The following is a 55,878-nucleotide window of genomic DNA, read 5'->3' as shown; positions in this document are numbered from 1 at the left end:
AGCCACTCCAAGGTCAAGCTTAATAAATTAAATTAAACATTCAATGAACACTGAATAGCCGGCACTTTTGCAAATTTACCTTGTCTCTATAAGCTCACATCAATTTCAGGTAAGAATAACAATAGATTGAACCGTACCGGGTTTGTCGGAGAGTCAATATTCTGAGAGACTACCCCGATGACAAAATTAAAATATACCCCTGAAATCAGAGGGTAATCCTCCCATAAATAACCGAAGTTAAAAGTAGAGGTTAAGCAGCCATTAGAGGTGGCTTTCCTTTGTTAGCTTGATGTGGTCTTTCATGGTTGTAATGCCACAACCAGTTTGTTGCATAATCTTGTACTTCATCCAAAGTATCAAATAAATGCTTGCTCAGCCAACTATAACGTATGGTCCGATTATAGCGTTCAATATACGCATTCTGCTGTGGCTTACCCGGTTGAATATATTCAATACGAATACCGTGCTCAGTAGCCCAGCGCACAAATTCGTGACTGATAAATTCGGGACCATTATCGCATCGGATCACTAACGGTTTTTCTCTCCACTCCAGCAATTGATTCAACGTACGAATAACCCTGATTGTGGGCAATGAGAACCCTGCTTCAATGGCTAGGCCTTCGCGGCGGTAATCATCAATCACATTCAATAATCGAAACTTGCGACCATCGGAAAGCTGATCATGCATAAAATCTAATGACCAAACCTGATTTTCTCGGATTGGTTCTTTCAATGGTTCAGGCGCATGCCGTTTTAGTCTTCTTCTCGGTTTAATACGCAGATTCAGTGCCAACTCACAGTAAATGCGGTAAACCCGCTTGTGATTCCAGCAGCAACTCTCAACATGCCGTAAATACGAGAAGCACAAACCAAAGCCCCAATCGGAATTTTCCTCAGTGAGTTCAATGAGCTGTTCAGCAATGAGTGCATTGTCATCGCTGAGTTTGGCTTGATAGCGGTAGCAGGTTTCACTAATGCCAAATGCTTTACAAGCCAAACGAATACTAATGGCATGCTGGGCAACTGCCTGTTGTGCCATCTTACGCTGGCAAGATGGCTTTACCCTTGCGCAGCAGTGCTGCTCATTGCCATCGCTTCCTGGATGATTTCGGCCTTTAATCGCTCTTCCGCATACATCTTTTTAAGTCTGGTATTTTCGGCTTCTAGCTCTTTCAGTCGAGCCATTAATGATGTATCCATACCACCATATTTGGCACGCCATTTATAAAAGGTAGCATTACTCATGCCGTGTTCACGGCAAAGGGTCGCTACAGGTGTGCCAGATTCTGCCTGTTTCAAGATGGACATGATCTGACTGTCAGTAAATTTAGATGTTTTCATGCAGAATCTCCTGCTCGTATCTTAAGAGAAAATTCTACTTTTAGATCCTATTATTTTTAGGGGGGATTACCAACTATCTAATTCAATATATCCACTTTTTTGTAGACGTCTAAATATCTGATACGTTTTATGATAAAAACAGTTCGATCTAAATTCTGGATAGGCATTAACAAACATCTTCCTAACATCTTTGAATTCTTCTGATCTAAAGCTTGTATTTGTCAAGAATTCAACGAAACATTCATTAAGAGATTGAGTTAAACACATAAAAAGTATACCACTATAATATAAAAATATCCCATTTTGGGATATTAAACATAATAGTACAACATCTTGAGCTATGAGCTCAATACACGATCCTAGATACAGAAAGTTGATACATGACCTTATTGCTATACGTGAGTCAAAAAAAATAACTCAGGTAGAACTAGCTTCGTCTTTAAAGAAACCTCAATCTTACATAGCAAAAGTAGAAAATTTTGACAGAAGATTAGATGTACTAGAGCTGAATGATTGGTTAAATGCGTTAGGTTTATCTATAATTAGTTTTTTAGAAGATAGTTTATTAAGTGACACCTAGAACTAAGGTTAAAATTTAATTTACATTTTCTAGTTGATGGTTAAGGTTCCTAACTGTGCAAAATACAAAATGCACAGTCAAGTTTTTATACTAACCACCAACAAAGGAAGCATATTGTGCATAAGATTGGGGGTATAAAACATTTATATGCCAACCATTTCGAACAAGCGCAGTTGCAACTGACACGTGAACCAATGGGTCTGTGCCAATTAAAACTCAACCCTGAAATCACCGATCTTTTCGATTTTCAATTTGAAGATATTGAAATTGTAGGTTATGAATCACATCCTGCGATTAAAGCCCCTGTTGCTGTTTAATTTTTAGAAATCCCAAGTGAAAAGCAAAATCCCGCTTTACCTCAAGCGGGATTTTGCATTCTAATAGACGGCAAATATTTCGGCTATTTGAGTTCAAACTATGGCATTTCAAAATTTAGAAATCGTGCACGTTGTCGCTATGGATCAGCAGCGCTGCATTGGTAAAGGGAATGATTTGCCGTGGCATATTTCTGCAGATTTACAACACTTTAAAGCCATCACCCAAGGTGGTGTGGTGGTTATGGGACGCAAAACCCTAGAGTCTATGGGACGTACCCTACCGAAGCGTGTCAATTGGGTGATTACACGAGATAGCAATTGGTCATTTGAAGGTACCAAAGTCGCATATAGTATCGATGAGGCGTTAACGCAAGCTGTTGCTGATGTCGCGAGTTCAGAAAAACCAACGAGTTTGTTTATTATTGGTGGTGGTGAAATTTTTAAGCAAACCATCGGCATCGCAGACCGTTTAGAACTCACGCATGTTGAACTCGATGTTCAAGGTGATGCGCATTATCCTGAAATTCCTGCGGACTTTCAAAAAGTGGCATCAGAACAACACATCGACGACAAAACTGGGATTGCTTTTGAGTTCGCAACTTACCGAAAATAAAGAAAAATCTTAAGCTAAAAGAAAAATATGCAACAGAGTGACCAACGAGCAATGTTCAAAAAAATAGGGCGAAGTATTCTTCATGCCCTATTTAGTGTATTTGTCCTCTGCTCTTCGATTTGGCTCTGTGCCGCCCTGTGGATACAGCAACCGGCAGGCTGGTTAGGCAGCCGCATTATCATTGGGATCTGGATTGCTTTCGCCCTGAGCATTTTAGGCATCTATATTACCCAACACTTTTTTAGCCGTCGTAAAGATGTCTTGATTTATATTGTGGGCTTTATCTGTGGTCTATTTTGGTATTTTGGCATGGAAGCACGCCAAGATCGTGAATGGAATCCTGAAGTAGCAGAAATTCTACATTATGAAAAGCAAGGCAATCTTGTCACCTTGCACAATGTGCGTAATTTCGACTGGCATGCCGATGGCGGCTATACCCCGCGTTGGGAAACCCGCCAATATGACCTGAGTCAAATCAATGGCGTCAACATCATTACCTCGTATTGGATGGGGCCGCAAATCGCCCATACCTTGGTCAGTTTTGATTTTGCTGACCGACCACCGCTGACATTTTCGATTGAAATTCGCAAAGAGAAAAACGAAGAATTCTCTGCGATTGGTGGTTTTTTCCGTAAATATGAACTGAGCCTTATTGCATCAGATGAAAAAGATATCATCTATACCCGCAGCAATACACGCGGAGAACAGGTCTATTTCTTCCCCGTAAACATGCCAAAATCTGAAATGCAGGCGCTGTTTATTGAATATTTACATAAAGCCGATGAACTGCAGACTCAACCTAAATGGTACAACACGCTCACCAGTAATTGTACAACACTGGTTTTTGACATGATTCAAGCTGTTTCCAAACATCAACTTCCAACCGATTACCGCTTATTTGCATCCGGTTATTTGCCGAATTATTTATATGACCTCCATGCCATAGACCAAAATTGGGATATGAAAACATGGTATCAAAAAGCCCATGTTAACCCTCGTGTCTCTCAAATCAAGCAACTGAGCAGTGAACAATATTCGAAGTTAATCCGACAAGGTTTGCCGCATTCACAGTCCAATCCAAGCGCCAATCAATTGTAATTCTTAAATATTGATACAAATATGGCTAGCTTATCTGTGCGATATTTGCTTAGATAGTTGAAATGCTTCCACGGGGAAATTCCGATGCTAAAACAAATATTTGTTGCTGCAACTTTGGTTTCAACTTTAGTGGTGACAGGCTGTGAAAGCATGCCTGCACAAGACAACACCATAACTGAAAATTTAAACCTATTACAAAACCGTACTTGGATTGCCACTCAGATTGGCAACACTCCAATCAAAACAGCACCCAATGCGCATAATATTCCAAGCATTCAATTCGATGCGGCTTCAAAACGTGTCTCAGGTGCAGACGGCTGTAATCGTATAATGGGTGGCTATAATGCTGGCAAAGACACCATAACGTTTGGCCCGATTGCTGCGACACAAATGGCTTGTCTCAATAACAATGGGCTAGAGCGACAGTACCATGCAGCACTCGAAAAGGTAACGCATTATCAAGTTTTTGGAAAAACCTTGAAATTGCTAGACCGTCACGGCAATTTATTAATTCAATATGAAAGCGCTGTTCAACCGCGTTAAATCATTAAAAAAGTCTGCTTCGGCAGACTTTTTTATTCACTGTTCAGTCATGCCAGAGACATTTAATGCACATAAACTAGTGATTAGTATACAGACGTACATTGCAGTTTTTAGCTATAACCCCATATTAAACATCAGGGAACAAGATAGGATTTCACTATGCAACAAGCGGTATTTGGTGGTGGGTGCTTTTGGTGTGTTGAAGCAGTTTTTCTACAACTAAAGGGCGCGCAAACAGTCGTCAGTGGTTATGCAGGGGGAGTTACTCAGCATCCGAGCTATGAGCAAATCTGTGAGGGAAACACCCAACATGCAGAAGTCATTCAGATCAATTTTGATGACAGCCAAATCAGTTTTAGCCAATTGCTAGATGTATTTTTCGCAACTCACGATCCAACCACGCTGAACCGTCAAGGCAATGATGTCGGTACACAGTATCGCTCAGTGATTTTCTATCAGGACGAATCACAAAAGAAGCTTGCTGAACAACGTATTGAAGAATTAAAAGCTGAAGGCATCAATATCGTGACTGAACTGAGTCCAATGCCAACCTTCTACCCTGCCGAAGAATATCATCAAAACTTCTTTGCACGTAACCCAAACCAAGGTTATTGTAATTTTTCAATACCACCTAAACTCATGAAATTACGTAGCAAATTTCAAGACCTACTCAAATCTGAGTGATCTAATTAAACGGCATCTATTTTCAAAATAGAGACATAAAAAAAGCGACATTTCAGTCGCTTTTTTTAGTTATCTTTGCTCAGTGCTTAGTTATCACTGGCAAAGGCGATATCGCTGAGTCCGGCTCCACTCGCACGCGACATCACTTGTGCAACTGTGTCATAACGTGATTCTTTATCGGCTTTTAATACCAATGCAGGCTTACGTTCTTGCTGACCAGCTGTATTTAGACGACTTTCTAAATCTTCGAGCGTGACAATATCACCATTCCAAGCGATATCACCCGCTGAGTTAATGCTGATGGTTACGCTTTCAGTTGGCAGATCAATCACTTCTGCAGTCGTTTGTGGCAAGGTTAATGGAATTGATGGGTTGGCAACAGTCGCAGTCACCAAGAAGATGATCATCAATACCAACATAATATCGATGAGCGGAATGAGGTTCATCTCATTCATGCCAGCATCGTTGTCTTCACCCAATTGAAAAGCCATTAAGCTTGACCTCCAGCTAAACTTTGCTGTGCAGTTTTCACGTCTTCTTTCTTCGCTGCAGATTCTTGTTGCAACATAGTATCAATCAATAAACCATGCGCTTGATCTTGCAATTCATTCGAAAGTGTACGGTTAAAACGAACACAGATGTTATAAGCCAAAACCGCAGGAATCGCCACAGCCAAACCAAGACCGGTCATGATCAAGGCTTCACCAACTGGTGTTGCTACTTGTGCAAGACCTGCTTGACCGCTTTTTCCTACTGCTACAAGGGCATGAAAAATACCCCATACTGTACCGAACAAACCTACGAACGGTGCAATTGAAGCAATCGTACCCAATACAGATACGCCTTTTTCAGCATTAGCTTTTTCTACCGAAATTTGACGTAGTAATGCTTGTTCTGCCACAGCCTTACGTTGTTCAAAAGCTAAAGGAGCAAATTTCGCTTTCAGTTTGCTTAGTGCATCTGCAAGGTGGTTATATGCCACTTGCTTGAGCTGACGTGTGCCCATAATACGAAGAACGAAGATCGTCCAAGTCGCAATCGACATTGCAAGTAACACGAAATACAGTGTTTTGCTGACTGCATCTGCATGTTGCCAATAAACTGAAAAGTTCATATTCGAACTCCTAATGGGTTAGCCGGAATCTTAATTAAGTTTAAAGTTAAATGGTTGATCAACTCGCGTCGGAGTTGCCACACCATTATCAATATATTTGGATAAACGCGCACGCTTCACTGCTGCAGTCACTTTACGGTTCACAGCAGCGCCACAAGTCGAGTTTTTAATCGTTGCTGATTCGACTTTACCTTCAGCACTTGCTGCAATCGCAACTTCAACTGTACACGACGCTTTTAATTCACCATCTTCAAATTGAACATTAGGTTTCTTAATCCAACTGACACCATTACCAATGCTCACAGTTTTAGGTGTCGGTGGCGCAGGTGGTGCTGGAGGCGCAGGTGGTGGTGCAACAGGTGCCGGAGGTGTTGGTTCAACACGAACGACTTTCGTTTCAGAAACCACAGTTGAAACAACAGGTGTTGGTGGTACGTTTTTGACCGCTTCAACAGTTGGTTTCGGCGCATCTTTCTTTTTCACCTGTTCCACTTTTTCCACTTTCTTCGGTGGAGGTGGTAAAGGCTTATCTACAATTTTAACTTCTTTTGGCTTTGGTGGCTCTTTCTTCGGTTCTGGTTTTGGCTTCGGAGGTTCTGGTTTTTTCTCTTCAACAATCTTCACAAAGCGAACTTTAATCGGATCTTTTTCGATCGGTTTAAGTTCTGGTGCTTTCATATTGCTGACCGCCCACAATACTCCCATATGCCCTACCACAACAGCGAGAAGCGCAGTAATGATTTTCTTTTTCATCGGGTTAGGTGATTGCATCATTGGAGCGGGAGATTGACTCATTAAACTCAGTTACCTTGAAGAAGCGATTGCATTTATTTTGTCAAAAATACAATCATGCTCATCGGTTAGCACAATTAAAGTACGGCAATAATAAATGAGAAGTGTTTTCATTTGCAACTATTAATTCGTCAGTTTTAATGACTTTTTTTAATCATAATATAAAAAAGGCATACCTAAAGTATGCCCTTTTATTCAAAAATTCATCTCGTTTTATTGAAATACAACAGTTTTATTACCATCGACAATAATACGATCTTCAAGATGCCATTTGACTGCACGTGCGAGTACATTACGCTCTACGTCCTGACCTAACTCACGCAATTGCTCAACAGTAAAGTCGTGACTTACACGCTCTACGTCTTGCTCAATAATCGGCCCTTGGTCAAGATCAGCAGTCACATAGTGCGCTGTCGCACCAATCAACTTCACACCTTTTTCATGCGCTTGTTTATATGGGTTCGCACCAACAAAGGCTGGGAGGAATGAATGGTGAATATTGATCACTTTCATTTCCCATTTTTGAACAAATTCTTCGTCTAAAATTTGCATATAACGAGCAAGAACCAATAAATCATTGCCTTGCATCAACTGATCAATTTGCTCATAAGCTTCACGTTTGTTTTCTTTATTCACAGGAACAACTTCAAACGGAATACCGAAATTTTCTACAGATTCACGTAAAGCATCGTGGTTAGACACGACTTTGGTGATTTCACATGGCAAACCACCACGTGCATGACGCCACAACAGCTCAAGCAAAGCATGGTCAACTTTTGACACCAAGATACCGACTTTCTTCACATCACTGACTAAAGCTAAACGCCAGTGCATGTTGTAACGCTCAGCAACATTGCTCGCAAATGTTTGAGTTAGACTTTCTTTACGGCTTTGTAAATTGTCCAATTCGAACTCAACACGCATGAAGTATCGCCCCCCTTGAGCTTCAGTCGCGTATTGATCAAGTGCGGTAATATTTGCTCCCTGATGATACAAAAAGCTCGATACAGCTTGCACAATCCCTGGTTTATCTTCACAGGTAATGAGTAAGCGTGCTGTGTTAGCGGTCGACATATTCATGTTGGTTTATATCACTAATCAGTTAAATTGAAAAAAGAGCCGAGTATTCTAACGCTTTTTAAAGCCAGACTAAATAGTCTTATTCAGTAACCTGATGCTTTACGTTTGAAAGACTTGCAAACAAGTCCGACGGCCCTAAAGTTTCGAGCAATCGCTCATAGGTTTCACGGCTTTCACCACGTAGATATGCGCCTTCTAAGAACACCATTTGTCGCAGTGCTTGCCACACCCACTTTTCTTCCAAAGTATTGGAGTCGGTAATATGGCCCGACATATAAAGGAAGTTGGTCCAGTTGGTCAGCACGATCCACAAGTTAATGGTTAAGGCCTCAATTTCAGAATCGGTCATCTGCATTAAGTCTGCGTCAACAAAGGCACGATAAATTTTCTGCCCTTGTTGCATAACTTGACCGGCAAAACGTGGATACATTTTGCGGAAATCTTCATTATTTTCGACCAAGTGATAAACATCACGATGTAAAAATCGATAAGCCCATAATTGGCTACTTAACACTTGGAAATAGCGAATTTTATCATTGGCATCAAGCTGACGATCATCAGGAAGCGCTAACATTTCTAGCGTTTCTTGCTGATATTGCTCCATTAATTCCTTAATAATTTCACTTTTATTTCGGAAATGGTAATACAAGTTACCTGGGCTCATTCCCAGTTCAGCAGCAATATGATTGGTTGTCACTGAACGCTCTCCACGCTCATTAAACAACTGCAAACTCAGCTGCAAAATACGTTCTTTCGTTTTTAAGGTTTTGGTGTGAGACATCCTAAAACAACCATTTATTTCAAAGCATTAGAACACTAACACATAAAGTAACTTGACTATTTAGAGTATTTGCTCTAAAAATTAATTAATCGCTAATTTGGATATGGTCGTGCGACATGAATAGTCAAACAAAAACAACTTCAATGACACCACATTCTTTTGATCACCAGCATCTCAACAATATGTTGGAACAGCAGAAACAAGCGTATTTACGTTACCCATTGCCTACAGCGAAGGAACGTATAGACCGTTTGGCTCGGCTTAAGCGTATCTTAGTTAAGTATCAAGATCAATTTGCTGATGCAATTAATCAAGACTATGGTAACCGTTCTATTGGTGAAACCAAGATTGGTGAGTTGCTCACATGTCTTGAACACATCAAATATTATAGCAAGCATTTGACAGACTGGATGAAACCATCCAAACGCCATGTCGGAATTATTCATCAACCTGCAAAAGCATGGGTGCAATATCAACCACTTGGTGTCGTCGGCATTATTACGCCATGGAACTACCCACTGCTTCTTTCTATAGGCCCACTGATTTGTGCTTTGGCTGCGGGCAACCATGCCATGATCAAAATTTCGAGTGCCTCTGCGGCATTCGGTGATGTGCTCGAAAAAGCTCTCGCAGAAGCATTTCCTCAAGAATTGGTCGCAGTCGTCAATGGTGGTGGCCCAATTTCAGATGCGTTTAGTCACCTTGCCTTCGATAAAATGATTTTCACGGGCTCAACCAATGTCGGTAAAACCGTCATGGCTGCTGCGTCTGAAAACTTAGTTCCTGTGATTTTAGAATTAGGCGGAAAGTCACCTGTATTGGTTCATCCGTCTATTGACCTTGCGGATGTTGCACAGCGTCTTGCGGTTGGTAAACTTTGGAATGCAGGTCAAACTTGTGTTGCACCTGATTATGTGTTCTTACCTCGTGGTAAAACTGCTGAATTTTTAGATCACTATAAAGTGTGCGTTGAAGCTATGTACCCAAGTATTGCTCATAATCAGGACTACACCTCGATTATTAATGACAAGCAGTACAAGCGCCTACAAGGTTATTTAGAAGATGCGCGTGATCAAGGCGCACAAATCATCAGTTTTAACCCACAAAATGAAGATGTGGACGCTGTACGTAAAATTGCACCGACTGTTTTAACGGGTGTCACTCCAGACATGCAAATTATGCAGCATGAAATCTTCGGTCCGATCCTTCCGATCATGGAATATGATCAAATTGACGAGGTTATTGCTTTTATTAATAGCCGTCCTCGTCCACTTGCTTTATACTATTTCGACTTTGATCAGGCACGTGCCGACTATGTCGCAACACGTACCCATTCAGGACATTTCGGACAAAACACGGTATTAACCCATGTTGCTCAAGATGACCTGCCGTTTGGCGGTGTGGGGGCTTCGGGTATGGGTAAATATCATGGTCCAGAAGGTTTCTTCAGTTTGTCGCATGAACGCTCGGTGATGTCGAATCCAAAACTCTATAGTTTGAAATTCATTCTTCCACCGTTCAATAAGCCGATCCACAAACTGATTTCGAAGACACTTCTTCGATAAACGATCAAGGCATGAACGATCACACCAGGTGATCGTTCGTTTTATGCAAAATCGCTTGTCTTTTAAGCGCATTTTTGATATAAAACGCCCCTTGAATGAATTCAATGTTTTTTTTGACTGGCCATACAGATTTGCTGTTGGCTAAATCAATGGAGTTACACCATGTCTAAGGTTTGCCAAGTTACCGGCAAGCGTCCAGTCGTTGGTAACAACGTCTCACACGCCAACAACAAAACTAAACGCCGGTTCGAGCCGAACCTGCATCACCACCGTTTTTGGTTAGAAAGCGAAAAACGTTTCGTACGTCTTCGTCTAACTACTAAAGGTATGCGTATTATCGACAAATTGGGCATCGAAAAGGTTGTTGCTGACCTACGTGCTCAAGGTCAAAAGATCTAAGGAGCTACGAACATGCGTGATAAAATTCGCCTAGTTTCTTCTGCTGGTACAGGTTATTTCTACACTACCACTAAGAACAAACGTACTATGCCGGAAAAAATGGAAATCAAAAAATTTGATCCAAAAATCCGTCAACACGTAATTTTCAAAGAAGCTAAAATCAAATAATTTTAGTTTTTTGAAAAAAACGACCTGCTTAGGTCGTTTTTTTTTGCATTTTTTTTATTCGAATTGCTAAACTTTCAAAATGCTTTTGGCACTTTTTGTGCTTGTCTTTTTTACCCTTAACTTAGGCTTAAGGAGTTTTTAGTGCCTCATGATGTAGAACTCATAATATTACTTGCTGTTGGCTTTGGTTTTGCCTTAATTTTTGGCTATATAGCTGCGCGCCTGCGACTTCCTCCCCTCATCGGCTATCTGATTGCCGGTATTATTATTAGCCCAAATACGCCTGGAGTAGTTGGTGACATCCATCTCGCTAACCAGTTGGCCGAACTCGGTGTCATGTTCCTGATGTTTGGCGTGGGTATGCACTTCTCACTCAGCGACCTAATGCAAGTTCGACGTATTGCGCTTCCAGGTGCAGTATTACAAATTGCAGTGGCGACCTTACTGGGTATGGGAATTTCCATGCTTTGGGGCTGGAGCATGGGCTCAGCGCTGGTCTTTGGCTTAAGTTTGTCGTGTGCAAGTACGGTGGTTCTCCTCAAGGCTCTCGGTGACCGAGGCTTACTTAACTCCGTGAATGGTAAAATTGCTGTAGGCTGGCTCTTGGTTGAAGATCTGGTCATGGTCTTGGTTCTGGTCTTACTCCCTGCCACAGCAGTATTGCTTGGTGGACAGCCACTCACAGAAAGTAGTGCAGATGAAAATATTTGGCTGACCTTAGGTCTAACTTTACTCAAAGTCGCTGGCTTTATTGCCTTTATGCTAATCATTGGTAAACGCTTAGTGCCAATGATTATGCAAGTGGTTGCACGCTTAGGCTCACGTGAATTATTCACGCTCACTGTGGTTGCAGCAGCCGTGTCTATTGCCTTTGGTGCCTACAAGGTATTTGGTGTATCCATGGCACTGGGCGCATTTTTTGCTGGGATGGTAGTCAAAGAATCGGACTTTAGTCACCGTGCAGAAGAAGAAACCCTTCCGCTTCGTGAAATTTTTTCGATTCTGTTTTTCGTCTCCGTCGGCATGCTGTTTGATCCACGGATCTTGATTGAACAACCGCTTCACGTCTTAGCTGTGGTCGGCATTATCATGATTGGTAAGACCATCGCTGCAATGGCGTTGGTGTTGTTCTTCCGTTACCCCATCAATACCGCATTAACCGTTGGGGCGAGTTTGGCGCAGATTGGTGAGTTCTCGTTTATTTTGGCGACCTTAGGTGTATCTCTAAACCTCCTTTCCATGGAAGGACAAAACCTGATATTGGCAGGTGCATTAATCTCGATTACGCTAAATTCATTTATATTTTCTGCAATCGAGCCTATGCAGCGACTCATCCGTGAGCGCTCGAATTTGGCCCGTTTACTGGAACGTAGTAGTGACCCATTGGCCATGTTGCCGGATGAGGTCTCACAGGATTATCTGCGTGATCAGGTGGTGCTGATTGGTCATGGTGAAGTCGGTCGTCGTATTACCCGCGAATTAATGAATGAAAACATTAAAGTGGTTATTGCTGAAGAAAACCGTGAAATCGTGGAAAACTTGCGGGAAAAAGGCATCGCTGCGGTATCCGGTGTAGCAACAGAACCTGGGGTTTTAATTCAAGCCCATATTCAACACGCACGCCTTTTGGTCATTTCACCTATGGATATTTTAGATATTCATAAAATTGTCGATATTGCCAAAATGCTGAATCCGTCTATCCAAGTATTGGTGTGTGCGGAAAGTAAAGAAGAAGCTGAAGTCATTCGTCGTGACAATGTCGGTGAGGTTTATTATGCCAAAGAGGAAATGGCGAAAAATATGAGCAATCATATTTTAAATCAAATCCAAATTGCCCATCACCAAACACCGACACACTAAGATGTCAAATTAAGCGCTTAAAGGTGATACCAAAAAGGCGATGCATTTAAGCATCGCCTTTTTTTAATGGATATAATTCATTAATTTTAAAATTACAAATAATTGAATTTAAAAAACATATTGATAAAATGAGCATCAAACGAAGCATCATTTTAAAAAACTTCAAACAAGAAACGAGAAAAACATGTACATACTCTATTTAGGCCTTGCCATTATTTTGATTGGCGGTCTGGGCTTTCTCATCGCTGCATTTAAAACCAGTATTTTATGGGGACTGGGCTGTCTATTGTTTTACCCCATTTCCATCGTCTTTCTGATTCTGTATTGGCAAGATGCCAAAAATCCTTTTTTCTTACAGCTCATCGGGGTCTTTATTGTATTTTTAGGTTCGATACTGATCTCACCTACTGAACTGGGCACAGTCTAAGTACCATTTTGGGTATAAAAAAAACGCACCGAAAGGTGCGTTTTCATCAACATGATCCACAAAATCAGCAGCTATATGATTAGCTCATATATTTTGGCTTTTCATCAACCACTTCGGCATGCCATTCATCCACTTGTTTTTCTAACAAACCAAACAATGCAGCCTGAATCATTTGCTGAGCGATCACACTCATTTGATCGCCCAAAATATTGCGTAATTCTTCATTGAATTGGATAGTCACCAAAGGCTCTTTTTCTGAGCCTGCATTACGCAATGCCAACTCACCACCTTCCAATTGAACCAGCTCTAAAATTGCTTCCTGGTTCCCAAAGAGTTCTTTCAACTGTTCTATAGACATATATCCCTCCATGCGCAACATGGTGATAAAGGCATCTGCACTTTGTATTACTTAGATAATCTTATATCGGGTTAAATAAATTTATTTCAAGTAGCAATAGTCCGATTAGAACTCCACCATCTCGTTACGAAATCCATCAATTAATTGAGTTAGATCACGATGCCATTCACGCAAAATAGCGGTATCTGGCAACCATGCTTGCGGTGTTTGGGTAACTTTAATAATTAAATTTGAAGACGTTTCATCTTCTGGCTCTGGTGCAGACGGTTCAGGTGCATACTGACACATACGATGTGCGCGTTTCAGCTCTGCAATAAAACCTTGCTTGGCCAATTGCTGCATAACAGTCACTTCGGGTGATACCTGACCTTTTTCAGCCATCAGCGTTTCAATCGACTTTAACGTGGGCGCAGGATCATTTAAACGATAGTAACGCACCAACTCTTGTAAAAACGCAAGTACTGCACCATGCAAATGAAAAACCGCTGCTTCGCGATAAGCCTGAGCTTGTTGAACATGATCGGTCTGCTCGGCTTGCTGACATGCAAGACGGCTAAAATATAACTTTTGATTGGTACGATCAGCATGAAAGCGAGCAACACGAGACATGAACAATTCCCTAAATTTTGGCGTTTTTCTACATGAATAAGCTTAAACGGATTTTTAGGAAATTCACAATAAATATTATGGATGATCGATTTCAATTAAATAAATGTCACGCTTGGCAGGAACAGGCATATCCCAATTAATCATCCTGATATTTTCCAGACGCCAAGCCCAGTACCCTGCTGCCCAATATGTCGCCTGCGCTTGCTCTACCTCTGTTTCAGTCCATGCATGAACGTCATATACATCGACCATCGCCACTGCACGTCCAATATCTTCATCTCCGCTTTCATGTAAGTAGCGTTGATTTTCCACGATCACTAAATCTTTTAAAGGCAAATGTTCGGGCTGCCATGAGCGGACTTCAAGCGTTTTAAGCCCACAAGCAATGTTCGAACCAGATGGCGCAACAATCGACAAAGCCGAGTAGCATTTTTTCATAGATCACCGATAAAAAAAGGAGCGTTACGCTCCTTTTTGAATTTATGCTTTAGGCTTATCTTCAGCCGCTTTTACGCGAATACCCGCACCTTTGACTTTCAAAGTATTCAGGCCTTTAATCGCTTTTACAGCTTCACGACCATTTGGCATTTCGACAAAACCAAACCCTTTCGATTTACCTGTGCTTGCATCCATAACAACAACAGCAGACTCTACTGTGCCAAATGGTTTAAACAGTTCAACCAATTCTGCTTCAGTAACTGAACGCTCTAAGTTACGTACTAAAATTTTCATTCAATCTTCCAAATAGACAGCATCATCAAAAAGCATTTGTCTATTTTGCTTTTTAACTTGCGTGTAAATCACGTCAAAAATCTATTTTAATCGAGATCGATACCAAAATCTAAATTAATCGATTTTCTTTCGATTAACGCACTTTTTACGGTTTGCTGACGGGTTTTATAGTGTGTTTCCAAACTACATAAATTTCGAGTTAAATCATTCATAAAATAACTTTCTACTTTACGCCCTTGCTCATCCACAGTTTCACGTGCCCAGTGGTTCAAGTTTTGCTTAGTCAAAATCAATTCATTTTGCGCACGTGTCAGCGCCACATATAACACGCGGCGCTCTTCTTCCACCTCATCGAAATTACCCTGAGCACGTGCATGCGGGTATTGCCCTGGTGTCACATTTGCCACATAGCAAACCTTTTGTTCTGTCCCTTTAGCAGAGTGAATGGTAATCAAAGTGACCACATCACTATCTGATTGCCGTTCAATTTCAGAAATGGACACAGGATCGAGCACATACTCTTCAAGAAATTCACTGAGCTGTGTATGCTTTGATGCTAGTTGTTTCACCAGATCAAAATCCCCGACACGTCGGTTCCAATCTTTTTTATAGTTTTCTTCTAGCTGCTCAGAAATCGCTTGAACAGCCAAGCTTACACATTCTTTGACCTGATCTTTCAACACCGACATTTGCTTCATCATCAGAATCGCTTGGTCAGGTACTTTGCCAAATTTTTCCAACTTGGTTGCAATGGCTTGCATTTCTGGCTCAAGTAAAATCTGCTGCGATAACTTACTCGCACCGACATCACCCACACCATTCCATAAGGTTAAAAAGCGCATCCACGCGATATCATCTAAAGGATTGGCCACTACACGCAATACACTGAGTAAGTCTTTTACATGGGCTGTTTCAAGTAATTTCATGCCGCCAATAAAGCGATACGGCACGTTTGCGGCAATACAGGCCGCTTCAATATGACGAGCAGCAAAGCTTGAACGCACAAGCACCATATGATCCGACCATTTGCTGCCTTCGAGGTAATGACGCTCTTTAATATCAATGGCAATCCATTTGGCTTCATCAAACTCATTCGGGAAAATATGCATTTTCGGCTTAATCCCTTCACCACGATAGGCATCTAAGCGTTTGTCATATTTAATTTCGCTTTCATCCAACAACCAATTCGACAGGTCTAAAATTTCTTGGGTTGAACGATAATTTTTTTCAAGTTTAAAAATCTGTGCGTCGGGTACCCGCTCTTTGAAATGATGAATATTTTCAAAGTCTGCACCACGGAAGCCGTAAATGGACTGTGCATCATCGCCGACACAGAACAAGCTGACACGTTGTTTTAGTGGCTCAAGTAACGCCCATTGCAGCGGATTGGTATCCTGCATTTCATCAACCAACATGTGGCGACAAATTGAAGCAACATAATCGACCAGTCCATCTGATTCCGCCAAAGCTTTCGCCACAATCGCCAAGATATCGTCATAATCGAGAAAACTACGCGCACGTTTACGAGCTTCGTATTCTTTCATGATATCCGCGATTTGATCTTTTAAAGCAAAGTACTCAGGCATTTGCTTTTCCATGGCAATGCTAAGTTTTTGACGCGTATTCCGCGCAAAAGAATATAGGTCACAGAGTTCTTTTGGCTTGGGTAAGTGATTGGGGTTTTTCTTATCATCACGGCCACGAATCAGGCGGAACATCATGAGCTGATCATCACGATCAATAATCGAAAACTGTTCTAGACCAAAAGCTTTTGGAATGCGGCGCAATAGGTACATACAAAAGGTATGAAAGGTTGATGCACGTAACCCTTTGGCTTGCTCACCTAGAGCCAACTCCACACGAGCAACAATTTCACTCGCTGCACGGCGAGTAAAAGTCAAAATTTGAATTTGATTAGCAGGCACGCCTTGATCAATTAAATAAGCTGCACGCGCTACGATGGTTTTGGTTTTACCACAACCTGCTCCCGCCAAAACCAAGCTATGCTGTGCTTCTGTTGTTGCGGCTTGTTTTTGTTGAGGATTTAATTCATCAATCAGGTTGGCTAAACTCATGTGTACTCATCATTTTATGGATAGGTATAGTTTAGCAGATTGAAAAAAAATACATGTTAATGTAGGATCAAAATTACAACTAGAAAAAGATAAGTTTATGAAAAATTTTAAGCTAATTAACCATTTCTTTCAGCCAGTTTTATTACTCATAATATTTACAAATCATCCATCTTATGCAAAAAAATTGACTCAAACTGAATTTGATCACTTGATAAGTAAAAATAATCAGAAAGGAATTCAACTCCATGATGATCTAGCTGTAGCTCTAATTTCTGGCAATCATAAGCTTATATCCGATAATTTATGTGCAACTTATAAAATGAGTAAAGCACAATATGAAATTGCTTCAGAGAATTCTGAATTATTAAAAGCGAAACGGGCAAAAGAAAATGCAATAGAAAATATAAAAAACATTGAAAATATAATTCCAAAAAATCAAAAACCAATGGAAAAATATTGCAAAGATTCTCAACCAAATTAATCATATTTTCTAACTATGATTATCTTAAAACTCGCTAGATGCATTCATAAATTTTACCTTGATTTTTTATTTCAAACATCTCATCACATTTCGACAGCAATGTTCCAAATTTAGTTCCGCATTTTTTAATGCATCTTCCAACTTACAATCTGGTGGATTAATCCCAACAATCTGTGTGAAACCTAAATCATAGAGTTCTGCTATCCCCTCACCCACTAGACCAGTAAAGGCGATCACAGGTTTATTAAACTTTTTTGCAACTTGCGCCACACCAAATGGCGTTTTACCGAACTTAGTTTGATGATCAATTTTCCCTTCACCTGTCAGCACATAATCTGCCTGTGCTATTTTTTCATTCAACTGACATTGTTCAATGACCAATTCCACACCTGATCGCATTGATGCACCTGCAAAAGCCATCAACCCAAAACCTAGTCCACCTGCAGCACCTGCACCTGCTGCATCACGTAAAGTACAACCCAGTGTCGCTTCAACGACATTGGCATAATGATTGAGGTTCTGATCTAACTGACGCACCATCTCCTGCGTTGCTCCTTTTTGCGGGCCAAAAATATGGGATGCGCCATTTTCACCACATAATGGATTCATGACGTCGCTAGCAATGATGATCTCTGTGTGTGTTAAACGTGAGTCGAGCTGCGTCAAATCAAGACTGTTAATTTGATCCAGACAACCACCACAAACTGCTATTTCCAAGCCATTTTCATCTAAAAATTGTGCCCCCAAGGCCTGCGCCATACCTGCACCGCCATCATTGGTCACACTCCCGCCCAAGCCAATGATAATTTTACTTACTCCGAAGTCTAGAGCAGCCTGAATCATTTCGCCCGTACCATAAGTTGACGTCAGTAAAGGATTTCGCTGAGCAATATCGACAAGATGAATACCATTGGCTTTTGCCATTTCAATCACTGCAGTTTTTCCACCGTCGATCAAACCGAAATACGTCGTCACACGTTGATTGGGCAAAGGACCTGTAAGCGCTATCGCCACTTTTTGACCGTCGCAAGCACTGAGTAACGCATCTACAGTTCCCTCACCGCCATCTGCCATTGGCACAGCGATGACATTTGCGTCAGGTATGAGCTTTAAAATTGCACGCCGCATCGCGTCACAGGCTTGTTGAGCACTCATACTTTCTTTAAATGAATCGGGCGCAAGAACAAAAGTGGTCATCTAAATGCTCAAAATAAAATTTATCCTCAACCATAACGGTTTTAAAATAGCAGGTATATCTAAAAACATCAGAAAGGTTCGAAATGTCACGAATCAACCTAGGTCAGTCTGCACCTGAGCTATATAAAAAAGTTGCAGAACTTGATGCACTGGCCATGCAAAAAATAAATGAAGCTGGCCTAAGTGAAGGATTAGCTCATTTACTCAAATTACGTGCATCCCAAATCAACGAATGTGCGTTCTGTATTCGTATGCATGCACACGATGCACTGAAAACAGGTGAAAGCATTGAACGTATTAGCCTACTGAATGCATGGCGTGAAACTGCGTACTACGATGAAAAAGAACGTGCAGCTTTGAGCTTGATCGAAGCGATCACGTTAATTGCTGAAGGCCAAGTTCCCGATGCCGTCTATGAAGATGCTCTACCATTTTTAACGGATGATCAAATCAGTGCGATTGAATGGCTTGCGATTGTCATTAATACATGGAATCGTATCGCAATTAGTAGCCGCTATAGCGTGAAACCTTAACGGGTTGTACACATTTCTAGTGAATAAAAAAAGAGTGCCTCAGCACTCTTTTTTATTCATTGGATCCGCAAGCAGCTTACTGCTCTGCCGAGCTTTTCGGTACTTCACGTCGAATATAAGAAGCCAAAGTAAGGTAGTTGACCCCTTGGAATAAAATATCAACCGCCAAGAATAATCCTAATACCCAAAATGGCGCATCAGGCGACATCAAAATGATCACACCCGTAATCAAGGTCAATAGACCTGAAAATAGCGTCCATCCCCAGCCTTGAAATGCTCGAAATAGCACAGCATTAAAGATACGAATGACCCCTGCAATGATCAAGATAATCGCCAATAAATTGGTCAGGACAATGGCTGTTTTGACAGGCGTTGTAAATGCATAATAGCCTGCAACCAAATACAGCACACCAAATAGTGCCCAGAACCAACGGTAGCCGCCTTCAAAAATTTTAAATGCCGCGACGAAGTGGATTACACCACCTAACATCATCAGCACACCAAAAATATAAATCACCGTAAGTGTCGCAAATGGCAAAGCTGCCAAAAGGACCAATCCGAAGACCACCAATAAAGCACCTAAACCGAGATACCACTTACGGTTTTCATGGAGCTGACTGCGAATTAAATCGTTGCCTACTGTTCTCATGTTTTTTCTCAAGTTATTCGTTATTCAATGGATTATGCAACTTCATGATGAAGAAAAATGAAAGAAAAGTCCAAATCTTATCCACACTGCCAATTGAAACTGTGGATAAGATAGGTTTTATCCACATTATTTTTTCCATCCTACTTCAATCGCTGTGACGTCATTCACCACAGTATCAGCTAAATCTTCAGGCATTTTACTTTGCGTCTGTGAGGTAGGAATATGCCCCGCCATTAGTTCAGCTTTACTTTGTGGAAACAAAGGCTGCCGCTCAGGTTCTGCATAACCGACAGGGAAGATAGGCTGACCTGTGGCCAAATCATATTTATCAGTTGCACCAAAAGCGTGTAATAACTCATGGGCTAAAACGATTTTATTCTGCGCTGTCTGTTTATTCGATGCAAATAAATTTACCGATCCAATTCGACCATTTTCCAAGGCTGTGGAATGTTTAAGTTCTTTGGTTTGGTTCGGATCGTAATAATTTAGAAAGAGCGTAACACTCGAAACCCCGTCTACATTTTCATGCTGTTGCCAAGCATAGTAGCGGAATTTCAAACTCCATAAGATAACGTCCAACATACCGGCGTCATTGGGTACTTTGGGAGGTAAAACTTTCAGCTCACGACCTAACTTAAAATACACATAAGTCGGTTGCCCTCGGTATTTCTGTGCTGTCGCTTGTAAATATTGCTGAACATCGTTTAAATCATTGACAGAGAGCTGCTGTATATAAGCTTGTGTGCTCTCTCGACCATCTGCATTAATTGGATGTAACAATACAAAGATCGGTTTACTCCAGTCTTGTTTTTTGTCTTTATAGGCATTGACTGCGACAACCAATAAAATCAGCAATAAGCACAGTACCCGAATTTTTTTCCACATTCCCCAAGATCTCAATTAATTTTTAGCATTTATTTTCAGAATTAAAACAGAACATTCTTAAAATGTCTTGGACAATTTAAAAGCTCAATAGATTGCCTATCATCAAATATCCCTGATCAAAAGACATAAAAAATGCCGACCGAAGTCAGCACTTTATTGGTTTTAAAGCTTAAGCCTCAACCCACTTACCGTCTTGGTACACCAAAGACCATTTGGTTTGTTTGCCTTCAGGATTTTCAGAACCAATATATTGCGCTTGGTTTTTACGGCTGAATTTTACTAATGTTGGGTTTCCTTCAGGATCGACATCTGGTGCTTGTAAGATGAACTGATATTTCGCATCCAACTGATCTGCGACAGAACGTAGTTCCGCGACTTTCGGTGCACGAGTTTCACGTACTTTCGGGAACTTACTTGCAGCTAAGAATAAACCTGCTGCGCCATCACGAAGGACAAAGAAGTCATCATGTTTTGTTGAACGTAAGTGCTCCATTTTAATTGGATCTACACGTGGAGGTGCAGGCTGACCGCTCTTCAACACTTTACGTGTATTGTCACAGCTATTACATGCAAAGTAAGGACCGAAACGGCCTGTCTTCAATTGCATTTCGCCATCACATTTGTCGCACGGAATGGTTGGACCATCATAACCTTTGATTTTGAACTCACCTTCTTCAAGCTCAAAACCAGCGCAGTCTGGGTTATTACCACAGATATGCAACTTACGCCCACCATCAATCACATAGCTATCCATGGCTGTTTCACAGATTGGACAGCGTTTTTTCGACATTAAATCTGCTGTTTCTGCCGAGTCATCGTCAGACAGTGCAGCCAATGATTCTACAGGTGTCAGGTTCAAAGTCCCCTTACAACGCTCTTTTGGCGGTAAGTTATAACCTGAACAACCCAAGAACACGCCTGTAGTCCCTGTACGAATCTGCATCGGACGATCACATTCTTTACAGTGCACAGCATCCACTTCTACAGGTAAATTACGGCGCATGCCATTTTCACCCTGAGCTGTGGTTAAACGTGTTTTAAAATCACCGTAGAAGCTATTGAGTAACTCTTTCCAGTTACGATCACCATCGGCGACTTTATCTAGTTGACCTTCAAGATCTGCCGTAAATGCATAGTTCATCAAATTATTAAAGTTTTCATCGAGACGGTCTGTCACGATTTCACCCATTTTCTCGGCGAACAAACGACGGTTATCGAGCTTCACATAACCACGGTCTTGAATGGTTGAGATAATCGCAGCATACGTCGATGGACGACCAATCCCTTTTTTCTCAAGCTCTTTGACCAATGATGCTTCAGTGAAGCGCGCAGGTGGTTTAGTAAAGTGTTGAGATGGATCTAATTTTTCAAGCTTGAGTACTTCCCCAACTTTTACAGCAGGTAGCAGTACATCATCATCCGATTTGTTTTGGCCACGCACTTTAGTGAAACCATCAAAGACCAATGTGCGGCCTTTGGCTTTGAGTTCAACACCATTGGCATTGACTAAAATCGTTGATGATAAATATTCTGCTGGGGTCATTTGACATGCAACGAACTGACGCCAGATCAGGTCATAAAGACGCTGCGCATCACGCTCTACACCCACCAAACTATCGCCTTTTAGCGCTACATTTGATGGACGAATCGCTTCATGGGCTTCTTGCGCACCAGCTTTATTGCCGTAGCGATTTGGTTTTGCCGGTAAATATTTTTGTCCAAACTCAGTTTCAATATGACCACGAACCATATTTACAGCGTCATCACTCAAGAATGTTGAGTCTGTACGCATATAAGTAATAAAGCCGGCTTCATATAACCGCTGTGCCAACATCATGGTTTTCTTCACAGAAAAACCTAAACGTGTACTTGCTGCTTGTTGCAGTGTAGACGTGATGTATGGCGCACTTGGATTGACCTTGGTTGGTTTGTCTTCACGTGCTGAAACTGTGTAATCGGCATCTTTAATCAGGTTCAGTAAAGCATCCGTTTCAGCTTTGTTGTGCAGTTTTAAAGTCTTGCCATTTTGCTTCACTGCTTCTAAGCGGATATCGTCTTTCTTCGACTTGGTATCTGCAAAAACTTGCCAAAATTCTTCTGGAACGAAGGCACGAATTTCACGTTCACGCTCAACCACAAGTTTAACAGCCACAGATTGCACACGACCTGCCGATAAACCACGGGCGATTTTTTCCCATAAGAGTGGCGAGATCATAAAGCCCACAATACGGTCGAGGAAACGACGGGCTTGTTGAGCATTGACTTTATCTGTATCGAGGCGAGAAGGATGTTTAAACGCTTCTTGGATGGCATTTTTGGTAATTTCGTTGAACACCACACGTTGATAACGTGAGTCGTCACCGCCAATTACTTCTTTTAAATGCCAAGCAATTGCTTCTCCTTCCCTATCCATATCCGTTGCGAGATAGACCTCGTCAACTTGCGATGCAAGCTTTTTCAGTTCCGCAACAACATGTTCTTTACCCGGTAGGACTTCGTACTGTGCCTTCCAGTCATTTTCAGGGTCTACACCCATACGATTAACCAAAGCTTTTTGTGCTTTTTTGGCTTTTTCAGCTTCAGTTAATTTTGCACGAGTTACTGGCTTTTTATCTGCTGTTTTACTCGAGCTGCCTGTAGGTAAATCACGGACATGACCCACCGATGATTTTACGATGTAATCAGAGCCCAAATATTTATTGATTGTTTTCGCTTTTGCAGGCGATTCCACAATCACTAACGCACGCTTTTTCCCAGCATCGGCAGATTTTGCTGTGGTACTTTTAGATGTGGACCGAGGAGCGTTCGCCATAGTTAACCATCATTCCTGTTTAATAGGTTTTTTAAAATTTAAAGTTCAGCCAATGAATGTAAAAATGCTTTCATATCATCAAGCTGTGTAGCTCTTAAGTCAGATTCTTCGTTCCAATAGAGTCCTACACAGTTTGCCTGCATATCAATAGCATAAATGCCCTTTAATGTAATGGCTAAATCCTTGAACTTGTCATCACCATGCACCAGTTCAAGTTTGTCATCGACCACTAAAGCACGCATTAAAGGCAAACGCGCATCTGGAATCAGCACACTGTAATACGCCACCATACTGGCACGTTTTTCAGAAGCCATTGGAATCTTGGTCCAAGCAGGTGCAGCCACTAAACGTGGGTGCAGCCCCATCTTACGCGCCTTCTCACGCATAATGCCCAGAGCTTTTTCTCTAGGATTTACTCGAAGTCCAAAAATCGACCCAAGTACAAAGACCACAATAAAAACGGTAACCCAGATTCCAGTATTTTCCATAGCACAACCTTTATATTCCTTTATTAGAGTTGCATAAGCGCAATATAAAACGCAAGTTCACTCGATAAAATTAATTCAGGAACATCTCGTGGCTATACAGCACTTCGTGACCATTCCAGTAGATATATCCTTTTTCGATCAACTCTTTAAGTAATAATCGAACGTCAGATTGCGGGAACATTTGCTCCAATAAATCACGTAAGGCATAGATATCTTTTGGTTTATCTGACTTTAATTCATGCAATTTTCGGATCACTTCCATTTGCACAGGATCAATCTTATTGAAATTTTTAAATAAGCCTTGCTGTGCAGCCTGAATCATCGACGCCGTATCATCAGTATTTGAGGTTTGTTCTTCGAGTGAAGCAGTAAATGCATTCAGGTCTGTTTTTATGGGCAATGCTGTTTCAGCAGTCGCATTTAAATCTAGCTGCACCCATTGTTTGAGTACTTTTTTTCGAATCGAAATCTGCTCATCAAAGCGTTTGACGATTTTTAGATTGATCAACATACCGACCAAATGCTGAGCTTTTTCGCTAGAGACTTGCAAAATATTCATCAGCGAGTTTTTCAGTTTATCCAAACTGTTTGGCTTGCCACTGAGTTTTTCCAGACCATCACAATAGTGTTTAATCAGTAATAAATCAGGTTTATTCCGAATGGTTTCTAGGTCAGGAATTTTATACTTCACTTTATGTGAAACTTCTTGTTCTGACTGAATTTGAATAAGATGTGCGCTGAGCCCAGAGCCATCCAATTGTTCCATCAGTAATTCAATATCAGGCATTGCTGAAATCACTTCAATATGCACATCTGGATCCATCAAGGCCATCAGTTGCCCCACAATCACCGCATATTCAAATTCTTTTTGCGGCGTTTCTGGAATATCCAAAACCACCAATTGACCACTCGCGATCCACCCTGCAATTTCAGTTAAATCTTCAAGTGCATATTCAAATTTTCCACTGCAGCTAAACACATACAAAGTACTGTAATGTTCAATGATATTGCGCAATAGATTTGCTGTGGGCGGGTTATTTTCCAAATCTAGCAGGACAACTTTTTGACTCATGAGATGAAATAATGGGTTTCGATCAGCAGATGCGGTGCATTAGACCTGTCACGCTGCAAAAGGTCAAATAAATTTACACCAATCCACAGCTTTGGCGCTGATTCGTCATCTGCCTGTCATTCAAAATCGACATTAATAATGCGGTGGGCGGTTGGTCATCGGGTCAAATGCCGCGATGCCTTCAGATAAATCTGCCGATTCAATACGACGATACAACATCTGCATTTGTTTCTTTAAATCAGCGATTTCGGCGTTTTGACGCGCAACTTGATCATTCAGTTGGTCAACTAAATCATCTAAAAATGCAATTCGGACTTGCAAATCTTCAATGGGTGCGGAAAATGACGCCTGTTCATCAAGATTTTGTTGTGTAGTCAATTTACACTCCTCATATAAGATTTCAGGAAACATTATGGCCTATATTACTTTAAGGGACGTCCAGCTTGCATTTGGCGGACCTTCCCTACTCGACGGCGCGAACTTCAGTTTAGAACGTGGCGAGCGAGTGTGTCTAATCGGTCGTAATGGTGAAGGTAAGTCTACTTTACTTAAACTGATTGAGGGAACTTTATTGCCAGACGGCGGTGAAGTTTCATTACAAAATGGCATTACGATTTCAATGCTTGCGCAAGATGTACCCATGGATTCGGGCAAAGTTGCTGATATTGTTGCCGATGGTGCAGGTGAAGCTGCTACTGTACTGCGTGCTTATCATGAAGCCAGCGAAGCCTGCGTACTCGGCGATATGGACGCCTGTGAGCGCATGGGTAACTTACAACATCAGATGGATCAAATGGATGGCTGGTCACTTGAAACTAAAGTGAATGCCATCCTCAGTAAAATGGGCCTAGACCCAGAAGCTGACCTTGCAGATTTGTCTGGTGGTCGTAAGCGTCGTGTTCTATTGGCACGTGCTCTCTTAACGCAGCCCGATGTATTGCTACTCGACGAACCAACCAACCATTTGGACGTTGAAAGTATTGAATGGCTCGAAAAATTCCTGCTTGATCAAAACAACTTAACCCTGTTGTTTATTTCGCATGACCGTTCATTTGTCGATAGCATCGCAACCCGTATTGTGGAACTTGACCGCGGCATTTTGCGTAGCTATGAAGGTAACTATTCACGTTACCTCGAACTCAAAGCTCAGCAAATGGAAGCGGAAGAAAAGCAAAATGCACTATTCGATAAAAAACTCGCTGAAGAAGAAGTATGGATTCGTCAGGGCATTAAAGCGCGTCGTACCCGTAACGAAGGTCGTGTTCGTGCCCTAAAAGCATTGCGTGAAGAGTCTAAAGCACGTCGTTCACAACAAGGCAAAGTGAGCATGGCAACGCAAGATGCGCAGCGCTCAGGTAAAGTGGTCTTTGAAATTGAAAACTTAGCTGTGCAATTTGGCAACAGTGCGCCAATCATCAAAGACTTCTCGGCACTGGTATTACGTGGTGACCGTATCGGCTTAGTCGGTGACAACGGTGTGGGTAAAACCACTCTTATCAAAGCTATTTTGGGTGAGCAAGAACATACTGGTACAGTAAAAACAGGTACACAACTTGAAGTTGCTTACTTTGATCAGCTTCGAAATGCACTTGATCTTGAAAAATCAGTGAAAGATAACGTCTCTGAAGGCTCAGACCATGTCGATGTAAACGGTAGCCGTCGTCACATCTATAGTTATTTACAAGACTTTTTATTCTCTCCAGAACGCGCACGTACACCAGTTAAAGCACTGTCTGGGGGTGAGCGTAACCGTATTCTGTTGGCGAAACTGCTACTGAAACCATCGAACCTTATCGTGATGGACGAACCGACCAACGACTTGGATATGGTGACTCTTGAACTGTTGGAAGAAATGCTCAGCGCTTACAAAGGCACACTGTTACTGATTTCGCATGACCGTGCATTTATGGACAACGTGGTGACGTCGACTTGGGTCTTTGATGGTAAAGGTCAAATCGATGAATACATCGGCGGTTACCAAGACTATTTGGAACAGCGTCCTGACCAAACTGTCGTGGATCAAAAAAGCGATGTGAAAAAAGCCATGGCTAAAGCCGAAGCAGCGGCTGCCGCTGCCGTGCCTAAAAAAGTCAAGCTCAGCTATAAAGACCAACGTGCCCTAGAACAACTACCAACTGAAATTGAAGCATTGGAACAAGAGCAAGCTGAATTGTCTGAAAAATTAGCCGACGGTACTTGGTTTATGACTGACGCCGATGCTGCCACCAAAGCATCACAGCGTCTTGCTGAAATTGATGACGAAATGCTAGAAAAAATGGAACGTTTAGATGAGCTAGAAACGCTCGCTAAAGGCTAAGTCCACAAATATTCCACACAGAAAAAGCCGTATTTCGATACGGCTTTTTTTTGTCATATGACTCGGCTGAATTATTAGATCGGATAACTCAGTTTCAAATTGGAGTATACAGCGTCTGTAAAGATGATTCCGCTAATGCGAAAAGCTTGCTATGGTGACACTCAACATTAGATTGAGTCACGAGCATGCAAATTTCAGATCAAATTGTCTTGGTTACAGGAGGCGCACGTGGCCTCGGTTTGGCAATTAGCCAAACTTTAATAGCTGAAGGCGCACGCGTGGTCGTGAACTATCTATCCAGTCAAACTGCGGCAGAACAGTTGGCGACCGCATTTCCTCAGCAAGTGTTTGCCTATCAAGCAGATGTCACAGATAAAGCTCAAGTAGAACAGCTTTTTGCCGCAGCAGAAGCACATTTTGGTACCGCGATCACCTCTGTCGTAAATAATGCCCTCATCCATTTTCAATTTAATGGCGATGCCCGTCCTAAAATGGAAGAACTGACTGCACAACACTTACAGCAACAGTTTGATGGCGCAGTCGTCGCTACACTCAACACCACGCAAGCTGCACTTCCAAAGATGAAAGCACAGGGTTTTGGTCGCATTGTCAATATTGGTACCAACCTGGTACAAAACCCTGTCGTGCCTTACCACGACTACACTGCAGCAAAGGCAGCACTTTTGGCCTTCACTCGCACAGCGGCGCATGAGCTGGGTGAGTTTGGGATTAATGTGAATATGCTTTCAGGTGGCTTATTACAAAGCACCGATGCCAGTAAAGCGACGCCCGATGCCGTGTTTGATTTAATCGCAGCATCGACACCTTTACGCACAGTGACCACACCTGAAGAATTTGCGGCGGCCATCATGATGTTCTTGTCCCCTTACTCACGTGCAGTCACCGGGCAGAATTTGATTGTCGATGGCGGTTTAGTCAAAGGTTAAGTCTAGCGCAGCATGAGTTTGAACTTTCTCTTTCAATTCAGCTTCATGCTAAACTGAACCCTATTTTTTAATCTTTGATTTAGCCCTATGAGTCAAAAGCCAACATATCAACCCGGAAAATTCCAATGGTCTTTCTTACTTCCTCAGTATTGGGGAATTTGGATAGGGATTGTATTTCTTATGATTTTGGCGATTCTTCCGTGGGCAATTCAGTATCGACTTGGGCAATTCCTCGGTTCTGTCGCATTTAATAATCTCAAATCACGTCGTAAAACCACGATTCGCAACTTGGAAGTTTGCTTTCCTGAATGGACGGCAGAACAGGTTGAAGCCAATGCAAGACAGGTTTTTATCGACCAAATGATTGGTATTTTTGAAACCTTAAATGCATGGTACAGCCCGCAGTGGTTCAAAAATCGGGTTCAAATTGAAGGCTTAGAACATATTCAAAATGCACAAGCTGAAGGCAAAGGTATTTTACTCCTCGGCACACATTCTACCCTGCTCGATGCTGGTGGCTATTTATGCGCACAGTTCTTTGAGCCGGATGTGGTTTATCGTCCGCAAAATAATCCGCTGTTGGATATGTTGATTGTGCGTTGCCGTGCCACCATCTATGCCAACCAAATCGACCATGATGATATGCGTGGCTTGATTCGCAATCTGAAAAATGGCCATGCCATTTGGTACAGTCCCGATCAAGACTTTGGTTTAAAACAAGGGGTCATGGCTCCGTTTTTTGGTACTCCCGCAGCCACTGTTACTGCACATCGTCGCTTATTAAAAATTGCTAAAGCCGTAGCGATCCCATTGTATTTTTATCGAGATGGCGACATCAGCAACCCTCAATATCATGTGCTGATTGAACCTGCTTTGGATAATTTTCCGAGTGAAGATGAAGTTTCGGATGCTATTCGAACCAATAAAATTATTGAAAATCAGCTGCGAATCGCACCGACACAATACATGTGGTTCCATCGCCGCTTTAAAACCCGCCCACAAGGCTATGACAAAATCTATTGAGTTCAACTCAGCACATAAAAAAGAGAAATGCTATGAAAGTAATGCAGCTTTTACCTGAATTGAACAGTGGTGGTGTCGAGCGAGGAACCTTAGAAATAGCTCGTGCTTTAGTGACCGCCGGTCATGAGTCCTTAGTGGTTTCAAATGGTGGCCGTATGGTAACTCAATTGGAAGCTGAAGGTTCAACTCACCTCACGCTCGCAATCCATAAAAAAGCCTTATCGAGCTTATGGCAAATTCGTCCTCTACGTAAACTGATTGAGCAACATCAACCAGACATCGTGCATGTGCGCTCACGTGTCCCTGCGTGGCTCACGCATTTTGCCCTCAAAGGGATTCCTGCAAACAAGCGACCTCACCTGATTTCAACTGTACATGGCTTTTATTCGATTAATCGCTATAGTCAAATCATGACGCAGGCTGAAAAAGTCATTGCGGTCTCGGATAGTGTTGTCAAATACATCACGGACAACTACAAAAACTGTCCAACCAAGGACATTGTGCGTATTTATCGTGGCATAGACCCTGCGGCTTTTCCACATGGTTATCACCCCTCAGCACACTGGCTCAATCAAACCCTAAAAGATTTCCCTGAACTAGAAAATAAGCGTCTGATTTGCTTACCAGGCCGTATCACCCGTTTGAAAGGTCATGAAACCCTGATCCATTTAATGGAACAGCTACAAACACAGTATCCCGACGTACATGCGGTGGTGGTCGGTGGTGCAGATCCGAAAAAAGCGGCTTATTTACAAGAAATGCAAGACAGTATTGCGGCTAAAGGGCTGAGTGATCGGATTACTTTTGTCGGTCATCGTTCAGATATCCGTGAATGGTTAGCTTTTAGCGATTTGGTTTTGTCTTTGTCGAGCCAAGCGGAAACCTTTGGACGGACTGTACTCGAAGCACTGTCTGTAGGTACACCTGTAATCGGTTGGAACCGTGGTGGTGTAGCTGAAATTTTATCGAATGTCTATCCGCAAGGTTTAGTCACTGTCGATGATGAAACCCAATTACTCGAAACCTTAAAGTTGCATTTAGACCAACCACAGCAGGTACAGCCTATCAGTATGTTTAGTTTAAAAGAGATGTGTGATCAGACTTTGGAGTTGTATACGCAAGTAGCCTCTCAGCATTCAGCTTAATTGACTACACACCATAGATATTTGCTGTGCAGGATAGCGCTCGGAAATTTTTTTTAATTAAGCACCTAGATCAGCATCTAGAAAGGATATTGTGAATTTCACAATATCTTTTTATCTATTAGGATTTTTTAACTGGCGATTTAATCCTTCCATTTAGCCCTTCAATTTCGGGCTTCCACTTAGCCCTTCCATACACGGTATCGGGACATCAACCAAAGGATTAGCGGCAACAACATGACATTCAGAATATATTTCAAACTTTGCCCTATACGCCAATAACCTCTATCTAAAATATCATGGCGTGCATTAAACAATTCCAATCCCACTGCGACGACCACAACAGTCCAAATCGCATAAGGTGATTTCAATTGGCGGTGATGGCAAAAGGCCACAAAAAAGAACAGGATTAAGCCAAGGTAAATGGAAAGTGCATCGGTGGATAAGTGTGTAATCTGCAATATTTTTTGGTGCCATTCGTACAGCATAGAACGTCTCATACCTATATTTTTATTGGAAATTCATCGTTTTTTCTTGGCACACTGTATAAAGAAATTGATCAAAAGAAAAGCAAAAAATTCTATATCACAAAAGCAAAACCCGAGTTCTGCATCCTGCAAAACTCGGGTCTATGAGGTTGTGCTTTCACAAGTATTCTTTTTATTTTTTATTGGCTTTCCTTTCCTGCATCCGTTCCGTGATGCTTCCATCGGCTTCGTCTTCCTTAGTGGGATGTTCCGTTCCCAGTTCCATGTGCCGATGATCAAAGAATAAGTCAATACACTTGACCTGACCATTCGTCAGAAGCCGAAAGCTGTGTAAGCTATTTCTTACACTTTTCTCTTAAATCAAACAAAATCAAGGTATCTTCGTACCATCCTTATAATCACGGGCGATTTCATCGGTCACAATCTTCTCCTCTTTCTCAGCTTTTTCTATACCCTCCTGAATTGCCTCTTGCGCTTCTTGTTCATCTTCATCTGTTTGCTCTAATTCTTCTTGGATTTGCTCAAATACCCTGCCTGTTTGCAGCACCACATAGACTGGAAAATGGTCTGAACCAATATTGGGCAAGCGTTCCATATGTACCAATGCAAAATCTGTACTATGAAAAATATGGTCGAGCGACCAACGCAGCAGTGGATAATTGGCATGAAAGGTATTTACGAAATGCCGTCCAACACGTGGATCTAAAAGCCCACTGATTCGTTGAAAGAGTCGTGTAGTACGTGACCATGCCACATCATTCAGGTCCCCCATAACGATGCAACTTTCATCTAAATCTTTAATCTGATCGCCTACAATCAGCAATTCTGCATCGCGTAAAGTTGAATCTTTGGCTTCTGTTGGACTTGGCGGTTTGGGATGTAAACAATACAGTTGAACCTGATTTCCTGATGCTAAGGTGACTCGGGTATGGATCGAAGGAATTTCATCACTGAGAATAAATTTGACTTCAGTTTCACTAAGTTCTAACTTGCTATACAAATGCATGCCATACAAATTATCCAAAGGTACGGGTACGCGATAAGGATAATCAGCTTCAATCACTGCCAATTCATTTTGCCAAGTTTGATCTGTTTCTAGCGTGAGTACTAAGTCAGGTTGATGCTTTTGTATTTGTGCCAATAATAAGTGATATTGAGTATTCGGCGTAAGTACATTTGAGACAATGATTGAAATTTGTTTCTGTTTATCTAACTGGTCTGATCGAACTTTTTTGACTTGTTTTTTCCAAATAAAGGTATAAGGCAAAACCATTTTTAATTGATATGCCAAGGCAGCAATCAACCCAATTAAAATGATTTCACGCGCCAAGTCCCATTCAGCATTCCATAAAATTAAGCCTATGAAGGCAAATATGCCCAAAGCCAAGATTTGCAGACGCGGAAAATCTGCACCACGAAACCACCATTCATCTCGTGGTATGAGTGACCAAAATGTCAACCAAATGACGAAGCCCGCCAGTATTTCAATCCAAATCATTACGCCTCCCTTATATTCTTTATTTTTTATTGATTCATAAATTTATATCAGTTTTGCATGTAACATAAACAAGATATATTGCACAATATTATTGGTGTTTTCATTATGTAGCGCTTGCAGTTATGCGCCCTTTTGGTACACTCGAACCCCCTTTTTATTTTTTTAACGCACCGAGGCAAAGTGACATGAAAGTAGGTCTGGTCGGTTGGCGCGGGATGGTTGGTTCCGTCCTTATGCAACGTATGGTTGAAGAAAACGATTTCGCTCATTTCGAACCGTTTTACTTTTCTACCAGTAATGCAGGTGGTGAAGCCCCTGCGTTTGGTGGTAAGACTGCCCCAGCACTTATGGATGCAACGGACATTGATAGTCTGAAGCAAATGGATGTCATTATCACCTGCCAAGGTGGCGATTATACGACTGAAGTTTTCCCTAAGCTTAAAGCAGAAAACTGGAATGGCTACTGGATCGATGCTGCATCGACTTTACGTATGAATGATGAAGCGATCATCGTACTTGACCCAGTAAACATGAACGTAATCAAAGACGGCTTAGTGAAAGGCACAAAAACATTCGTGGGCGGTAACTGTACCGTTTCATTAATGTTAATGGGTTTAGGTGGTCTATTCCAAAATAATTTAGTGGAATGGGCAACCTCAATGACGTATCAAGCGGCTTCTGGTGCAGGCGCGCAAAATATGCGTGAACTGATTTCAGGTATGGGCTACTTGTACAACAATACCAAAGATTTGCTAGATGACCCACGTTCACCAATTTTAGATATCGACTCTAAAATTGCAGCCCTACAACGCGGTGAAGGTTTCCCATCTGCGAACTTCGGTGTGCCTTTAGCAGGTTCTCTCATTCCTTATATCGACAAACAGCTTGAAAGCGGTCAGTCGAAAGAAGAATGGAAAGGTCAAGTTGAAACCAACAAGATCTTAGGCAACCAGCAAATCGTTCCAATCGATGGACACTGTGTCCGTATTGGTGCAATGCGTTGTCACTCACAAGCATTGACTTTAAAACTTCGTAAAGATGTTCCACTGGATGAAATCGAAGATATTATCGCAAGTGCCAACGATTGGTCTAAAGTGGTTCCAAATACGCGTGAAGCTTCAATGACTGATCTGACTCCTGTTGCTGTAACCGGCACCTTGTCTGTTCCAGTTGGTCGTCTCCGTAAGCTCAACATGGGTAAAGAATACCTAGGCGCATTCACTGTGGGTGACCAATTGCTTTGGGGTGCTGCTGAACCTTTACGCCGTATGCTAAGAATTCTCATTGATTATAAAACTGCTTAAGCATTTTTAAGTCTATGAACAGGAAGCCGATCACAATTGATCGGCTTTTTTATGTAACTGTCGTGTAAATATTTTACAATTCTTTGACAACTCGCTAATCTATAATTTTCGCCATGCGACATATATTCGAGCTAAAGATTAAGATGACCGTATATAACAAATTAAAGATCGCCATTTTAGCCGTTATTGCATCTCAAAACATTCAAGCGATCAGCATTGATCCTGTACAAGTCCAGTCAGCACCCGGGGAATTGCTGTACGCTGAGATTCATTTTCGCCACTCAAATACATCTGTGCCGCTCAATGCAAGTTTAGCCACGGCAGAGGATTTGTTAAGTATGGGTACAGGGCATCAACCACCGGGACATTTAAACTTCTTTACGCGTCGTGATGGTGCAGGCAATGGGGTAATTACCATTACCTCTTCGCGTCCAATGACCGACGCTGAGCTTAATTTTATTGTTAATATTAAAGAAGGTAATGCTTCACGCCTGCAACAAATTCGTACCCCATTAAAACGCAATCCAACCATATCGAATGCGAATCAAACCGCCAATGAGCGTGCTTTAGTACCTGTCGTGATTGTAAATGAAAAAGAAATTGCCCTAAATTTACCTGTTAGCACACTCTACACCGCAAAAGCACCTGTAGCTGCAGAACAACCCCTATTACTCAGTACCAAAGCACCTCCACAGTTAGCACAATTAGCAACGTCAACGCCTGTTGCGATTGAACCTGTCACGCATGTACAAAATTATAGTGTTACGCCTGCGGAGCAACATAGCGGAAGTACTTCATCAGGTGCTGAAACATCAATTTCGCAAGTTACAAAAACCAATTCGACCGGCTCTGTCAGTTCAGAAATGCAAGCCACACAAACTGCAACAGCATCAACTGCAAGATCTCAAGACCCATTGGCACAAAAATTTGCTGCGGAGCAGGCAGCACAAAAACGTGAAAATCCAACAACGACAACTCAAACAGCATCTACACCAAAACCAACAAGTACTGCAGCTGCATCAACAGCAACACCTGCGGCAAAATATGTGGTTCGCTCAAATGAAAGCCTTTGGGGGATTGCCTCACGTATCGCGACAGAACAAAACCGCCCTGTTTCTGAAGTCATGCAACAAATTAAAAACAGCAACGAACATGCATTCATTCAAGGCGATGTAAACCGTCTGCGCCGTGGTGCTGCCTTAAATCTGCATGGTATGCAGCAAGCAAAACAGCCTGTAAAAGTCTCTGCTGCAGAACTTGCCAAAGTGCCTTCGAAGCAGTCAGGCAAAACCAAATACCGCTTGAATCAAGCTGAAATGAGTCTGGTGGCAGAGAAAGCGCAAGATTCGGCACAATCTTCTGCCAACAGTGCAGCAGAAAAGAATAAAACTTCGAAAGAGTTGTCATTAAAAGTTATGACATCTCGTGAAAAAACCGTTAAATTACAGAGAAACGTAACTCAATTAGAATTGGCGCTAAATCAAAAGGATCACAGAATTCAATTATTAAATGCTCGTCTTGCTCAACTGCAACAACAGTTGAAAGCTCAACAAGCAGATAAAAGAAGCCAATAAACTAAAACGTTACCAATCAAGATTTTATAGAGATGAGTGCAACTTTATATCGCTCTATCTCCAAGGGGTTAAAACATGCTGATTTATGTGATTCCATTAGTGATCTTAGTGATCGTATTGGTTTTTTTAAACAAACGCCAAAAAGATCAAGAATCAGATAAAGCCAAACCAACATCCACTAAAACCAAGAAAACGGGTGTTTCGGCCAAAGCGACTCCGAAGAAAACTCAAGTGGTTGAAAGCAGTGTCATTGAAAAAAAATCAATGACGCCATTAACGACCGATGCTCGTGGCAAAATTGAAAAATTAATTGCGGAACGTAATTTCTTTTCTGCTGAAGCGCAAATCAATCAATCATTAAAACGTGATAACTCACAACATGAGTTATATCTATATCTATTAGATATTCACATTTTACAAAAAGACGAATTTGCCATCAGCCAATTGCTGAGCCATATTCGTTCACTTGAACTCGATGAAATTTTAGAACAAGCTGAAGCAAAAAAAGTAGAGTTTGAAAATTCTCAAAATGTAAAAGATGATGCCATTAACTTTGTATCACCGATCACTGAAGAGGCTCCCTCAAAAGCTCAAAATACCTCTGATTTTGATGCTTTAATGCAAAGTTCAACTGCTGCACCTGTTGAGCCCAAAGCAGCCGAAATTAAACCTCTAGATTTTAATTTCACCACTGAAACGCCAGCAAAAGCAGACATTTCAACCCCAGTTGAAAGTGCGCCTGCTGAAAAAATACAGACGCTTGAATTTGACACGCTTTCAATTTCACCAGAACCTGCACTTGAAGCAACACCGAAAACTGAAGAGATTGCTCAGCCATCTCCTGCCGTTGAAGAAATCAAACCGATTGATTTTGTAATGGACTTTGCCCCAAGCACTGAAGCTGCGGCTGAAACCAAAACAGAAACTGTAGAAGAAAAAATCGAGCCTTTAGATTTTTCATTTACAACAGAAACATCGGTTGTAGAAGAAAACAAAGTTGAAGCTCCAACCTTAAACTTTGACTTAGGTGCTTTTGAAACAGCAAAAACAGAAGACGCGGTTGTCGCTCCTGCAACAGAGATTAACCTTGAGTCTACGCCTGAAGATAAACCTGCCGCACCTGCTTCAAGTGGTGTGAGTTTTGACATTAGCGGTTTAGGCACACCGTCAACCCCATCTGCTACAGACCAAAATGATCCATTGGTTCAATCATTCCCTGAACTGGTTGAAGTCAATGAAATTGAATTGAATCTTGAATTGGCAGCGCAATACATCAAACTGGGTGCTTATGACGCTGCACGTGAAATTTTAACTGAAAAAGAGGCTGAGTTTTCTTCATCTCAACGTCAACAAGCAGATCAGTTACTGAATCAAATCGCATCTTAAGCAAAAGCGATTTAAACTAAAGCAGTCTTTCAAGGCTGCTTTTTTTATGATGAAAAAAATTGCTCTTATTTATATGGGTGGTACCTTCGGTTGTATCGGTGAACCATTAAGCCCCATGCCAGCGAATGCGTTTTTACCTAAATTACAGCATGTGCTGCCACTGCACCTAAACATTGAATGTTTTGTTGCACCTGTCATTCGTGACAGTAGTGCTTGTACTGCACCCGACTGGCTAGCACTGATCCAACAAATTCAAAGTTTACAATTACAACAATTTCAGCATTTCGTAATTATTCATGGCACAGACACGCTTAGCTATGCCAGCGCAGTACTTGCACACTTTATGGCACATTCTGCTCATATCGTGCTTACAGGCAGCCAATATCCGCTGTTTAATGTGGCTGGTGACAACACCCGTGAATTTACCGATGCCATCGACAATTTAAATTTTGCATTGGAATCGGTACACCAATCCAGTGTTGGGGTTTATTTGGCCTTTCATCATCAATTAATGCATGCTCAATCCGCACTAAAAGTACATACAACCGATCTGAAAGCCTTTGATGGGCTGCCAGCCACACAGCCACTTTCAATGCTGACATCGCCTTATATTGTTCAAGTCAATGATTTAGACAAAGCGGCTCATTTCAATTGCCTGAATTGGATGTGGCAACCGATAACAACTGATCTACACAGTCAAAATTTAGCCGCCCTGCTTACACACACGCCAGATGTTTTAATTCTGCAAGGTTTTGGCACAGGGAATATTGCCGTTGATGCTGAATTACTCAATGTATTGAAAGCCATACAACAAAAAAATTGCAAAATTATCTTAAGTACACAGGTTGTTCATGGCGGTATAGATCAACGCTATGCTGTGAGTGACTGGGTCAAAGACAGTGGAATATTACTGAGCAATTGTTTGGGTCATGCAGATCTTTATGCCAAATGCTTGAAAATGTATTTACAATACGGCAGTGCCGCAGACTGGACTGCGCATTGGAACGATTAAGTCATTTGAGGTAACTATGCAACGTTTTGCGATTGGGATTGAGTTTTGTGGCATGCAATACAAGGGCTGGCAAACTCAGCAACCGGGCGTACCAAGCGTGCAAGAAACCATTGAAACCGTCCTCAGTATAGTGGCCAATGAGCCAATCATGTTGCACGGCGCTGGCCGAACAGATGCGGGCGTCCATGCAACCAATATGGTGGCACATTTCGATACTCAGGCGATTCGTCCCATTCGTGGATGGTTAATGGGCAGCAATAGCCAATTACCCCGTGATATTTCCATCCAATGGATTAAGGAAATGGATCAGGACTTCCATGCCCGCTTTAAAGCGCAAGCACGTCGTTATCGCTATGTGGTCTATAACAATCCACAGCGACCAGCTTTACTGCACAAGCAAGTGACCCATGTTTATGCAAAATTAGATGTGCTAAAAATGCAACGTGCCGCGGCCAAATTTGAAGGCACTCATAATTTCGAAAGCTTCCGTGCCGCAGCCTGTCAGTCCAATCAGCCTGTTCGTCATGTCAGCCATTGCCGTCTGATCCAACACGGATGTTACTTGGTCCTAGATATTCAGGCCGATGGTTTTTTACATCACATGGTGCGTAACATCATGGGCTGTTTGTTGGAAATTGGGCAAGGTATGTATGACGTTGACCATATTGACGATATTTTTGCTGCTGAAGATCGTAAAGCAGCAGGTGTCACCGCACCACCCGATGGACTATATTTTATCCATGCAGACTATCCAGCTCAGTTTGAACTTCCTCAAGTTCCGTTAGGACCACATTGGCTAAATATGCCTGAATAAACAATCCCTCCCAACCTCACTTTCACAGAGAGGGTGTTTCATTTCCGCCATTGCCAGATTCTAAAGATGAAAATCCCTCTTTGAAAAAGGGGGATTCTGTTTAGGGAAGGATTTTATCGAAGATCAACCTTAACGCTGCTTCCGCTTACGATATTCCACGGGCGTTTCATTGGTCCAGCGTTTAAATGCGCGATAGAACGTACTTGGTTCAGAAAAACCCGTTAAGTACACAATGCGCTCCACACTTTCATTGGTATTGGCCAATAATTTTTTAGCCAAACGACAGCGATAGTCTGACAAAATTTGCTGAAAACTGGTATTGGCTTCTGACAACTGAGTCCGTAAACGACGCGGAGTAATGTTGAGCTGCGCAGCAACCGTTTCGAGTGTGGTTTCACCGCTTTCAAGCGTTGAACCAATAGCACGGCGAACTTCACCGACCAAATCATAACGCGCCAACTCCTGAAGCTTTTCAATCGCCAACTGCTCATGCAATTGTAATAACTCAGGTTCTGCCTGCCACAATTGATACTCTAAAATAGCCGGATCAAAATACAATCGGGTTTCTTTCTGCCCTAAGCTCACAGGGCATTCATAAACACGGAAATACTCATCATCTGGCGCGCCCTGACTAAAGTTAAAGTCGATATAAATCGGCTGAAAACGCCCTTCAGTAATAAACTTAAAGAAACGCAAAACACCGGACATCGCGCATTCAGAAAAATGACGATTCACGATATTTTCTGCCCAAGGCTGATGACCATTGGTCAAATAGCAGCGGTCATCTTCAATCACCAATTGCGCATGAAAGGCATCGCTAATTAGGCGTTGATAGGCCAAAGCCCGCTTTAAACCTTCACCGAAATTCTCAGATGAAATAAATAAGTGTTCAATCACCTGCCCTCGATATAAAGGCAAATGCTCTCCCAGATGCAAACCAATATCAGGATCCTTACTGACTTCTTCTGCAGCCACCCAGAATGCAAATTGTGCATTCAATGGGGTACGGTCATTGGTTTCAACCTGATTTAATGCCACACCCGCTTTTGTTAAAATTTCTTCTGTTGGCAATCCGGCACAACGAATCGCTTGATACCCTAAACGCAACACAACAGATGCATCAGTTAGCTGACCCACTCCAGAACCTTCCTTGTATGTACTTCATTTATACCTAAAAAGATTGATTTTAGATTAACTGCGATTGACCAAACTGACAACAGTTACTGCACATTTTTTGTTGAAAATATTTAACTAAATTGTTCGCTTATTTTACTGACAGTCGATCAGTTCAAAGCCTTTTACGGCTTGTATTCTGAAAAAAAATTGACTATAATTTGCGCCTTGCTAATTTATTCATTCAGGTAGGCTATGGCCAATAAAGAGGAACTCATCGAGTTCGAAGGCGTTGTCACCGAGACGCTTCCTAATACTATGTTCCGTGTACGTTTAGAAAACGGTCATGAAGTGATTGCTCACATCTCTGGCAAAATGCGTAAACACTATATCCGTATTTTGACTGGCGACAGTGTTAAAGTAGAAATGACACCTTATGATTTGACTAAGGGTCGTATCACTTACCGTGCGCGCTAAGTTTTAGCGAAGCGAAAAAGCCACTTTACCAGTGGCTTTTTTTGTATTTATTTCAATACAATGATAAAAATTGACTGCAAATTTGCTTTACAGTTTAAAAACATAAAAATTCGATTATAAAATTCAAAATATAAGGACATAAAATCATATGAAACATCTAGGATTAGTCGGTGCTATCTTTTGTGTTGCTTGCGCCACGACAGGCCAAAAGCAACTCAATCAATCCCTACAACACTATATTGGACAGCCAGCTGATCAAGTTCGTAAAGAGCTCAACTTGAGTCAATTGGGCTATAAAGTGATGGGAGCACCCGTACAAAGCAACGAAAAACTTAGCTATACCATTTTACGCTCGATGCCAATCCCGATTGGTACACCAAATATCGGCACCAGTATAGCCATGGGCGCCCCTATCCCAACGCCGTCTAAAGGTGGTGTCACTGTCGATATGGAATGTAAAATCGAGTTCAAATTACGCAATCAAATAGTTGAATCCATTGACTATGTTGGCAGAGCTTGTTGATCCTGCATGAGAATCCTAGAGGCTAATCTTGCTCGGATGACCGTGTATCAAATGACTACAGTGTTATACAGACCGAACTGACTAAACTGAATTTATTTCGTGAGGAACTGACCCATGGAATTTATTTTAGAACATCAGGTTTACAAAGATCAGCGTTTTATTCGCCCAATATTGAGCATGGGATGCGTTCTAAGCATTGTATGGTTGGCTGGTTGTACCACGACATCAACGATATCCTCCGTTGAACGTGAACGCTATTTAGCCTCATTTATTGGTCAATCGAGCCAAACGATTCAAGCAGAACTTAATCTCAGCAAACTCGGCTATCAAAGAACCTCTCCCGTAGAGGTCAGTTCAGACTACCTTCGTTATCGTGTTACACGCCCGATCAGTATTCCTTTACCGATGGCGGAAAATCCTGCGATGCACATGGGCAGCGGCGCTGCTGTGCCGATTCCCAGTGGAAATACACGCTATGAGGTTGAGTTAAACTGCCTTATTCAATTTCGCTTAAAGCATAATATTGCAACTGATGTCCGATTAACTGGTCGCACCTGTTAGCGCATCAATTCTAGGATTGATAATTTCTAGGCACAAAAAAACGCAGCATAAACGCTGCGTTTTTTGATTCGCCATTAGTTCAATGCAGAAACTACAGCTTGACCCATTTCAACAGTACCGACTTGAGTACTGCCTTCTGACATGATGTCACCTGTACGTAAGCCTTGATCTAAGACATTACCTACAGCATCTTCAATCGCTTTTGCCGCCGCTTCTTCACGGAAGGTATAGCGCAGCATCATAGCAACAGACAGAATTGTAGCTAATGGGTTCGCAATGTTTTGACCTGCAATGTCTGGCGCTGAACCGTGGCAAGGTTCATACATGCCTTTACCATTTTCATCTAAAGAAGCCGATGGCAACATGCCGATAGAACCGGTTAACATCGCGGCTTCATCAGACAAGATATCGCCGAACAAGTTACCTGTCACGATCACATCAAACTGTTTTGGTGCACGAACCAATTGCATGGCAGCATTGTCAACATACATATGAGACAAGTTAATTTCAGGATACTGCTCTTCTTTTAACGCAGTTACAGTTTGTTTCCAAAGCTCAGTCACTTCTAGTACGTTGGCTTTATCCACTGAACATACCTTACCACCACGTAAGTTCGCCATTTCAAAAGCAACTTTGGCAATACGCTTGATTTCAGATTCAGCATATACGTCAGTATTGAAACCTTGTTTTTCGCCGTTTTCGAGTTCACGAATACCACGTGGTTGACCGAAATAGATCCCGCCAGTTAACTCACGTACGATCAAAATATCCAAACCTGCTACGATTTCAGGTTTTAAGCTCGACGCATCTGCAAGCTGCGGATAAAGAATTGCTGGACGTAAATTGGCAAATAAATTTAATTCTGAACGAATTTTTAATAGGCCACGTTCTGGACGAATTGAACGCTCAATGGTATCCCACTTAGGACCACCCACTGCACCCAATAAAATCGCATCAGCAGTCTTCGCTTGTGCTGCTGTTACTTCTGGATAAGGTGAACCGTGCGCGTCGATCGCTGCGCCACCTAAAAGACCTTGTTCCCAAGTCAAACCTAAGTTGAATTTCTCGTTTACACGTGTCAGCACTTGTTCAGCCGCTTTCACGATTTCAGGACCAATACCATCACCTGGTAAAATCAAAATATGTTTTGACATGAGTCTTTCCATTTATACGCTGGCTTGATTACCAGTCAGATTTAAAGTTTCTTTTCTACAAACTCACCAAGTCCTGTGAGGACATTGTACGGTCGGCAGAAACGTCGAATCGTTTTTGCACCTTGCTTTAAGTCTACACAGAGCGGATCAGGCGCAGATTTATCCAGTAAACTGCCTCTGTTTTTTGAACGCTCACGGTACATTTTAAAGGTGTACTCGTGTTTGGACCTAAAGTTGTGAATGACATGCAAGCGCTCTGCTTTTTCCTGAGAAATTGGATAATAGCGAATCACGATTTCATGCTGACCTGTAGGTACAGACAAATACAAAGGATTAGGCTCAGACAATGAACGACCATTCAACCGTACAATGCCTGCTTTAATCGCAGCACGTTGCACACGTTGATTATTTGGATCAACCACTTGTATTTGATCAAAACGCTCAAATTCACAGTGCGCTGTACCTGCACAGTAAATCAAAGCATTATTGTTTGTACTTTCAGTTTCTTTCACATTTTTAATGCGTGCCGTGTCAAAGCTTTGACAGGCAGAGAGCGTTGCGAACAGCGCTCCCGTTACAACCAGCTGACCGAAGAACTTTTTCATTTTTCGAACCCAACCTGATAAATTCTGGCTAACGTATAAATTTTGTTTCGCCTGATATTAACAAGACTTAAGCCGACTGACTACTAAGAAGTTCTACAGTGACACTGACTTAAGCTTTAATTTCTGCAAATACCCAAGGGCGAGATGCTTTGGTTTTTTCTTCATAAGCACGGATCTCATCGGCTGCTTGTAAAGTTAAACCGATATCATCCAAGCCATTCAATAGGCAGTGTTTACGGAATGGATCGACTTCAAATGTAAATGCTTCACCACTCGGTGTACGCACTTCTTGCGCAGCCAAATCAATGGTTAATTGATAGCCTTCAGATGCAGCACATTCTTTAAACAACTGATCGACGATCTCTTCAGACAAGATCACTGGCAACATGCCATTTTTAAAGCTGTTATTAAAGAAAATGTCCGCATAGCTTGGTGCAATGACAGTACGGAAACCATATTCTTCTAATGCCCAAGGCGCATGCTCACGGCTCGAACCACAACCAAAGTTTGCACGAGAGATCAAAATCGACGCACCTTGATAACGTGGTTTGTTCAATTCGAAATCTGGGTTAATTGGACGTTTTGAAATGTCCTGACCTAAATAGCCTTCATCCAAATAGCGCAACTCATCAAATAAGTTGGCACCAAAGCCAGTACGCTTAATAGATTTCAAAAACTGTTTTGGAATAATTAAATCTGTATCCACATTGGCACGGTCTAATGGTGCAACGATACCTTGTTCAACGGTATATTTTTTCATGTTAATTTCTCACTGAATCCGTGACCTCTCCCTAACCCTCTCCTAAAAGGAGAGGGAACTCCTTCTCCCTTAGGGAGAAGGTTGGGATGAGGGCTTAAACTAGAATGTACGCACATCCACAAAGTGACCTGCAATTGCCGCAGCTGCTGCCATTGCTGGACTTACCAAATGCGTGCGACCACCATTACCTTGACGACCTTCAAAGTTACGGTTAGAAGTCGAAGCACAATGCTCACCCGGTTGCAATTTGTCGGCATTCATTGCCAAACACATTGAGCAACCCGGCTCACGCCATTCAAAGCCTGCTTCAATTAAGATTTTATCTAAGCCTTCTGCTTCTGCTTGTGCTTTGACTAAACCTGAACCCGGTACCACCATGGCTTGCTTAATCGATGCCGCCACTTTTTTACCTTTGACCACTTCAGCCGCTGCACGAATATCTTCGATGCGTGAGTTGGTACATGAACCAATAAATACACGGTCTAATTGAATATCAGCCAATGCCTGACCCGCTTCTAAGCCCATGTAGTTGTATGCACGTGTCCAGTCATTACGCTGTACGTCATCTTTAGCTTGTTCTAAAGTTGGCACTGCTTGAGATACAGGAATCACCATCTCAGGAGAAGTCCCCCAAGACACTTGTGGCTCAATCTCTTCACCTTGCAACACTACAACAGTATCAAAATGCGCGCCTTCATCAGACACTAAAGTCTTCCAATATTTTACTGCAGCATCCCACTGTTCGCCCTTCGGTGCATATGGACGGTCTTTTACATAGGCAATGGTTTTGTCATCGACAGCCACCATACCCACGCGCGCGCCACCTTCGATCGCCATGTTACACACCGTCATACGACCTTCGATCGACATATCACGGAATACTTGACCACCAAACTCAATTGCGTGACCTGTACCACCTGCCGTACCGATTTTACCGATAATTGCTAAAACCACGTCTTTAGGAGTTACGCCTTGACCCAAGTGACCGTCAACACGCACCAACATGTTCTTCATTTTCTTTTGAACTAAGCATTGAGTCGCCAACACATGTTCAACTTCAGATGTGCCGATACCATGAGCCAAGCAACCAAATGCACCATGCGTTGCAGTATGTGAGTCACCACACACCACGGTCATACCCGGCAACGTTAAACCTTGTTCAGGCCCAACTACATGTGCAATACCTTGACGCACATCATTGATGTCAAACTGGGCAACATTAAAAGTTTTACAGTTGTCATCTAAAGTTTGCACTTGGATACGTGAGGTATCATCTTCAATACCCGCAATACCTTCAGCACGCTCCTTAGTAGAAGTAGGTACGTTATGGTCTGGCGTTGCCACGTTTGCGCTTAAACGCCATGGTTTACGACCTGCAAGTTGTAGACCTTCAAAAGCTTGTGGAGAAGTCACTTCATGCAATAAATGACGATCGATATACAATAATGAAGAGCCATCATCTCGTTGTTTTACTAGATGGTCATCCCACAATTTGTCATACAAGGTTTTTTTTGTTTGGGTTTCCGCTTTTTGGGTTTCGCCTGCCATGTCGATTTGCTCCACTGGACTGGGTAAATTCTTTCGTTAAATCGATTATAACCACGTATTCACATAAATCTAATTTATCATTTTTATTAGTTTAAAAACTTATTGGAATGATATTTAACTGCTGATTTCCGCTGCATTTTAAAGACCATTAATGCGTTTAAAACACGCTCACTTCAATACTTTCAGCAGATGAAACTTTAGAATTTTCTCCGACTTTTTGATCGCTTTCTGCCATTTTTAAACAGTGATTTAGAAATTCAATGATCATAAATTGAATTTTCTCTTTTACATTGCAAATAAGAATCATTATTATTAACTCATTGCCAAGATTTATCAATTTAACAAGGAGCATTCTCATGGCACACATTAACAAGTTCGTCGAAAATAATCAGCGCATGTTCAAAAAAACCTTGAGCTATTACATCATGCATATCACGGTTGCGATGTTGGTTGGTTATTACGTGACAGGCAGTATTGCAATGGCCATTACATTAAGTTTACTTGAACCAACTGTTCAAGCGGTTGCCTTTTTCTTCCATGAAAAAGTCTGGGAAAAGAAAGATAAAGCTGTAGAGGAAAATATCCCCGCTTAATCCAATCCTGCTCCTTGTAAAAAACCACCATAACGGTGGTTTTTTTAATGACCTTAAAACGTTCTTTTACTCTATCCACTTTAACTTTCTATTCATTTCATCCTATAGATTCAATTGTAGACAGAACATCAAAGCTTGGTTTTTTGCTGTAAGGCCAGCTGATCATGCGCCTCAACCAATTGTTCTATCGCAAGAATCAGTTTGTTTTTTGCCGCATTACACTCCGCTGCTGCACGGTTTTCGTCGTCTTCATCATCTGCGATTTCATATATCGCACAGCGCTTTTCGACTGTCCCTTCAAAAATATCCAATAAATTTTTAATGTGTTTAATATCCATCGCCTTCTCCCTGTGAGGTACAACATTGCTAATCGATGCAGCCATGACTGTACCTGTTGCTATAATTATTCACTGAAAAGTATGTTCCCCAAGCCATCAAAACTTGAGTTCATTTTTTTGTTTTAGTTCAATACTGAATTAAAAAGAAACGTCATCGCTCCTCTTTAATTCAAACGGTTGAATTACTTTCCAGCCCTGTATTTTTTATATTATGCATAACTCTGGTTTCGGTTTAAAAAATAACTTTGTAACAGCGCATTTGAGCTGAAAATGTCACAGCCCAATCTTAAATCATGCAGTGACCAAGTACTCAAATAACACTATTGAACCCTGAAAATCCCCTCAGATTTAAAGCGTCATCTGGCTTGAACGCCTAGTTTTAAATCAAAAGATACAACTTTTCCTTTGATTTATTCTTAAAATATTATAACAATGAGACTACGCATAAAAATTCTTTATAGGAATGAAGATGAATCTCGCAGCCTTTGAAGCCTTTGTAAAAGTCATGGAAACTGGTTCGATCTCTTTGGCAGCAGATCAGCTCTTCATTACGCAACCTGCTGTGACCAAGCGTATTCACAGTTTAGAAGAATACTTCGGTGTCAAACTTTTTGAATCCGCGGGTCGTGGTGTTCAAGCGACGCATGCGGCAAACTCTCTCTTGCCAAAAGTAAAAAGCTGGCTGAATGAATTGGGTGATATTCACCATACGCTCAGCCATGAGCAAGGTCAGGTTCAAGGTAAACTGAAAATTGGTACCAGCCATCATATCGGCTTACACCATTTACCGGCGCATTTGCGTCAATATGTACAACAGTTTCCAGAAGTGACCTTAGATGTACACTTTGTTGATTCTGAACAAGCCCATGAGCAAGTTTTAGCTGGCGACTTAGAGTTGGCTTTTTTGACTTTACCGCCACAAGGTGACAGCCGTTTAAAATACATCACGACATGGAATGATCCATTGGTATTCGTGGTTGCGCCTTTCCATCCTTTGGCGCAAGTTGAACATTTAACCTTAGAAGATTTGATCCAATACCCAAGTCTTTTACCTGCGGCGCAAACCTATACCAGTCAAATTACTTTGGCTGAGTTTGAAAAGTATGGCCTGAAGCCCAAAGTCACCATGAGCAATAACTCACTTGAGTCGATTCGCATGTTGGTTTCAATTGGTCTCGGTTGGTCAGTCCTTCCTAAAACATTATTGAACCAAGATTTAAAACAACTGAATTTACCTTCAAACATGAATCGTCAATTGGGCATGGTATGGCACCCAGGCCGTACTCAGTCACTTGCTGCACAAAAGCTGGTTGAATTGATGAAACACATCTAATTCATTTTTTTGCCTACAAAATTCAATTATTAATCAAGCCACCGCTATGGTGGCTTTTTATATTCATCTGTTTAAGCATCTAGAAAAAGCGAATGATTTGATTAGCCAAGTGTTGAACAGTCCTTGTTGAATAGTCATCATATACAATGCAGTGACCTTCAAATCTGCCATCAATATTTGTAGCTTGGCTCAAGGTCAGCAATAGATGCTCTTACTTATTGTGAAAGTTCAACCTCTTTTCACTGATGTTATACAGTAACATCAGAAGTGCAATTTGATTCAAATATAAGAACGATACGCGGCAAGGTCATCCGCAAGTGTTTGAGATAGGACTACTTCTCATCAAAAATGTTTTTGCGATACTTTGAATAATTAGACGGTAGTAAACGAGTTTTGCGGATGACAATGGTTTTGGGTACTTTTGCCGAAACAAAAGTACCTCCAGCCGAAGGCCAATCAATTTATTCAATTCCTAGATGTAAGACTTCGTTGAATAGACTTAAAAATCATTTTAAAAACACGAAATAACTTTTACGTACGTAATATCAGTTTTTCAGTAAAAATGGGATCGCCTATTTCAGCCGATCCCATTAAAAAAACCAAGGAAGACCCGTCAGTTTTACTTCGTCAACGAATCTTCATGTAATGATTCATTCAATTGATCGACAATAATCGCCCATTCACCATCTGACTTAATTTTTTCGGCCAAGAACTGACGCTGAGCATCTGTCCAATAGTCTGCTTCGGTAATTTTAGTTTGGGCACTGAGTTGATGCGTCACGATAAATAAAGCAATCGCGTCTTCACTCGAATCTAAACCCAGTTGTTCAAATAGATGAGTCATGCGTGGACGTACACTCATTGTCATTCTCCGTGTTAAAACTTATTGTTTATGGATACAAAATTATTCTGTTTTAAGGATATAACACGGAACGGACACGCACTCAATTACAGAATTCTACAGCGGTGAAAATTGAATAAAAGGCAAACTGAGCATAATCATCACGACAGATTGAATAAATACCAACAACAAAGGCAGTCCCCAGTTTACTCCGCCTTCTTCAGCAAACACCTGCTCACTATATTTCGGCTGCTGCATATAGGCTTTGGTCTTTTGCACAGCAAAATCGCTATAAAGCCGCTTTCCGATCCCAGCGAGTATGACGTTAGGAATCAATGACAGCCCCATCAAGACTTGTTCAGGCACACCGATGATGAGCGCCAACATGCTAATCAAAAAACCAACCGCAAAGAATAAGAAGAAATAGCGATACATCTTCCGATAGAGTAACCAATAGGGCCCAAAAATTAGCCCAGCCCAACTCAGGCTACTGTGCTGCCCACCTTGTTGTTCCATGAACTTTAAATAAGAATGAGCACGTGGCCCTATAAAGATTTGAATTAAATGTTTAAAAGAAGTTTCTGTCTGCATATGGAGCGATAGTTCAAATAAGTGAGCCGAAGTTTAATCAAAATGAGACCGAATAAAAAAGCATCTAATGATGCTTTTTTATGTTTATCTTTAGGCTTGAATTGACCAGTCTTGTATGTCCCAACCTTGTTCTTTTGCTAGGACTTCTAAACGGTCATCAGGGTTGATTGCAAAGGCATGATCGGCATATTCCAACAGGAAACGGTCATTAATCGAATCTGAATAGGCCCAAGACTCAGTCACATCACGACCTTCTAGCCATTGATTCAAACGGACTAATTTGCCCTTTTGATAGCACGGAGTATTGATCACTTTACCCGTATATTTACCATCCACAACTTCGGCATTGGTCGCAATAATTTCAGTAATACCAAATTCACGAAAAATCGGTGCAGTAATAAAATCAGACGTTGCGGTGATCCCGACCAATTGATGCCCTGCATCTTGATGGCGCTGAATGGCAGCAAAGCCCTCTGGACGCATTTGCGCACGAATAACTTTTTTCATAAACAACTGATGTAACTCAGTTAAGTAGGCATTATCATGTTGGGTTAAAAACTCAAATACAAATTCGTTATAGGCAATCGGGTCAAGCTGGCCTTTTTTATAATCATCATAAAATTTGTCATTCATGGCACGATGACGAATTGGATCAACCAAGCCTTCATTGACCAAAAACTCCCCCCAAGAATGGTCTGAGTCGGTATTTAATAAGGTGTGATCAAGGTCAAACAGTGCCAATTTCATGAAAATACTCGTAAAAGCTGAAATTTAAGAAAAAAATTGTAAATCTATCTCCGCTAGTCGATAGAAATTCGTTAAGATCATAACAATTTTAACATTTTTACACTTTGCTTTTTCGAGATGGACACAGAAATAAACGTCCCCGTGAGCAAAGTCATAAATTACACAATATTTAGGTAGCCAAATGATCGATTCAGAAGGTTTCCGACCCAACGTCGGGATCATTTTGGCAAACGACATTGGACAAGTTTTATGGGCAAAGCGCATTGGTCACAATGCCTGGCAATTTCCACAAGGAGGTATCCAACATGGAGAAACCCCCGAACAGGCACTTTACCGTGAGCTGAGAGAAGAAGTTGGCTTACTGCCCGAACACGTCCAGGTGATAGCACAAACCCAAGGGTGGTTGCGCTATCGTTTGCCACATCGGTATATACGTACGGATTCAGACCCCGTTTGTATTGGTCAAAAGCAAAAGTGGTTTTTATTGAAACTGACAGCTTCAGCACAGCATATTCAGCTGGATTTGTCAGATCCACCTGAGTTTGATCAATGGCAATGGGTCAGCTACTGGTACCCATTGGGACAAGTGGTGAATTTTAAACGCGATGTATATCGTAAAGCCATGGTGGAACTTTGCAGTCAGCTTCCACAAAAGCCGTAAAAATTTGCTGAATGGATGCAGATTTTTAGGATGAGTGTTGTTATAAATAAAGCAGAATAAATTTTGGAGCAGACACGATGTCGAACATGCAGCTGGATACATTAAGACGCATAGTCCAAGAGATTAATGCGTCAGCCAGTTTGCATGAATCTTTAGACATAATGGTCAATCAAGTGGCAGAAGCCATGCATGTGGATGTCTGCTCAATCTACTTGCTTGATGAACGAAACCATCGTTATTTACTGATGGCTTCTAAGGGTTTAAACCCTGAAGCCGTTGGGCATGTCTCTTTGCATACCAGTGAAGGTTTGGTCGGCTTAGTTGGACAACGTGAAGAAATCGTCAACTTAGACAATGCTCCCAAACACGAACGCTTTATGTATCTGCCAGAAACCGGGGAAGAAATTTACAATTCCTTCCTCGGTGTTCCGGTAATGTATCGCCGTAAAGTTATGGGTGTCTTGGTGGTTCAAAACAAAGAACCTCAAGACTTTAGCGAAGCTGCCGAATCCTTCCTCGTGACCCTATGCGCTCAACTTTCAGGGGTGATTGCCCATGCACATGCCGTCGGCAATATCGAAGTCTTTCGTAAGCCGAATAATCTGCCAGCGTACAAAACCTTCCAAGGCATTTCAGGTTCAGGCGGTATTGCCCTAGGTCGGGCAGTTATCCTATATCCACCTGCTGACTTGGCGTCAGTCCCTGATCGTGAAGCCGATGACATTAGTGAGGAACTCGAATTACTCGACAATGCCATAGACGCAGTTCGCCAAGAAATTCAGTCGCTTGATGAAAAAATGCAAGATGCCCTCATGGCTGAAGAACGGGCATTATTTAGCGTGTTCTTACGGATGCTCGATGCCAATGCCCTCCCCGCGGAAATCAAAAGTGAAATTCGCGACGGTAACTGGGCACAAGGTGCTGTTCGCATTGTCATTGATAAACACATTGCGCTCTTTGCACAAATGGAAGATGACTATCTCCGTGAACGTGTTTCAGATTTAAAAGATCTAGGGCGTCGTATCTTGGCCTTTTTGCAAGAAGCAGATGCTAGTCACCGTGAAATCACCGATGAAAGTATTTTAATTGGTGAGGAAATTTCTACAGCTGCTTTGGTTGAACTCCCAGTCGATAAAATCGCAGCGATTGTGACCACTGAAGGTGCCATGAACTCACACATGGTGATTGTAGCGCGTGCTCTCGGCATTCCTACTGTAGTCGGCGTGACTGAACTGCCGATTAACACCCTCGATGATGTTGAAATGATCGTCGATGCACATCAAGGTCGTGTATTCATCAATCCCCCTCGTCGTTTACGCACACGTTATAAAGAAATTCAAAAAGAAGAAGAGCAAATTGCCAAAGACCTAAAACAATACGAAACCAAAGATGCCATCACCCCAGATGGTGTTGCAGTTCGATTGTTTGTAAATACCGGCTTGATGATCGATGTGGTTCGCGGTGTACAACGTGGTGCCAAAGGTGTCGGCCTATATCGTTCTGAAATTCCATTTATGCTGCGTGATCGCTTCCCAGGTGAAGAAGAACAACGGGCGATTTACCGTCAACAGCTCAGTCATTTTGCCAATAAACCAGTGGTGATGCGTACCCTCGATATTGGTGCAGATAAAGACCTGCCTTATTTCTCGATTGAAGAAGAAAACTCTGCACTGGGTTGGCGTGGGATTCGCTTTACCCTTGATCATCCTGAGATTTTTTCAGCCCAAATTCGTGCAATGCTCAAAGCCAGTATTGGCCTGAACAACTTGCATATTTTGCTGCCGATGGTGACCAGTGTCAGCGAAGTCGAAGAAGCGTTGTATTTGCTCGATCGTGACTGGCAAGCGGTGCAAGAAGAAGAACAGGTGAAAATTACTAAACCCAAAATCGGCATCATGGTCGAAGTGCCGAGTGTGCTATTACAGATCGATGAATTTGCTGAATTGGTTGACTTCTTCTCAGTGGGATCAAACGATTTAACCCAATATTTACTTGCGGTTGACCGTAATAACCCACGTGTTGCCAATGTCTATTCACACTCACACCCAGCCGTCCTTCGTGCGCTGACTCGTTTGGTGCAAGAATGTCATAAATACGACAAGCCGATTAGTATTTGTGGGGAAATGGCTGGTGATCCACTCACCGCTATTTTATTGATGGCAATGGGCTTTAATACCCTATCGATGAGTTCGAGTAATATCCTGAAAGTTCGTAAAGCCATCTGCCATGTGCCGATGCCAGATGCAAAAGAGCTCTTGGATCGTGCCTTAAGCATGAATAATCCACTGATGGTGAAAAGCTTAATGGAGTATTACTTTAAGACTCATGGTCTAGGTGATATGGTGAAATCAGCGACACGAATAGTCAGTTAAATTATAAAAATACAGACCAATAAAAAGGGAGATAATCATTCGAATATCCCCCTTTTTTGTGCTTTGCATAGCCACGTTTTGCATTTTTCTTTCGATCTACAAAAGTTTGGCTTTTGTTAAAATCATTCATGTGTTTTGCCACGAAGTTGCGAACTTCAACTTCTGGCAGGACTTTTTTCTTTGCCATTTGCATTCACCTTTTGCCTATACAGCACCTTCGTGCTGTAGTGCATATATTGGTCTATTTTTAGATTTTTTCAAGCACTTTCCTATGGCTTTTTGATACAGCGTCGTTAGTCCCATGTCCATAAAAAATTGTTTTCCCACATTATTCCCGTCTCCAAAACCCTCTCCCATTAAGAGAGGGAAATACATTGTATTTAACTTGCGAAAGCCCGTTCCAACAAACGCTCTACATCGACCATTTTGGCATCCAACATCCCCACCACTTGCCCGTGTTTAGCGCTATAACGGCTTTGAATAAAACCATTTGCTACATAATCAGGCGCATAGCGTTTCAATAACACCGCTTGTGCAAGTACCGTTAAACGACTGACCAAACTGCGCCCCATAAATTGTAAATCTTCAGGCGATTGATGGAACAACCTGAACAAGTCCTGCAATTCTGTTTGCAAGCTTTCATCTGTACTTACTGTACTGGCCAAATCTTTAAACAGCACCTCAATAGATTCAGGATCACGCCCAATCGCGCGCAGCACATCTAGGCACATAACATTACCTGAACCTTCCCAAATGGTATTCACAGGTGCTTCTTTAAAAATGCGCGCCATGACGCCGTTATCAACATAGCCATTGCCGCCAAAAACTTCCATCATCTCACCAGTTAGTTCGACTGCACGTTTACAAATCCAAAACTTAGCTGCTGGGGTCATGATGCGTTTCCATGCCACAGACAAAGTATCATCCGATTCATAGCACTGCGCCAAATGGAAACTGAGCTGCGTCGCTGCTTCACTTTCCAAAGCTAAATCTGCCAAGACTGCTCGCATTAGGGGTTGATCAATCAGATGTTTACCAAAAGCCTGACGCTGACGGGTATAGGCAATGCATTGCACCAAAGCTTGACGCAGCATGGCGCTCGAACCGACCGAACAGGTCAGACGGGTATAATTCGCCATTTCAATAATGGTTGGAATGCCACGCCCTGCCTCACCAATCATAATGCCCCACGCATTTTTGAATTCGACTTCCGAGCTTGAATTACTGCGGTTACCGACTTTTTCTTTTAGGCGTTGCACCTGAATATTATTCTTCGTGCCATCTTCCAACCAACGCGGCACAAAGAAACAAGCCAAGCCATCTTGTTCGGTTTTTGCCACCACCAAATGCGCATCACACATCGGTGCAGAGAAAAACCATTTATGCCCCGTGAGTAAATAAGCTTTGCCTCGTCCTGTTTCTGCCACAGGCACAGCTATAGTTTCATTAGCACGTACATCCGAACCTCCCTGCTTTTCGGTCATGCCCATACCGAGCCAAATCGACTTTTTCTGCGCAATCGGTACATCGCGTTCATCATATTCAGTCGATAGTAGTTTCTCGCCAATTTTGGCCCACAGTTCAGGTTCGCGCTGAATGAGTGGAATACTGCCGAGTGTCATTGAATTTGGACATAAATTGCCGCACTCGACCTGACCTGCTAAATAAAAACGTGCTGCCCACTCCACCCATTTTGTCTTGGAATTTGGCTGATTAAATGGATGTGCATGGGTATCAAACTGGCGGTTGAGTCCCATCCATTTATGCCATGAAGGATGAAACTCGATAAAGTCAGTACGGCGACCTCGCGCATCGAAGGCATGTAAAATTGGGGTATTTTTGTTGGCTAAAGCCCCATGCTGAAAGTATTCACTCGAACCTGCCACTTTGCCCATTTCGCATAAAGTCGGCTGATCATGGCTGCTGCAGCGTTTTAAGATTTCATGTAAAACCGTATCGCTTGAAAATAGATTATAGTTTTCTAGTTCATCAAATTGGTTACTGATTTGATGCGTCATCCATGGCTGTTCTAATGTATTCATCGTCTATATTTTCCACTTGTTCTTGTTGGCTTTTCATTTCAGTATAGAGAAAATTTAAAGCATAGACGTTCGGTTTTCAGCGCTTAACAATATGAAGAATTCAGCCATTCAGATACGGCGTAAGCCGCGTCAATCACGTGCAAAGCTCACCCAAGAAGCCTTACAGGAAAGTTTTGTTCGGCTTTTGCATGAGCGCCCTGCCGACAAAATTACCATTCGTGAAATTACCGACCTTGCAGGCGTTGGCTTAGGGACATTTTATGAATATTTTTCTAAGAAGGAAGATTTGATTGCGCTAACCATTCATTTGCATGTGAAGCACAATGCCGAACAGATGAAAACTTATGCACAATCGCTGATGAAGTTATCCACAGATTTGGATTTTCAAGAGTATTTAAAGCAAATCATCCACTTCCAAATTGAGCAAATTCAAGCGCAGCAGTTTTTATGGTCACAGGTGTTTTTATTGGAACGGCGGATTTCAGATATTGAAAGTTACCGTAAAAGTTATGTCATGATGGTGCAAATGTGGCAACACATGCTTAAGCCTTTTATAAATAACGAGGAAAAGCTCAAGCCAATGGCTTTAAATATACAAAGAGTGTGTTATGGCTTTGTGTCGCAAAGCTTGTTGATCGTACCCAACTTTACTGAATGGGATGAATTAAAGCGAGATATAATTCATATGTTGCGCGATTAGACTTCACGGACAAGTCTAATGACGTTTCAAATGCATTGGTGAATAAAATAAAGTCATGTTATTTACAAAAAAACCGGCTCTTAAACCAGTTATTTTAAATATTTAGGAATTCATTTTTACGGTAGAAGAAAATCACTCATCACTTGGTTCATCCTTCAATA

60 protein-coding genes and 1 pseudogene are annotated in these 55,878 nt (G+C 41.8%); 30 read left to right on the top strand and 31 right to left on the bottom strand.

Annotated elements, in window-relative coordinates:
- Positions 1-250: 250 nt before the first annotated feature.
- Positions 251-1,341: pseudogene (locus FTU29_RS12135) on the bottom strand (IS3 family transposase).
- A 340-nt stretch (positions 1,342-1,681) separates the two neighbouring features.
- Here FTU29_RS12135 and FTU29_RS12130 point away from each other — a divergent pair.
- The 6 genes from FTU29_RS12130 (at position 1,682) to msrA (ending at position 5,176) form a co-directional block, all read left to right on the top strand.
- A complete protein-coding gene (locus FTU29_RS12130; RefSeq protein ID WP_023188500.1) occupies positions 1,682-1,921 on the top strand; it encodes a helix-turn-helix domain-containing protein in 240 nt (79 codons plus the stop codon).
- A gap of 53 nt (positions 1,922-1,974) precedes the next feature.
- Entirely contained in the window at positions 1,975-2,238 is a 264-nt protein-coding gene (locus FTU29_RS12125) for a thymidylate synthase (protein WP_257226928.1), read from the top strand.
- A 100-nt stretch (positions 2,239-2,338) separates the two neighbouring features.
- Complete coding sequence (locus FTU29_RS12120) at positions 2,339-2,851, top strand: dihydrofolate reductase (RefSeq protein WP_168377882.1); 513 nt, start codon at positions 2,339-2,341, stop codon at positions 2,849-2,851.
- A 27-nt stretch (positions 2,852-2,878) separates the two neighbouring features.
- Positions 2,879-3,949: a DUF4105 domain-containing protein gene (locus FTU29_RS12115; protein ID WP_180106279.1), complete on the top strand. Its 1,071-nt coding sequence runs from the start codon at positions 2,879-2,881 to the stop codon at positions 3,947-3,949.
- Between the two features lie 84 nt (positions 3,950-4,033).
- The gene (locus tag FTU29_RS12110) at positions 4,034-4,492 is read left to right on the top strand and encodes an META domain-containing protein (RefSeq protein WP_111884063.1); all 459 of its coding nucleotides are present in this window, start codon (positions 4,034-4,036) and stop codon (positions 4,490-4,492) included.
- Between the two features lie 159 nt (positions 4,493-4,651).
- Positions 4,652-5,176: a peptide-methionine (S)-S-oxide reductase MsrA gene (gene msrA / locus FTU29_RS12105; RefSeq protein ID WP_180122045.1), complete on the top strand. Its 525-nt coding sequence runs from the start codon at positions 4,652-4,654 to the stop codon at positions 5,174-5,176.
- Positions 5,177-5,262: 86 nt separating this feature from the next.
- Here the strand turns inward: msrA and FTU29_RS12100 are convergent, their stop codons facing one another.
- From FTU29_RS12100 to FTU29_RS12080, 5 genes are all read right to left on the bottom strand, one after another.
- A complete protein-coding gene (locus FTU29_RS12100; protein WP_078192724.1) occupies positions 5,263-5,667 on the bottom strand; it encodes a biopolymer transporter ExbD in 405 nt (134 codons plus the stop codon).
- Positions 5,667-6,290 carry a MotA/TolQ/ExbB proton channel family protein gene (locus tag FTU29_RS12095; RefSeq protein WP_078192725.1) on the bottom strand — a complete coding sequence of 208 codons (624 nt, stop codon included), beginning with the start codon at positions 6,288-6,290 and terminating at the stop codon, positions 5,667-5,669. The genes FTU29_RS12100 and FTU29_RS12095 overlap by 1 nt, the downstream gene beginning before the upstream one ends.
- Before the next feature lie 30 nt (positions 6,291-6,320).
- Positions 6,321-7,085: a TonB family protein gene (locus tag FTU29_RS12090; RefSeq protein ID WP_111884065.1), complete on the bottom strand. Its 765-nt coding sequence runs from the start codon at positions 7,083-7,085 to the stop codon at positions 6,321-6,323.
- A 210-nt stretch (positions 7,086-7,295) separates the two neighbouring features.
- Entirely contained in the window at positions 7,296-8,162 is an 867-nt protein-coding gene (purU, locus tag FTU29_RS12085; protein WP_078192727.1) for a formyltetrahydrofolate deformylase, read from the bottom strand.
- A gap of 79 nt (positions 8,163-8,241) precedes the next feature.
- Complete coding sequence (locus FTU29_RS12080) at positions 8,242-8,943, bottom strand: TetR/AcrR family transcriptional regulator (protein WP_180122042.1); 702 nt, start codon at positions 8,941-8,943, stop codon at positions 8,242-8,244.
- Positions 8,944-9,059: 116 nt separating this feature from the next.
- Here FTU29_RS12080 and FTU29_RS12075 point away from each other — a divergent pair, with 116 nt between their 5' ends.
- The 5 genes from FTU29_RS12075 (at position 9,060) to FTU29_RS12055 (ending at position 13,362) form a co-directional block, all read left to right on the top strand.
- Entirely contained in the window at positions 9,060-10,508 is a 1,449-nt protein-coding gene (locus FTU29_RS12075; RefSeq protein ID WP_180034939.1) for a coniferyl aldehyde dehydrogenase, read from the top strand.
- Positions 10,509-10,670: 162 nt separating this feature from the next.
- A complete protein-coding gene (gene rpmB, locus FTU29_RS12070) occupies positions 10,671-10,907 on the top strand; it encodes a 50S ribosomal protein L28 (RefSeq protein WP_000048256.1) in 237 nt (78 codons plus the stop codon).
- Between the two features lie 12 nt (positions 10,908-10,919).
- Positions 10,920-11,075 (top strand): 50S ribosomal protein L33, encoded by a 156-nt coding sequence (gene rpmG, locus FTU29_RS12065; protein WP_001205031.1) that lies wholly within the window; start codon positions 10,920-10,922, stop codon positions 11,073-11,075.
- Between the two features lie 141 nt (positions 11,076-11,216).
- On the top strand, positions 11,217-12,935 hold the full coding sequence (locus FTU29_RS12060; protein ID WP_180122040.1) for a cation:proton antiporter: 1,719 nt from the start codon (positions 11,217-11,219) through the stop codon (positions 12,933-12,935).
- Between the two features lie 184 nt (positions 12,936-13,119).
- Positions 13,120-13,362: a hypothetical protein gene (locus FTU29_RS12055; protein WP_078192731.1), complete on the top strand. Its 243-nt coding sequence runs from the start codon at positions 13,120-13,122 to the stop codon at positions 13,360-13,362.
- Positions 13,363-13,441: 79 nt separating this feature from the next.
- Here the strand turns inward: FTU29_RS12055 and FTU29_RS12050 are convergent, their stop codons facing one another.
- From FTU29_RS12050 to FTU29_RS12030, 5 genes are all read right to left on the bottom strand, one after another.
- Positions 13,442-13,720 (bottom strand): hypothetical protein, encoded by a 279-nt coding sequence (locus FTU29_RS12050; protein WP_078192732.1) that lies wholly within the window; start codon positions 13,718-13,720, stop codon positions 13,442-13,444.
- A 105-nt stretch (positions 13,721-13,825) separates the two neighbouring features.
- Entirely contained in the window at positions 13,826-14,329 is a 504-nt protein-coding gene (locus FTU29_RS12045) for a DUF6586 family protein (protein WP_180010190.1), read from the bottom strand.
- Between the two features lie 75 nt (positions 14,330-14,404).
- Positions 14,405-14,767: an ASCH domain-containing protein gene (locus FTU29_RS12040; protein ID WP_180122038.1), complete on the bottom strand. Its 363-nt coding sequence runs from the start codon at positions 14,765-14,767 to the stop codon at positions 14,405-14,407.
- 42 nt (positions 14,768-14,809) lie between these two features.
- On the bottom strand, positions 14,810-15,061 hold the full coding sequence (locus FTU29_RS12035; RefSeq protein ID WP_180122036.1) for an RNA-binding protein: 252 nt from the start codon (positions 15,059-15,061) through the stop codon (positions 14,810-14,812).
- An 86-nt stretch (positions 15,062-15,147) separates the two neighbouring features.
- On the bottom strand, positions 15,148-17,136 hold the full coding sequence (locus FTU29_RS12030) for an ATP-dependent helicase (RefSeq protein WP_180122035.1): 1,989 nt from the start codon (positions 17,134-17,136) through the stop codon (positions 15,148-15,150).
- A gap of 97 nt (positions 17,137-17,233) precedes the next feature.
- On the opposite strand from FTU29_RS12030, the gene FTU29_RS12025 reads away from it, so the two are divergent.
- Entirely contained in the window at positions 17,234-17,617 is a 384-nt protein-coding gene (locus tag FTU29_RS12025) for a hypothetical protein (protein WP_180122033.1), read from the top strand.
- A gap of 66 nt (positions 17,618-17,683) precedes the next feature.
- Here FTU29_RS12025 and FTU29_RS12020 read toward each other — a convergent pair whose 3' ends face one another.
- Positions 17,684-18,814: a glycerate kinase gene (locus FTU29_RS12020; RefSeq protein WP_180122031.1), complete on the bottom strand. Its 1,131-nt coding sequence runs from the start codon at positions 18,812-18,814 to the stop codon at positions 17,684-17,686.
- A gap of 83 nt (positions 18,815-18,897) precedes the next feature.
- Here FTU29_RS12020 and FTU29_RS12015 point away from each other — a divergent pair, with 83 nt between their 5' ends.
- Positions 18,898-19,347: a carboxymuconolactone decarboxylase family protein gene (locus FTU29_RS12015; RefSeq protein WP_180007165.1), complete on the top strand. Its 450-nt coding sequence runs from the start codon at positions 18,898-18,900 to the stop codon at positions 19,345-19,347.
- 76 nt (positions 19,348-19,423) lie between these two features.
- Here FTU29_RS12015 and FTU29_RS12010 read toward each other — a convergent pair whose 3' ends face one another.
- The 6 genes from FTU29_RS12010 to FTU29_RS11985 form a co-directional block, all read right to left on the bottom strand.
- Positions 19,424-19,996, bottom strand: a complete 573-nt coding sequence (locus FTU29_RS12010; RefSeq protein ID WP_180021110.1) for an HdeD family acid-resistance protein — start codon at positions 19,994-19,996, stop codon at positions 19,424-19,426.
- Positions 19,997-20,122: 126 nt separating this feature from the next.
- Complete coding sequence (locus FTU29_RS12005; protein ID WP_180122029.1) at positions 20,123-20,881, bottom strand: hypothetical protein; 759 nt, start codon at positions 20,879-20,881, stop codon at positions 20,123-20,125.
- A gap of 169 nt (positions 20,882-21,050) precedes the next feature.
- On the bottom strand, positions 21,051-23,693 hold the full coding sequence (topA, locus tag FTU29_RS12000) for a type I DNA topoisomerase (RefSeq protein WP_180122027.1): 2,643 nt from the start codon (positions 23,691-23,693) through the stop codon (positions 21,051-21,053).
- Between the two features lie 38 nt (positions 23,694-23,731).
- Positions 23,732-24,181, bottom strand: coding sequence for a hypothetical protein (locus tag FTU29_RS11995; RefSeq protein ID WP_078189705.1), 450 nt, complete (start codon positions 24,179-24,181; stop codon positions 23,732-23,734).
- Between the two features lie 70 nt (positions 24,182-24,251).
- The gene (locus tag FTU29_RS11990) at positions 24,252-25,253 is read right to left on the bottom strand and encodes a hypothetical protein (protein ID WP_180122025.1); all 1,002 of its coding nucleotides are present in this window, start codon (positions 25,251-25,253) and stop codon (positions 24,252-24,254) included.
- Positions 25,254-25,385: 132 nt separating this feature from the next.
- Entirely contained in the window at positions 25,386-25,631 is a 246-nt protein-coding gene (locus FTU29_RS11985; RefSeq protein WP_078189840.1) for a SlyX family protein, read from the bottom strand.
- A 34-nt stretch (positions 25,632-25,665) separates the two neighbouring features.
- Here FTU29_RS11985 and FTU29_RS11980 point away from each other — a divergent pair, with 34 nt between their 5' ends.
- The 4 genes from FTU29_RS11980 (at position 25,666) to FTU29_RS11965 (ending at position 30,685) form a co-directional block, all read left to right on the top strand.
- A complete protein-coding gene (locus FTU29_RS11980; protein ID WP_180122023.1) occupies positions 25,666-27,570 on the top strand; it encodes an ATP-binding cassette domain-containing protein in 1,905 nt (634 codons plus the stop codon).
- A gap of 185 nt (positions 27,571-27,755) precedes the next feature.
- The gene (locus FTU29_RS11975; RefSeq protein ID WP_180122021.1) at positions 27,756-28,517 is read left to right on the top strand and encodes a 3-oxoacyl-ACP reductase; all 762 of its coding nucleotides are present in this window, start codon (positions 27,756-27,758) and stop codon (positions 28,515-28,517) included.
- An 87-nt stretch (positions 28,518-28,604) separates the two neighbouring features.
- Positions 28,605-29,540 (top strand): LpxL/LpxP family Kdo(2)-lipid IV(A) lauroyl/palmitoleoyl acyltransferase, encoded by a 936-nt coding sequence (lpxL, locus tag FTU29_RS11970; protein ID WP_180122019.1) that lies wholly within the window; start codon positions 28,605-28,607, stop codon positions 29,538-29,540.
- A gap of 32 nt (positions 29,541-29,572) precedes the next feature.
- On the top strand, positions 29,573-30,685 hold the full coding sequence (locus FTU29_RS11965) for a glycosyltransferase family 4 protein (protein ID WP_180122017.1): 1,113 nt from the start codon (positions 29,573-29,575) through the stop codon (positions 30,683-30,685).
- A 179-nt stretch (positions 30,686-30,864) separates the two neighbouring features.
- Here FTU29_RS11965 and FTU29_RS11960 read toward each other — a convergent pair whose 3' ends face one another.
- The gene (locus tag FTU29_RS11960; RefSeq protein ID WP_257226927.1) at positions 30,865-31,170 is read right to left on the bottom strand and encodes a hypothetical protein; all 306 of its coding nucleotides are present in this window, start codon (positions 31,168-31,170) and stop codon (positions 30,865-30,867) included.
- Between the two features lie 370 nt (positions 31,171-31,540).
- Positions 31,541-32,668, bottom strand: coding sequence for an endonuclease/exonuclease/phosphatase family protein (locus tag FTU29_RS11955; RefSeq protein ID WP_180093271.1), 1,128 nt, complete (start codon positions 32,666-32,668; stop codon positions 31,541-31,543).
- A gap of 185 nt (positions 32,669-32,853) precedes the next feature.
- On the opposite strand from FTU29_RS11955, the gene asd reads away from it, so the two are divergent.
- From asd to truA, 5 genes are all read left to right on the top strand, one after another.
- Positions 32,854-33,972: an aspartate-semialdehyde dehydrogenase gene (asd, locus tag FTU29_RS11950; RefSeq protein ID WP_180122014.1), complete on the top strand. Its 1,119-nt coding sequence runs from the start codon at positions 32,854-32,856 to the stop codon at positions 33,970-33,972.
- A 143-nt stretch (positions 33,973-34,115) separates the two neighbouring features.
- Positions 34,116-35,546, top strand: a complete 1,431-nt coding sequence (locus FTU29_RS11945; protein ID WP_180122012.1) for a hypothetical protein — start codon at positions 34,116-34,118, stop codon at positions 35,544-35,546.
- A gap of 75 nt (positions 35,547-35,621) precedes the next feature.
- Positions 35,622-36,932 (top strand): fimbrial protein FimV, encoded by a 1,311-nt coding sequence (locus FTU29_RS11940; RefSeq protein WP_180122010.1) that lies wholly within the window; start codon positions 35,622-35,624, stop codon positions 36,930-36,932.
- A gap of 49 nt (positions 36,933-36,981) precedes the next feature.
- Positions 36,982-37,944: an asparaginase domain-containing protein gene (locus tag FTU29_RS11935; RefSeq protein WP_180122059.1), complete on the top strand. Its 963-nt coding sequence runs from the start codon at positions 36,982-36,984 to the stop codon at positions 37,942-37,944.
- A 16-nt stretch (positions 37,945-37,960) separates the two neighbouring features.
- The gene (gene truA / locus FTU29_RS11930) at positions 37,961-38,758 is read left to right on the top strand and encodes a tRNA pseudouridine(38-40) synthase TruA (protein ID WP_180122008.1); all 798 of its coding nucleotides are present in this window, start codon (positions 37,961-37,963) and stop codon (positions 38,756-38,758) included.
- A gap of 129 nt (positions 38,759-38,887) precedes the next feature.
- Here truA and FTU29_RS11925 read toward each other — a convergent pair whose 3' ends face one another.
- On the bottom strand, positions 38,888-39,895 hold the full coding sequence (locus FTU29_RS11925; protein WP_180122006.1) for an AraC family transcriptional regulator: 1,008 nt from the start codon (positions 39,893-39,895) through the stop codon (positions 38,888-38,890).
- A gap of 231 nt (positions 39,896-40,126) precedes the next feature.
- On the opposite strand from FTU29_RS11925, the gene infA reads away from it, so the two are divergent.
- The 3 genes from infA (at position 40,127) to FTU29_RS11910 (ending at position 41,432) form a co-directional block, all read left to right on the top strand.
- Positions 40,127-40,348 carry a translation initiation factor IF-1 gene (infA, locus tag FTU29_RS11920; protein WP_001284370.1) on the top strand — a complete coding sequence of 74 codons (222 nt, stop codon included), beginning with the start codon at positions 40,127-40,129 and terminating at the stop codon, positions 40,346-40,348.
- A 148-nt stretch (positions 40,349-40,496) separates the two neighbouring features.
- Positions 40,497-40,871, top strand: a complete 375-nt coding sequence (locus tag FTU29_RS11915) for a hypothetical protein (protein WP_078189718.1) — start codon at positions 40,497-40,499, stop codon at positions 40,869-40,871.
- Positions 40,872-40,985: 114 nt separating this feature from the next.
- The gene (locus FTU29_RS11910) at positions 40,986-41,432 is read left to right on the top strand and encodes a hypothetical protein (RefSeq protein WP_306423177.1); all 447 of its coding nucleotides are present in this window, start codon (positions 40,986-40,988) and stop codon (positions 41,430-41,432) included.
- Between the two features lie 74 nt (positions 41,433-41,506).
- Here FTU29_RS11910 and leuB read toward each other — a convergent pair whose 3' ends face one another.
- The 4 genes from leuB to leuC form a co-directional block, all read right to left on the bottom strand.
- The gene (gene leuB, locus FTU29_RS11905) at positions 41,507-42,586 is read right to left on the bottom strand and encodes a 3-isopropylmalate dehydrogenase (RefSeq protein ID WP_078192754.1); all 1,080 of its coding nucleotides are present in this window, start codon (positions 42,584-42,586) and stop codon (positions 41,507-41,509) included.
- Positions 42,587-42,627: 41 nt separating this feature from the next.
- Positions 42,628-43,191, bottom strand: a complete 564-nt coding sequence (locus FTU29_RS11900) for a hypothetical protein (RefSeq protein WP_111884086.1) — start codon at positions 43,189-43,191, stop codon at positions 42,628-42,630.
- Positions 43,192-43,300: 109 nt separating this feature from the next.
- Positions 43,301-43,951 (bottom strand): 3-isopropylmalate dehydratase small subunit, encoded by a 651-nt coding sequence (leuD, locus tag FTU29_RS11895; protein ID WP_180042065.1) that lies wholly within the window; start codon positions 43,949-43,951, stop codon positions 43,301-43,303.
- Positions 43,952-44,050: 99 nt separating this feature from the next.
- Positions 44,051-45,499, bottom strand: coding sequence for a 3-isopropylmalate dehydratase large subunit (gene leuC / locus FTU29_RS11890; protein ID WP_180122004.1), 1,449 nt, complete (start codon positions 45,497-45,499; stop codon positions 44,051-44,053).
- Between the two features lie 356 nt (positions 45,500-45,855).
- Here leuC and FTU29_RS11885 point away from each other — a divergent pair, with 356 nt between their 5' ends.
- Positions 45,856-46,092: a DUF2061 domain-containing protein gene (locus tag FTU29_RS11885; protein ID WP_111884090.1), complete on the top strand. Its 237-nt coding sequence runs from the start codon at positions 45,856-45,858 to the stop codon at positions 46,090-46,092.
- Positions 46,093-46,220: 128 nt separating this feature from the next.
- Here FTU29_RS11885 and FTU29_RS11880 read toward each other — a convergent pair whose 3' ends face one another.
- Entirely contained in the window at positions 46,221-46,430 is a 210-nt protein-coding gene (locus FTU29_RS11880) for a hypothetical protein (RefSeq protein ID WP_180024477.1), read from the bottom strand.
- Positions 46,431-46,899: 469 nt separating this feature from the next.
- Here FTU29_RS11880 and FTU29_RS11875 point away from each other — a divergent pair, with 469 nt between their 5' ends.
- Positions 46,900-47,763, top strand: coding sequence for a LysR family transcriptional regulator (locus tag FTU29_RS11875; protein WP_078189725.1), 864 nt, complete (start codon positions 46,900-46,902; stop codon positions 47,761-47,763).
- A gap of 619 nt (positions 47,764-48,382) precedes the next feature.
- On the opposite strand, the gene FTU29_RS11870 is transcribed toward FTU29_RS11875, so the two are convergent.
- The 3 genes from FTU29_RS11870 to FTU29_RS11860 form a co-directional block, all read right to left on the bottom strand.
- Positions 48,383-48,625, bottom strand: coding sequence for a DUF2789 family protein (locus tag FTU29_RS11870; protein ID WP_078189726.1), 243 nt, complete (start codon positions 48,623-48,625; stop codon positions 48,383-48,385).
- Between the two features lie 96 nt (positions 48,626-48,721).
- Positions 48,722-49,195: a DUF2628 domain-containing protein gene (locus FTU29_RS11865; RefSeq protein WP_180024478.1), complete on the bottom strand. Its 474-nt coding sequence runs from the start codon at positions 49,193-49,195 to the stop codon at positions 48,722-48,724.
- 90 nt (positions 49,196-49,285) lie between these two features.
- Entirely contained in the window at positions 49,286-49,942 is a 657-nt protein-coding gene (locus tag FTU29_RS11860; RefSeq protein ID WP_111884093.1) for an HAD family phosphatase, read from the bottom strand.
- 181 nt (positions 49,943-50,123) lie between these two features.
- Between FTU29_RS11860 and FTU29_RS11855 the strand changes: the two genes are divergently transcribed.
- Both FTU29_RS11855 and ptsP read left to right on the top strand, forming a co-directional pair.
- Complete coding sequence (locus FTU29_RS11855) at positions 50,124-50,603, top strand: RNA pyrophosphohydrolase (RefSeq protein WP_180024479.1); 480 nt, start codon at positions 50,124-50,126, stop codon at positions 50,601-50,603.
- Positions 50,604-50,680: 77 nt separating this feature from the next.
- Positions 50,681-52,975, top strand: a complete 2,295-nt coding sequence (ptsP, locus tag FTU29_RS11850; protein ID WP_180024480.1) for a phosphoenolpyruvate--protein phosphotransferase — start codon at positions 50,681-50,683, stop codon at positions 52,973-52,975.
- A gap of 1 nt (position 52,976) precedes the next feature.
- Here ptsP and FTU29_RS11845 read toward each other — a convergent pair whose 3' ends face one another.
- Entirely contained in the window at positions 52,977-53,162 is a 186-nt protein-coding gene (locus FTU29_RS11845) for a hypothetical protein (protein WP_180024481.1), read from the bottom strand.
- A 193-nt stretch (positions 53,163-53,355) separates the two neighbouring features.
- The gene (locus FTU29_RS11840; RefSeq protein WP_180122002.1) at positions 53,356-55,017 is read right to left on the bottom strand and encodes an acyl-CoA dehydrogenase family protein; all 1,662 of its coding nucleotides are present in this window, start codon (positions 55,015-55,017) and stop codon (positions 53,356-53,358) included.
- Between the two features lie 91 nt (positions 55,018-55,108).
- On the opposite strand from FTU29_RS11840, the gene FTU29_RS11835 reads away from it, so the two are divergent.
- Positions 55,109-55,717, top strand: a complete 609-nt coding sequence (locus FTU29_RS11835; RefSeq protein ID WP_180122000.1) for a TetR/AcrR family transcriptional regulator — start codon at positions 55,109-55,111, stop codon at positions 55,715-55,717.
- Positions 55,718-55,878 lie beyond the last annotated feature (161 nt).

The organism is Acinetobacter sp. YH12086, assembly GCF_013419345.1.
Lineage (GTDB): Bacteria > Pseudomonadota > Gammaproteobacteria > Pseudomonadales > Moraxellaceae > Acinetobacter > Acinetobacter amyesii.
The sequence above is the reverse complement of the archived record's forward strand: the minus strand, read 5'-3'. Positions and strand labels throughout refer to the sequence as shown.

What these genes read in the sequence shown, in the direction of transcription:
- FTU29_RS12130 (WP_023188500.1), top strand. Translation starts at nt 1,682, where the DNA reads ATGAGCTCAATACACGATCCTAGATACAGAAAGTTGATACATGACCTT.
- FTU29_RS12120 (WP_168377882.1), top strand. Translation starts at nt 2,339, where the DNA reads ATGGCATTTCAAAATTTAGAAATCGTGCACGTTGTCGCTATGGATCAG.
- FTU29_RS12115 (WP_180106279.1), top strand. Translation starts at nt 2,879, where the DNA reads ATGCAACAGAGTGACCAACGAGCAATGTTCAAAAAAATAGGGCGAAGT.
- FTU29_RS12110 (WP_111884063.1), top strand. Translation starts at nt 4,034, where the DNA reads ATGCTAAAACAAATATTTGTTGCTGCAACTTTGGTTTCAACTTTAGTG.
- msrA (WP_180122045.1), top strand. Translation starts at nt 4,652, where the DNA reads ATGCAACAAGCGGTATTTGGTGGTGGGTGCTTTTGGTGTGTTGAAGCA.
- FTU29_RS12100 (WP_078192724.1), bottom strand. Translation starts at nt 5,667, where the DNA reads ATGGCTTTTCAATTGGGTGAAGACAACGATGCTGGCATGAATGAGATG.
- FTU29_RS12095 (WP_078192725.1), bottom strand. Translation starts at nt 6,290, where the DNA reads ATGAACTTTTCAGTTTATTGGCAACATGCAGATGCAGTCAGCAAAACA.
- FTU29_RS12090 (WP_111884065.1), bottom strand. Translation starts at nt 7,085, where the DNA reads ATGAGTCAATCTCCCGCTCCAATGATGCAATCACCTAACCCGATGAAA.
- purU (WP_078192727.1), bottom strand. Translation starts at nt 8,162, where the DNA reads ATGAATATGTCGACCGCTAACACAGCACGCTTACTCATTACCTGTGAA.
- FTU29_RS12080 (WP_180122042.1), bottom strand. Translation starts at nt 8,943, where the DNA reads ATGTCTCACACCAAAACCTTAAAAACGAAAGAACGTATTTTGCAGCTG.
- FTU29_RS12075 (WP_180034939.1), top strand. Translation starts at nt 9,060, where the DNA reads ATGAATAGTCAAACAAAAACAACTTCAATGACACCACATTCTTTTGAT.
- rpmB (WP_000048256.1), top strand. Translation starts at nt 10,671, where the DNA reads ATGTCTAAGGTTTGCCAAGTTACCGGCAAGCGTCCAGTCGTTGGTAAC.
- rpmG (WP_001205031.1), top strand. Translation starts at nt 10,920, where the DNA reads ATGCGTGATAAAATTCGCCTAGTTTCTTCTGCTGGTACAGGTTATTTC.
- FTU29_RS12055 (WP_078192731.1), top strand. Translation starts at nt 13,120, where the DNA reads ATGTACATACTCTATTTAGGCCTTGCCATTATTTTGATTGGCGGTCTG.
- FTU29_RS12050 (WP_078192732.1), bottom strand. Translation starts at nt 13,720, where the DNA reads ATGTCTATAGAACAGTTGAAAGAACTCTTTGGGAACCAGGAAGCAATT.
- FTU29_RS12045 (WP_180010190.1), bottom strand. Translation starts at nt 14,329, where the DNA reads ATGTCTCGTGTTGCTCGCTTTCATGCTGATCGTACCAATCAAAAGTTA.
- FTU29_RS12040 (WP_180122038.1), bottom strand. Translation starts at nt 14,767, where the DNA reads ATGAAAAAATGCTACTCGGCTTTGTCGATTGTTGCGCCATCTGGTTCG.
- FTU29_RS12035 (WP_180122036.1), bottom strand. Translation starts at nt 15,061, where the DNA reads ATGAAAATTTTAGTACGTAACTTAGAGCGTTCAGTTACTGAAGCAGAA.
- FTU29_RS12030 (WP_180122035.1), bottom strand. Translation starts at nt 17,136, where the DNA reads ATGAGTTTAGCCAACCTGATTGATGAATTAAATCCTCAACAAAAACAA.
- FTU29_RS12025 (WP_180122033.1), top strand. Translation starts at nt 17,234, where the DNA reads ATGAAAAATTTTAAGCTAATTAACCATTTCTTTCAGCCAGTTTTATTA.
- FTU29_RS12020 (WP_180122031.1), bottom strand. Translation starts at nt 18,814, where the DNA reads ATGACCACTTTTGTTCTTGCGCCCGATTCATTTAAAGAAAGTATGAGT.
- FTU29_RS12015 (WP_180007165.1), top strand. Translation starts at nt 18,898, where the DNA reads ATGTCACGAATCAACCTAGGTCAGTCTGCACCTGAGCTATATAAAAAA.
- FTU29_RS12010 (WP_180021110.1), bottom strand. Translation starts at nt 19,996, where the DNA reads ATGAGAACAGTAGGCAACGATTTAATTCGCAGTCAGCTCCATGAAAAC.
- FTU29_RS12005 (WP_180122029.1), bottom strand. Translation starts at nt 20,881, where the DNA reads ATGTGGAAAAAAATTCGGGTACTGTGCTTATTGCTGATTTTATTGGTT.
- topA (WP_180122027.1), bottom strand. Translation starts at nt 23,693, where the DNA reads ATGGCGAACGCTCCTCGGTCCACATCTAAAAGTACCACAGCAAAATCT.
- FTU29_RS11995 (WP_078189705.1), bottom strand. Translation starts at nt 24,181, where the DNA reads ATGGAAAATACTGGAATCTGGGTTACCGTTTTTATTGTGGTCTTTGTA.
- FTU29_RS11990 (WP_180122025.1), bottom strand. Translation starts at nt 25,253, where the DNA reads ATGAGTCAAAAAGTTGTCCTGCTAGATTTGGAAAATAACCCGCCCACA.
- FTU29_RS11980 (WP_180122023.1), top strand. Translation starts at nt 25,666, where the DNA reads ATGGCCTATATTACTTTAAGGGACGTCCAGCTTGCATTTGGCGGACCT.
- FTU29_RS11975 (WP_180122021.1), top strand. Translation starts at nt 27,756, where the DNA reads ATGCAAATTTCAGATCAAATTGTCTTGGTTACAGGAGGCGCACGTGGC.
- lpxL (WP_180122019.1), top strand. Translation starts at nt 28,605, where the DNA reads ATGAGTCAAAAGCCAACATATCAACCCGGAAAATTCCAATGGTCTTTC.
- FTU29_RS11965 (WP_180122017.1), top strand. Translation starts at nt 29,573, where the DNA reads ATGAAAGTAATGCAGCTTTTACCTGAATTGAACAGTGGTGGTGTCGAG.
- FTU29_RS11960 (WP_257226927.1), bottom strand. Translation starts at nt 31,170, where the DNA reads ATGCTGTACGAATGGCACCAAAAAATATTGCAGATTACACACTTATCC.
- FTU29_RS11955 (WP_180093271.1), bottom strand. Translation starts at nt 32,668, where the DNA reads ATGATTTGGATTGAAATACTGGCGGGCTTCGTCATTTGGTTGACATTT.
- asd (WP_180122014.1), top strand. Translation starts at nt 32,854, where the DNA reads ATGAAAGTAGGTCTGGTCGGTTGGCGCGGGATGGTTGGTTCCGTCCTT.
- FTU29_RS11945 (WP_180122012.1), top strand. Translation starts at nt 34,116, where the DNA reads ATGACCGTATATAACAAATTAAAGATCGCCATTTTAGCCGTTATTGCA.
- FTU29_RS11940 (WP_180122010.1), top strand. Translation starts at nt 35,622, where the DNA reads ATGCTGATTTATGTGATTCCATTAGTGATCTTAGTGATCGTATTGGTT.
- FTU29_RS11935 (WP_180122059.1), top strand. Translation starts at nt 36,982, where the DNA reads ATGAAAAAAATTGCTCTTATTTATATGGGTGGTACCTTCGGTTGTATC.
- truA (WP_180122008.1), top strand. Translation starts at nt 37,961, where the DNA reads ATGCAACGTTTTGCGATTGGGATTGAGTTTTGTGGCATGCAATACAAG.
- infA (WP_001284370.1), top strand. Translation starts at nt 40,127, where the DNA reads ATGGCCAATAAAGAGGAACTCATCGAGTTCGAAGGCGTTGTCACCGAG.
- FTU29_RS11915 (WP_078189718.1), top strand. Translation starts at nt 40,497, where the DNA reads ATGAAACATCTAGGATTAGTCGGTGCTATCTTTTGTGTTGCTTGCGCC.
- FTU29_RS11910 (WP_306423177.1), top strand. Translation starts at nt 40,986, where the DNA reads ATGGAATTTATTTTAGAACATCAGGTTTACAAAGATCAGCGTTTTATT.
- leuB (WP_078192754.1), bottom strand. Translation starts at nt 42,586, where the DNA reads ATGTCAAAACATATTTTGATTTTACCAGGTGATGGTATTGGTCCTGAA.
- FTU29_RS11900 (WP_111884086.1), bottom strand. Translation starts at nt 43,191, where the DNA reads ATGAAAAAGTTCTTCGGTCAGCTGGTTGTAACGGGAGCGCTGTTCGCA.
- leuD (WP_180042065.1), bottom strand. Translation starts at nt 43,951, where the DNA reads ATGAAAAAATATACCGTTGAACAAGGTATCGTTGCACCATTAGACCGT.
- leuC (WP_180122004.1), bottom strand. Translation starts at nt 45,499, where the DNA reads ATGGCAGGCGAAACCCAAAAAGCGGAAACCCAAACAAAAAAAACCTTG.
- FTU29_RS11885 (WP_111884090.1), top strand. Translation starts at nt 45,856, where the DNA reads ATGGCACACATTAACAAGTTCGTCGAAAATAATCAGCGCATGTTCAAA.
- FTU29_RS11880 (WP_180024477.1), bottom strand. Translation starts at nt 46,430, where the DNA reads ATGGATATTAAACACATTAAAAATTTATTGGATATTTTTGAAGGGACA.
- FTU29_RS11875 (WP_078189725.1), top strand. Translation starts at nt 46,900, where the DNA reads ATGAATCTCGCAGCCTTTGAAGCCTTTGTAAAAGTCATGGAAACTGGT.
- FTU29_RS11870 (WP_078189726.1), bottom strand. Translation starts at nt 48,625, where the DNA reads ATGAGTGTACGTCCACGCATGACTCATCTATTTGAACAACTGGGTTTA.
- FTU29_RS11865 (WP_180024478.1), bottom strand. Translation starts at nt 49,195, where the DNA reads ATGCAGACAGAAACTTCTTTTAAACATTTAATTCAAATCTTTATAGGG.
- FTU29_RS11860 (WP_111884093.1), bottom strand. Translation starts at nt 49,942, where the DNA reads ATGAAATTGGCACTGTTTGACCTTGATCACACCTTATTAAATACCGAC.
- FTU29_RS11855 (WP_180024479.1), top strand. Translation starts at nt 50,124, where the DNA reads ATGATCGATTCAGAAGGTTTCCGACCCAACGTCGGGATCATTTTGGCA.
- ptsP (WP_180024480.1), top strand. Translation starts at nt 50,681, where the DNA reads ATGTCGAACATGCAGCTGGATACATTAAGACGCATAGTCCAAGAGATT.
- FTU29_RS11845 (WP_180024481.1), bottom strand. Translation starts at nt 53,162, where the DNA reads ATGGCAAAGAAAAAAGTCCTGCCAGAAGTTGAAGTTCGCAACTTCGTG.
- FTU29_RS11840 (WP_180122002.1), bottom strand. Translation starts at nt 55,017, where the DNA reads ATGAATACATTAGAACAGCCATGGATGACGCATCAAATCAGTAACCAA.
- FTU29_RS11835 (WP_180122000.1), top strand. Translation starts at nt 55,109, where the DNA reads ATGAAGAATTCAGCCATTCAGATACGGCGTAAGCCGCGTCAATCACGT.